At 62.9% G+C, this 56,393-nt stretch carries 52 protein-coding genes (2 of these 52 cut by a window edge); 21 read left to right on the top strand and 31 right to left on the bottom strand.

All coding sequences use genetic code 11. The features are described from left to right. From denD to AB6809_RS14735, 7 genes are all read right to left on the bottom strand, one after another. Positions 1–821: the 5' portion of a D-erythronate dehydrogenase gene (gene denD / locus AB6809_RS14765; RefSeq protein ID WP_029966370.1), read on the bottom strand. Its footprint begins 160 nt before the window's first position; 821 of the gene's 981 nt are visible here — the first part of the coding sequence; its start codon is at positions 819–821; its stop codon lies beyond the left edge, outside the window. Positions 822–871: 50 nt separating this feature from the next. Then, on the bottom strand, positions 872–1,657 hold the full coding sequence (otnI, locus tag AB6809_RS14760; RefSeq protein WP_006049270.1) for a 2-oxo-tetronate isomerase: 786 nt from the start codon (positions 1,655–1,657) through the stop codon (positions 872–874). 76 nt (positions 1,658–1,733) lie between these two features. Beyond that, entirely contained in the window at positions 1,734–3,068 is a 1,335-nt protein-coding gene (locus AB6809_RS14755; protein ID WP_029966373.1) for an MFS transporter, read from the bottom strand. Between the two features lie 73 nt (positions 3,069–3,141). Next, the gene (locus AB6809_RS14750; protein ID WP_307258808.1) at positions 3,142–3,852 is read right to left on the bottom strand and encodes an aldolase; all 711 of its coding nucleotides are present in this window, start codon (positions 3,850–3,852) and stop codon (positions 3,142–3,144) included. Beyond that, a complete protein-coding gene (otnK, locus tag AB6809_RS14745; protein WP_029966378.1) occupies positions 3,852–5,159 on the bottom strand; it encodes a 3-oxo-tetronate kinase in 1,308 nt (435 codons plus the stop codon). Before otnK ends, AB6809_RS14750 begins: the two co-directional genes overlap by 1 nt. 15 nt (positions 5,160–5,174) lie before the next feature. After that, positions 5,175–6,065: an L-threonate dehydrogenase gene (gene ltnD / locus AB6809_RS14740; RefSeq protein WP_029966380.1), complete on the bottom strand. Its 891-nt coding sequence runs from the start codon at positions 6,063–6,065 to the stop codon at positions 5,175–5,177. A gap of 74 nt (positions 6,066–6,139) precedes the next feature. Continuing rightward, positions 6,140–6,844 carry a FadR/GntR family transcriptional regulator gene (locus AB6809_RS14735; protein WP_006049265.1) on the bottom strand — a complete coding sequence of 235 codons (705 nt, stop codon included), beginning with the start codon at positions 6,842–6,844 and terminating at the stop codon, positions 6,140–6,142. Between the two features lie 236 nt (positions 6,845–7,080). Between AB6809_RS14735 and AB6809_RS14730 the strand changes: the two genes are divergently transcribed. Further along, positions 7,081–7,905, top strand: a complete 825-nt coding sequence (locus AB6809_RS14730; protein ID WP_006049264.1) for an IclR family transcriptional regulator — start codon at positions 7,081–7,083, stop codon at positions 7,903–7,905. A gap of 75 nt (positions 7,906–7,980) precedes the next feature. Here AB6809_RS14730 and AB6809_RS14725 read toward each other — a convergent pair whose 3' ends face one another. From AB6809_RS14725 to manD, 6 genes are all read right to left on the bottom strand, one after another. After that, positions 7,981–9,171, bottom strand: a complete 1,191-nt coding sequence (locus AB6809_RS14725) for a M20 aminoacylase family protein (protein ID WP_029966385.1) — start codon at positions 9,169–9,171, stop codon at positions 7,981–7,983. A gap of 95 nt (positions 9,172–9,266) precedes the next feature. Continuing rightward, positions 9,267–9,818, bottom strand: a complete 552-nt coding sequence (gene phnN, locus AB6809_RS14720; protein WP_029966386.1) for a phosphonate metabolism protein/1,5-bisphosphokinase (PRPP-forming) PhnN — start codon at positions 9,816–9,818, stop codon at positions 9,267–9,269. Positions 9,819–9,898: 80 nt separating this feature from the next. Further along, positions 9,899–10,732, bottom strand: a complete 834-nt coding sequence (locus AB6809_RS14715) for a GntR family transcriptional regulator (RefSeq protein WP_029966387.1) — start codon at positions 10,730–10,732, stop codon at positions 9,899–9,901. 66 nt (positions 10,733–10,798) lie between these two features. Continuing rightward, positions 10,799–12,091: an MFS transporter gene (locus tag AB6809_RS14710; protein ID WP_029966389.1), complete on the bottom strand. Its 1,293-nt coding sequence runs from the start codon at positions 12,089–12,091 to the stop codon at positions 10,799–10,801. 84 nt (positions 12,092–12,175) lie between these two features. Continuing rightward, positions 12,176–13,222: an L-idonate 5-dehydrogenase gene (locus AB6809_RS14705; RefSeq protein ID WP_006049259.1), complete on the bottom strand. Its 1,047-nt coding sequence runs from the start codon at positions 13,220–13,222 to the stop codon at positions 12,176–12,178. Positions 13,223–13,276: 54 nt separating this feature from the next. Next, entirely contained in the window at positions 13,277–14,485 is a 1,209-nt protein-coding gene (gene manD / locus AB6809_RS14700) for a D-mannonate dehydratase ManD (protein WP_029966391.1), read from the bottom strand. A 211-nt stretch (positions 14,486–14,696) separates the two neighbouring features. Here manD and AB6809_RS14695 point away from each other — a divergent pair, with 211 nt between their 5' ends. Next, positions 14,697–16,190 (top strand): mannitol dehydrogenase family protein, encoded by a 1,494-nt coding sequence (locus tag AB6809_RS14695; protein WP_029966394.1) that lies wholly within the window; start codon positions 14,697–14,699, stop codon positions 16,188–16,190. A 24-nt stretch (positions 16,191–16,214) separates the two neighbouring features. Here the strand turns inward: AB6809_RS14695 and AB6809_RS14690 are convergent, their stop codons facing one another. Together AB6809_RS14690 and AB6809_RS14685 are read right to left on the bottom strand one after the other, a co-directional pair. Beyond that, positions 16,215–18,038: a diguanylate cyclase domain-containing protein gene (locus AB6809_RS14690; RefSeq protein WP_029966396.1), complete on the bottom strand. Its 1,824-nt coding sequence runs from the start codon at positions 18,036–18,038 to the stop codon at positions 16,215–16,217. Further along, on the bottom strand, positions 18,038–19,186 hold the full coding sequence (locus AB6809_RS14685) for an extracellular solute-binding protein (protein WP_029966398.1): 1,149 nt from the start codon (positions 19,184–19,186) through the stop codon (positions 18,038–18,040). The genes AB6809_RS14690 and AB6809_RS14685 overlap by 1 nt, the downstream gene beginning before the upstream one ends. A gap of 626 nt (positions 19,187–19,812) precedes the next feature. Between AB6809_RS14685 and AB6809_RS14680 the strand changes: the two genes are divergently transcribed. Together AB6809_RS14680 and AB6809_RS14675 are read left to right on the top strand one after the other, a co-directional pair. Next, positions 19,813–20,595: an ABC transporter substrate-binding protein gene (locus tag AB6809_RS14680; protein WP_006049253.1), complete on the top strand. Its 783-nt coding sequence runs from the start codon at positions 19,813–19,815 to the stop codon at positions 20,593–20,595. Between the two features lie 278 nt (positions 20,596–20,873). Beyond that, a complete protein-coding gene (locus tag AB6809_RS14675) occupies positions 20,874–21,989 on the top strand; it encodes a succinylglutamate desuccinylase/aspartoacylase family protein (protein WP_029966399.1) in 1,116 nt (371 codons plus the stop codon). 83 nt (positions 21,990–22,072) lie between these two features. Here AB6809_RS14675 and AB6809_RS14670 read toward each other — a convergent pair whose 3' ends face one another. Beyond that, positions 22,073–22,888, bottom strand: coding sequence for a MetQ/NlpA family ABC transporter substrate-binding protein (locus AB6809_RS14670; protein WP_029966401.1), 816 nt, complete (start codon positions 22,886–22,888; stop codon positions 22,073–22,075). Positions 22,889–23,190: 302 nt separating this feature from the next. On the opposite strand from AB6809_RS14670, the gene AB6809_RS14665 reads away from it, so the two are divergent. Then, positions 23,191–24,354: a porin gene (locus AB6809_RS14665; RefSeq protein WP_006049250.1), complete on the top strand. Its 1,164-nt coding sequence runs from the start codon at positions 23,191–23,193 to the stop codon at positions 24,352–24,354. Between the two features lie 115 nt (positions 24,355–24,469). Here the strand turns inward: AB6809_RS14665 and AB6809_RS14660 are convergent, their stop codons facing one another. Together AB6809_RS14660 and AB6809_RS14655 are read right to left on the bottom strand one after the other, a co-directional pair. Beyond that, positions 24,470–25,258, bottom strand: a complete 789-nt coding sequence (locus AB6809_RS14660; RefSeq protein ID WP_029966402.1) for a membrane protein — start codon at positions 25,256–25,258, stop codon at positions 24,470–24,472. Between the two features lie 109 nt (positions 25,259–25,367). Next, the gene (locus tag AB6809_RS14655) at positions 25,368–25,982 is read right to left on the bottom strand and encodes a pyridoxamine 5'-phosphate oxidase family protein (RefSeq protein WP_029966404.1); all 615 of its coding nucleotides are present in this window, start codon (positions 25,980–25,982) and stop codon (positions 25,368–25,370) included. Between the two features lie 200 nt (positions 25,983–26,182). On the opposite strand from AB6809_RS14655, the gene AB6809_RS14650 reads away from it, so the two are divergent. Next, positions 26,183–26,500: a DUF4148 domain-containing protein gene (locus AB6809_RS14650; protein ID WP_029966406.1), complete on the top strand. Its 318-nt coding sequence runs from the start codon at positions 26,183–26,185 to the stop codon at positions 26,498–26,500. A 48-nt stretch (positions 26,501–26,548) separates the two neighbouring features. On the opposite strand, the gene AB6809_RS14645 is transcribed toward AB6809_RS14650, so the two are convergent. Then, positions 26,549–27,457, bottom strand: a complete 909-nt coding sequence (locus AB6809_RS14645) for a LysR substrate-binding domain-containing protein (protein WP_029966408.1) — start codon at positions 27,455–27,457, stop codon at positions 26,549–26,551. 117 nt (positions 27,458–27,574) lie between these two features. Between AB6809_RS14645 and AB6809_RS14640 the strand changes: the two genes are divergently transcribed. The 7 genes from AB6809_RS14640 (at position 27,575) to AB6809_RS14610 (ending at position 34,934) form a co-directional block, all read left to right on the top strand. Continuing rightward, on the top strand, positions 27,575–28,669 hold the full coding sequence (locus tag AB6809_RS14640) for a tartrate dehydrogenase (protein WP_029966409.1): 1,095 nt from the start codon (positions 27,575–27,577) through the stop codon (positions 28,667–28,669). Between the two features lie 151 nt (positions 28,670–28,820). Further along, positions 28,821–30,131 carry an MFS transporter gene (locus tag AB6809_RS14635; protein WP_371026854.1) on the top strand — a complete coding sequence of 437 codons (1,311 nt, stop codon included), beginning with the start codon at positions 28,821–28,823 and terminating at the stop codon, positions 30,129–30,131. Between the two features lie 95 nt (positions 30,132–30,226). Beyond that, on the top strand, positions 30,227–30,760 hold the full coding sequence (locus AB6809_RS14630) for a DUF4142 domain-containing protein (RefSeq protein ID WP_006049243.1): 534 nt from the start codon (positions 30,227–30,229) through the stop codon (positions 30,758–30,760). A 55-nt stretch (positions 30,761–30,815) separates the two neighbouring features. Beyond that, positions 30,816–31,112 carry a cupredoxin family copper-binding protein gene (locus tag AB6809_RS14625; protein WP_371026853.1) on the top strand — a complete coding sequence of 99 codons (297 nt, stop codon included), beginning with the start codon at positions 30,816–30,818 and terminating at the stop codon, positions 31,110–31,112. 13 nt (positions 31,113–31,125) lie between these two features. Next, on the top strand, positions 31,126–31,845 hold the full coding sequence (locus AB6809_RS14620; protein WP_029966415.1) for an RNA polymerase sigma factor: 720 nt from the start codon (positions 31,126–31,128) through the stop codon (positions 31,843–31,845). A gap of 256 nt (positions 31,846–32,101) precedes the next feature. After that, the gene (locus AB6809_RS14615; protein WP_051153881.1) at positions 32,102–33,112 is read left to right on the top strand and encodes an ABC transporter substrate-binding protein; all 1,011 of its coding nucleotides are present in this window, start codon (positions 32,102–32,104) and stop codon (positions 33,110–33,112) included. 124 nt (positions 33,113–33,236) lie between these two features. Continuing rightward, positions 33,237–34,934 (top strand): GMC family oxidoreductase, encoded by a 1,698-nt coding sequence (locus AB6809_RS14610; protein WP_029966419.1) that lies wholly within the window; start codon positions 33,237–33,239, stop codon positions 34,932–34,934. An 18-nt stretch (positions 34,935–34,952) separates the two neighbouring features. Here AB6809_RS14610 and AB6809_RS14605 read toward each other — a convergent pair whose 3' ends face one another. The 6 genes from AB6809_RS14605 to AB6809_RS14580 all read right to left on the bottom strand — a co-directional run bounded on the left by AB6809_RS14605 (position 34,953) and on the right by AB6809_RS14580 (position 41,322). Beyond that, complete coding sequence (locus AB6809_RS14605; protein ID WP_029966421.1) at positions 34,953–36,380, bottom strand: aldehyde dehydrogenase family protein; 1,428 nt, start codon at positions 36,378–36,380, stop codon at positions 34,953–34,955. 31 nt (positions 36,381–36,411) lie between these two features. Beyond that, entirely contained in the window at positions 36,412–37,206 is a 795-nt protein-coding gene (locus tag AB6809_RS14600; protein ID WP_006049237.1) for an ABC transporter permease, read from the bottom strand. Next, positions 37,203–38,114 (bottom strand): ABC transporter permease, encoded by a 912-nt coding sequence (locus tag AB6809_RS14595; protein WP_035569473.1) that lies wholly within the window; start codon positions 38,112–38,114, stop codon positions 37,203–37,205. Before AB6809_RS14595 ends, AB6809_RS14600 begins: the two co-directional genes overlap by 4 nt. Further along, positions 38,111–39,460, bottom strand: a complete 1,350-nt coding sequence (locus tag AB6809_RS14590) for an NAD(P)/FAD-dependent oxidoreductase (protein ID WP_371026852.1) — start codon at positions 39,458–39,460, stop codon at positions 38,111–38,113. The genes AB6809_RS14595 and AB6809_RS14590 overlap by 4 nt, the downstream gene beginning before the upstream one ends. Positions 39,461–39,464: 4 nt before the next feature. Beyond that, complete coding sequence (locus tag AB6809_RS14585) at positions 39,465–40,175, bottom strand: HAD-IA family hydrolase (RefSeq protein WP_029966426.1); 711 nt, start codon at positions 40,173–40,175, stop codon at positions 39,465–39,467. Positions 40,176–40,248: 73 nt separating this feature from the next. After that, on the bottom strand, positions 40,249–41,322 hold the full coding sequence (locus tag AB6809_RS14580; protein ID WP_029966427.1) for an ABC transporter ATP-binding protein: 1,074 nt from the start codon (positions 41,320–41,322) through the stop codon (positions 40,249–40,251). A 100-nt stretch (positions 41,323–41,422) separates the two neighbouring features. Between AB6809_RS14580 and AB6809_RS14575 the strand changes: the two genes are divergently transcribed. Beyond that, positions 41,423–42,394 (top strand): LysR family transcriptional regulator, encoded by a 972-nt coding sequence (locus AB6809_RS14575; protein WP_029966428.1) that lies wholly within the window; start codon positions 41,423–41,425, stop codon positions 42,392–42,394. An 11-nt stretch (positions 42,395–42,405) separates the two neighbouring features. Here the strand turns inward: AB6809_RS14575 and AB6809_RS14570 are convergent, their stop codons facing one another. Continuing rightward, entirely contained in the window at positions 42,406–42,885 is a 480-nt protein-coding gene (locus tag AB6809_RS14570; protein ID WP_307258776.1) for a hypothetical protein, read from the bottom strand. Between the two features lie 8 nt (positions 42,886–42,893). On the opposite strand from AB6809_RS14570, the gene AB6809_RS14565 reads away from it, so the two are divergent. The 4 genes from AB6809_RS14565 to AB6809_RS14550 all read left to right on the top strand — a co-directional run bounded on the left by AB6809_RS14565 (position 42,894) and on the right by AB6809_RS14550 (position 47,223). Then, on the top strand, positions 42,894–43,298 hold the full coding sequence (locus AB6809_RS14565; RefSeq protein WP_029966432.1) for a DUF6232 family protein: 405 nt from the start codon (positions 42,894–42,896) through the stop codon (positions 43,296–43,298). Positions 43,299–43,568: 270 nt separating this feature from the next. Continuing rightward, entirely contained in the window at positions 43,569–44,690 is a 1,122-nt protein-coding gene (locus AB6809_RS14560; protein WP_029966434.1) for a hypothetical protein, read from the top strand. Positions 44,691–46,072: 1,382 nt separating this feature from the next. Beyond that, on the top strand, positions 46,073–46,747 hold the full coding sequence (locus AB6809_RS14555; protein ID WP_029966436.1) for a M35 family metallo-endopeptidase: 675 nt from the start codon (positions 46,073–46,075) through the stop codon (positions 46,745–46,747). Then, positions 46,744–47,223, top strand: a complete 480-nt coding sequence (locus tag AB6809_RS14550) for a hypothetical protein (protein ID WP_029966438.1) — start codon at positions 46,744–46,746, stop codon at positions 47,221–47,223. Before AB6809_RS14555 ends, AB6809_RS14550 begins: the two co-directional genes overlap by 4 nt. Positions 47,224–47,428: 205 nt before the next feature. Here AB6809_RS14550 and AB6809_RS14545 read toward each other — a convergent pair whose 3' ends face one another. Beyond that, positions 47,429–49,882, bottom strand: a complete 2,454-nt coding sequence (locus AB6809_RS14545; protein WP_029966441.1) for a glycogen/starch/alpha-glucan phosphorylase — start codon at positions 49,880–49,882, stop codon at positions 47,429–47,431. A 796-nt stretch (positions 49,883–50,678) separates the two neighbouring features. Between AB6809_RS14545 and AB6809_RS14540 the strand changes: the two genes are divergently transcribed. Continuing rightward, a complete protein-coding gene (locus AB6809_RS14540; protein WP_029966445.1) occupies positions 50,679–52,046 on the top strand; it encodes an MFS transporter in 1,368 nt (455 codons plus the stop codon). Positions 52,047–52,092: 46 nt separating this feature from the next. Here the strand turns inward: AB6809_RS14540 and ltaE are convergent, their stop codons facing one another. From ltaE to AB6809_RS14525, 3 genes are all read right to left on the bottom strand, one after another. Continuing rightward, entirely contained in the window at positions 52,093–53,100 is a 1,008-nt protein-coding gene (ltaE, locus tag AB6809_RS14535) for a low-specificity L-threonine aldolase (RefSeq protein ID WP_006049220.1), read from the bottom strand. A 202-nt stretch (positions 53,101–53,302) separates the two neighbouring features. After that, on the bottom strand, positions 53,303–54,106 hold the full coding sequence (locus AB6809_RS14530; RefSeq protein ID WP_029966448.1) for a peptidoglycan DD-metalloendopeptidase family protein: 804 nt from the start codon (positions 54,104–54,106) through the stop codon (positions 53,303–53,305). Between the two features lie 94 nt (positions 54,107–54,200). After that, on the bottom strand, positions 54,201–54,512 hold the full coding sequence (locus AB6809_RS14525) for a cupin domain-containing protein (RefSeq protein WP_029966450.1): 312 nt from the start codon (positions 54,510–54,512) through the stop codon (positions 54,201–54,203). A 285-nt stretch (positions 54,513–54,797) separates the two neighbouring features. Here AB6809_RS14525 and AB6809_RS14520 point away from each other — a divergent pair, with 285 nt between their 5' ends. Both AB6809_RS14520 and AB6809_RS14515 read left to right on the top strand, forming a co-directional pair. Beyond that, positions 54,798–55,115, top strand: a complete 318-nt coding sequence (locus tag AB6809_RS14520) for a hypothetical protein (RefSeq protein WP_029966453.1) — start codon at positions 54,798–54,800, stop codon at positions 55,113–55,115. Positions 55,116–55,301: 186 nt separating this feature from the next. Next, positions 55,302–56,105, top strand: coding sequence for a DUF2968 domain-containing protein (locus AB6809_RS14515; RefSeq protein ID WP_006049216.1), 804 nt, complete (start codon positions 55,302–55,304; stop codon positions 56,103–56,105). Between the two features lie 161 nt (positions 56,106–56,266). Here AB6809_RS14515 and AB6809_RS14510 read toward each other — a convergent pair whose 3' ends face one another. Further along, on the bottom strand, positions 56,267–56,393 hold the final stretch of the coding sequence (locus tag AB6809_RS14510) for a DUF4148 domain-containing protein (RefSeq protein ID WP_006049215.1). 200 nt of this gene lie beyond the right edge of the window; the window shows 127 of its 327 coding nt (coding positions 201–327); the start codon falls outside the window, past its right edge; its stop codon occupies positions 56,267–56,269.

Here is a 56,393-nt window from a genome sequence, read left to right as displayed (position 1 = left end):
CGTTTCGCGACTTCCTCGCCGGCTACTTCGCGCAACGCCGCGACCATTTCATCGACGCTGACCGAAATGCCGGGCAGATTCAGCACGCGCTGGTTGCCGAGCGCGGCGGCATTCAGCTCGAGGCCGCCGATCAGGCATTCAATCGCCTTGCGCGGCGACAGCAGCCACAGGCGCGTCGAGCCGTTGACCGGACACAGAGCCTCTTCGCCGTTCAGCGGCTCGCGGATAATGCCGCTCGCGAACGACGACGCCGCCGCGTTCGGCTTGCCCGGCCGCACGCTGATGGTCGGCAGACGCAGCACGCGTCCATCGACGAAACCGCGCCGCGAGTAATCGTTGAGCAGCAATTCGGCGATCGCTTTCTGCGCGCCGTACGACGACTGCGGATTGAGCGCCGTATCGTTCTTCACGACCTCGGGCAACTCGCCGCCGTACACCGCGACCGAACTCGTGAACAGCACGCGCGGCCGATGTCCGCGTTGCCGGCAGACATCCAGCAGCAGACGCGACGCATCCAGATTGATGCGCATGCCGAGATCGAAATCCGCTTCGGCCTGCCCGCTGACGATGGCGGCAAGATGAAAAATCGCCGCTGTCTGGCCGTCGATCGCGCGTTCGAGCACGCTGCGCTCGGCGATATCGCCGACTTCGGTGCGCACGCGGCTGTCGCCGAAATCGTTGGCTTGCACGACGTCGAGCAGCACGAGTTCCGTGACTGCTTGCGGCGCGCCCTGCGCGTCTTTCAACGAACCGCGCGCGAGCAGTTCACGCGCGAGGCGCTGACCGAGAAAACCTGCGCCGCCGGTAATGAGTACTTTCATGATTCGCTTGAGTCCTCGTGTTGGGTTATCGGGCCGCGTTCACGCTGCGTTCACGCTGCGTTCAGATAGGGCTTTAACCAGCCGAGTCCCGCGGACGTCGCGGCGCGCGGCCGGTATTCGCAGCCGATATAGCCGTCGTAACCGAGCGCGTCGATCACCTCGAACAGATACGGATAGTTGATCTCGCCCGTGTCCGGCTCGTGCCGCTCGGGCACGCCCGCGACCTGAATGTGGCCGATGCCCGCGAAATCGCGCCTCAGTTTCATCGCAAGATCGCCTTCGACGATCTGGCAGTGATAACAGTCGAACTGCACCTTCAGATTCGGCGCGCCGACTTCCGCGCAAATGGCTTGCGCTTCGTCCTGCCGGTTGAGAAAAAAGCCCGGCATGTCGCGTGTATTGATCGGCTCGATCACGATCGTGATGCCCTCCGCTTGCGCGGCCTTCGCGGCATGCGCAAGGTTTTGCAGATACACCTCGCGATGCCGCTCGCGCGGCTGATCGGCGGCGATCAGGCCGGCCATCACATGCAGCTTGCGATTGCCGATCACCCGCGCGTAGTCGAGCGCGGTGTCGATGCTGCGGCGGAACTCGTCTTCACGCCCCGGCAGCGTCGCGATGCCGCGCTCGCCGCTTGCCCAGTCGCCCGGCGGCGCATTGAAGAGCGCTTGCGTGAGGCCGTTCGCATCGAGACGCGCCTTGATTTCTTCCGCGCGGAAATCGTAGGGGAACAGAAACTCGACCGCTTTGAAGCCGTCTTTCGCCGCGGCGGCGAAGCGGTCCAGGAAAGCGTGCTCGTTGTACATCATCGACAGATTCGCGGCGAAGCGAGGCATGGCGGCAACTCCTTTGAAGCGATGTTCGGCGCGCGGCAAACAACACCAGGCAATGCGTAAGCCGCGCGCAGGACGATTAACGGTTGACCAGTTTCGCGGGCGTGAGCCACGTGGCAATCGCGCCGATCACCAGCATGCCGGCCAGCACATACATGCCGGACTGCGTGCTGTGCGTCAGGTCTTTCAGATACCCGATCATATAAGGGCTCGCGAAACCCGCGAGATTCCCGATCGAATTGATGATCGCGATGCCTGCCGCCGCGGTCGCGCCCGACATGAACGCCGTCGGCAGCGACCAGAAAAGCGGCGCGCAGGTCAGCACGCCGGCTGCGGCGAGCGATAGAAACGCAATCGACACAACCGTGTTGCTCGCGAACGAAGCCGCTACCGTGAAGCCCACCGCGCCGAACAGCGCCGGCACGATCAGATGCCAGCGGCGTTCGCGGCGCTTGTCGGCGCTATGGCCCATCAGATTCATCACGACGATCGCGCAGAGAAACGGAATCGCGCTCAGCAAGCCGATATTGAACGCACCGCTAACGCCTGTCGATTTGATGAGCGTCGGCATCCAGAACGTCAAACCATATTGCCCGGTGACGAACGCGAAATAGATCAGCGACATCCACCACGTGCGCGGATCGCGGAACACGGCGCGCAGCGAATGCGCATTGGCTTTTTCCTTCGGCTGCGATGCGGCGATTTCATCGCTGAGCAAGCGCTTTTCGGTTTCGCTCAGCCACTTCGCGCTCGCGATGCCGTTGTCGAGATACAGGATCGTCGCAATGCCGATTGCAACCGCGGGAACCGCTTCGATCAGGAACATCCACTGCCAGCCCGCGAGACCCGAGCTGTTATGAAACGACTGCATGATCCAGCCGGACAGCGGATTGCCGAAAATGCCCGACACCGGAATCGCCGACATGAACACCGCAATGATCTTCGCGCGCCGATGCGACGGGAACCAGTACGTCAGATAAAGGATCACGCCAGGATAGAAACCGGCTTCGGCGAGACCGAGCAGAAAGCGCAAGATATAGAACTGCGCGGGCGTCTTGACGAACACGAACAGCGCCGACATCACGCCCCAGGTAATCATGATTCGCGCAATCCAGATACGCGCGCCGAGCTTGTGCATCAGAATATTGCTCGGCAACTCGAACAGAAAATAGCCGATGAAGAACACGCCCGCGCCGAGGCCGAACACGGTTTCGCTAAACGCGAGATCCTGCGACATTTGCAGCTTGGCAAAGCCCACGTTCACACGGTCGAGATAAGCGACCACGTAGCACAGCATCAGGAACGGCACGATGCGCCAGAACACTTTCTTGTAGGTACGCTCGATTTCCGCGGCGCCGGGTTGTCCCAGGGCCGCCGCAATCGGCTGGCCCGATACGGCCTGATACGAACTCATGCAATGTCTCCTTGGATGGATGTGTGATGCGTCGCCTTGGGCGATCTGGCTTTGGATGGTCCGTTGCAACCGGCTACCAGCGCGCGCCGAACACGCTGCGCAGTTCTTCGAGCGCGGCTTCGGAAAGCGGCGCGGGCCGCGAATTCGTCATGAGCCACAAACGTGCGGTTTCCTCGAGTTCTTCCAGTGCATACGACGCCTGCGCGACCGAGCGCTCCCACACCACCGGACCGAGCCGCTCGAGCAACACCGCGCGAACGCTGCCGGCCAGCGCGGCGATTTGCTCGGCGACTTGCGGGTCGCCTGGCCTGCTGTAACGAATCAGCGGGACGTGGCCCACTTTCATCACGTAGTACGGGGTGATCGGCGGCAGTACGTCGCTCTCGTTCCACACGCCCGCAAGCGTAAGCGCGACGAGATGCGTCGAATGCGTATGCACGATGCCGCGCGCCTCGCCGTTGCGCGCATAGATGCCGCGATGCAGCGCGAGCGTTTTCGACGGCTTGCCGCCCGACACCGCGTTGCCGTCGAGATCGACTTTGGCGATGTCGGCGGGATCGAGGCGGCCGAGGCACGCATCCGTCGGCGTGATGAGCCAGCCGTCGTCGAGACGCGCGCTGATGTTCCCGGCGCTGCCCACCGTATAGCCGCGCTGATAAAGACTCGCGCCTGTTATGCAGATTTCTTCGCGCACGCGCGCTTCGTTGGTTGCATGGATGGCGGGTGCGCCCTTCGTTGCGCCCTTCGTTGCGCCGGTCGTTGCGCTAGTCAGTTCACTAGTCATCAAGCGGCTCCGCTCAGATGGCGCAGCGCTTTTTCGAAGAAATCCGTTGCGCCGAAATTGCCGGACTTCAGCGCGAGCGCGAGCGGTTGAGAACCGGTCGTCGCAGTCGCGGGCACGCCCGGGTCGATCTGCGCGCCGATGCGCAAGCTGTGTACGTCGAGCGCCTGCACCACTGCGCCCGACGTCTCGCCGCCCGCCACGACGAACTTGCGCACGCCGCGCTCATAAAGACCGCGCGCAATCGACGCCAACGTGGCTTCGACCAGATGCCCTGCCTTATCGACGCCCAGTTCGCGTTGCACCGCTTTGACTTCGTCGGGCGTGGCGGTTGCATAGATCAGCATCGGCTCGCCTTTGTCGAGGTACGTTTGCGCGAATGCGAGCGCCTGTTCGACGACGGCCTCGCCGCGCGCGGCCGCGAGCGGATCGATGCGAAACGCGGGACGCGTGTCGCGCCACGCCGCGACTTGCGCGTTGGTCGCTTTCGACGCGCTGCCCGCGAGCACCGCCGACAAACCTTCGACGGCCGGCAACTGCGCGGCATCGTCTTGTGGCTGAAGCAAACCCGCGCGGCGAAAGTTGGCCGGCAAACCGAGTGCGATGCCCGAGCCGCCCGTGATCAGCCTGAGATCGGCGCAGGCTTCGCCGAGCACGTATAGATCGGCGTCGGAGACCGCATCGGCGATTGCCATGCGTGCGCCCTGCTTACGCAACGCGTCGAACGATTCGCGCACTGCCGCGGCGCCTTTTGCCACCGCGTCATAGCGCACGAGCCCGACTTGCGATTGCGTCTGACGTTGCAGCACGCGCACGAGGTTCGCGTCGCGCATCGGCGTGAGCGGATGATTCTCCATGCCGGACTCGCTGAGCAATGCGTCGCCGACGAACAGATGCCCGCGAAAAATCGTGCGGCCGTTCTCGGGAAACGCCGGGCATGCAATCGTGAAAGCGCTTGCCTTGTCGTCGGCGCAAAGCACGTCGAGCAACGCATCCGTCACCGGGCCGATGTTACCCGCATCGGTCGAATCGAACGTCGAGCAATATTTGAAAACGAACTGGCGGCACCCTTGCGCGCGCAACCAGTCGAGCGCGGCGAGCGATTGCGCGACCGCATCGGCGGCCGGAATCGTGCGCGACTTCAGCGCGACGACGATTGCATCCGCCGCGATCGTTTCGCCATCCTGAGGAACGCCGATGGTCTGCACGGTGCGCATGCCGCCGCGCACCAGCATATTCGCGAGGTCGGTCGCGCCCGTGAAATCGTCGGCGATGCAGCCGAGCAGCGCGCGTTGTGTCGTAGCCGTCATGGCAGGCGCTCCCGCTTACTTGGCCGCCGGCACGTCGATGCCGGGGAAAATCTTGATGACCGCGGAATCGTCCTCGCCGCCGTGGCCGGCCGTGGACGCCATCATGAACATCTGATGCGCCGCCGCCGAGAGCGGCAACGGGAACTTCGAGCGGCGCGCGGTATCGAGCACGAGGCCGAGATCCTTGACGAAAATATCGACGGCCGACAGCGGCGTGTAATCGCCAGTGAGTATGTGCGGCACGCGATTTTCGAACATCCACGAATTGCCCGCGCTGTGCGTGATGACGTCGTACAGCGCGTCGGGATCGACGCCTTCGCGCAAGCCGAGCGCCATCGCCTCCGCCGCCACCGCGATATGCACGCCGGCGAGCAACTGGTTGATGATCTTCACCTTCGATCCCGCGCCATGCGCCGAGCCGAGGCGATAGACCTTGCCGGCCATCTTCGCCAGCACGTCCTCGCAGGCCGCATAAGCCGCGGCGGGGCCGGACGTCATCATCGTCATCTCGCCGGATGCCGCGCGCGCCGCGCCACCCGAGACCGGTGCATCGAGCATCTGCAAGCCGGCTGCTTGAACACGCTTGCCGAGTTCGATCGCGAAGTCGGGCGCGACCGTCGCGCTTGCGATCACGACGCCGCCCGGCTTCATCGCCGAAACCGCGCCTTGTGCGCCGAACAGCACGGCTTCGGTTTGCGCAGCGTTGACGACCAGCGTGACGACCACCTCGCATTGCGCGCCGAGTTCGGCGGGCGATGCGCAACCCACGCCGCCTTCGTTCACGAAGCCCTGCAGCACTTCACTGCGCAGGTCGCACGCGTGAACGCGAAAGCCCGCGCGCAGCAACGAGCGCGCGACGCCCAGGCCCATTGCGCCAAGACCGATGACACCGACATTTCTGGACATGCTCGAACCTCTCTGAAGTCTGTTAAGTGCTCACGCGAATCGGCGCGGGAATACGCCGGGCACGGGGCTTTGCATCAGCAAATGCCCGCTTCCGCGAGCCGCCGCGCCGCGTTGTACATATGCGTTCGCGCCGCATTGCGCGCGGCCATCGGATCGCCCGCGCGAATCGCGGCGGCAATGGCCGCATGCTCTTCGCGCACCTGACGCGAAAAGTCCTCGCGCAACGCTTCATTGCGACGCGTGACGACCGTGCCGGCCTCGAGATACTGGTTCAGGAACGTGAGCGTTTTGAGGAAATACGGATTGCCGGTGGCCGCCGCGATCGCGCGATGAAACGCGACGTCTTCGGTCACGCCGTCTTCGCCCTCGGCGACAGCCTCGTCGATCTTCGCGAGCGCGGCGTCGATGGCCATCATGTCGGCGTCGGTGCGGCGCATCGCGGCCTCGGACGCGACTTCGGCTTCGATCGCCCGCCGCAGCGCGAGAATCTGCACGACGGAGCCAGGCTCGACCGCTTCCGCGTAGTCGATACGCAGCGGCCGCACCGTCCCATGCGCCGCGACGAACACGCCGCTGCCCTGACGCGGCTCGACCACGCCTTCATTCTTCAGCCGCGAGATCGCTTCGCGAATCACCGTGCGGCTCACGCCGAACTGTTGCGCGAGCACCGCCTCGGTCGGCAGCTTGCCGCCGCGCGTGAACGTGCCCTTGTCGATCTGCTTGAGAAGCTGCTGCGCGACCGTGTCGCTCAATGCGCGCGCTGGAATCTTGTCGAACATGCACTACCTCGTTGTCATGTTATCGGGTCATCATACAAATTTTCGATGCGGACGGCATCCTCGGATACCCTGGGTTTCTCAAGCGCAGGGTGCTTAAGTTGGCGAAACAGAAGGCTTAAGCTATCGTCACGCCTTTGCGCATCCGCATGTTGATCAAGCGTCGATCACGGTCGACCGAGGTCGATTCACTCGACGCCAGCGGTGCCCGAGCCCTTCGAACGCATTCTCCCAGGTCCATGAGCAAAGCCTTGCCGCCGTCCTCCGACGTTTCCGCCAGCGCCGAACCGGCCCCGGACAAACCGGGCGACTCCTACGTGCAGTCGTTCGCGCGCGGCCTCGCGGTGATTCGCGCGTTCGACGCGAAGCGCCCCGAACAGACGCTCACCGACGTCGCCGCCGCGACCGGCCTCACGCGCGCCGGCGCGCGCCGCATTCTGCTGACCTTGCAGACGCTCGGTTATGTCGAAGCCGAAGGGCGCCTGTTCCGTCTCACGCCGAAAATTCTCGACCTCGGCTTCGCCTATCTGACGTCGATGCCGTTCTGGAATCTCGCCGAGCCGGTCATGGAGGAATTGTCCGCGCAGGTTCACGAAAGCTGCTCGGCGGCCGTGCTCGACCGTACCGAGATCGTGTATGTGCTGCGCGTGCCGACGCACAAGATCATGACGATCAACCTGTCGATCGGCAGCCGCTTGCCGGCGTATTGCACGTCGATGGGCCGCGTGCTGCTGTCCGCGCTCGACGACGAAACGCTCGACGCAACGCTGAATTCCTCGCCGCTTTACGCGCACACGCCGCGCACGGTGACGGACAAGGAAGAACTAAAGAAGCTGATCGCGCAGGTGCGCCGCCAGGGCTGGGCCATCGTCGATCAGGAACTCGAAGGCGGTCTGATTTCGCTGTCCGCGCCGATCCGCAATCGCCAAGGACGCGTGATCGCGGCGATGAACATCAGCGGCAATGCGCAGCGCAATTCCGCGAAGCAGATGGTGAAGGCGTTTCTCGAGCCGCTGCAACACGCGGCGCAAAGCGTGTCGGAGATGGTGGCGCGGCGCGGGTGATGGCGCTGGCGCTTGTGCTTGCGCTTCTGCGTGAATAACGTTGAAGCACAAGCGCCACTGCCTGCGTCCAGGCGTCTAGCGGCTCAGATACCGTTCCACAAGACGCGTCCAGAACGCCGCGCCCACCGGCAGATTGCGGTCGTTGAAGTCGTAGTGCGGGTTGTGCACCATGCAGCCGTCCTCGCCGACTCCGTTGCCGATACGCAGGAACGTGCCTGGCCGCTGTTGCAGCATGAACGCAAAGTCCTCGCTGCCCATGAGCATGTCGGTCTGTGCGACGACCTTGTCGTCGCCCACCAGTTCGCGCGCGACTTCGATGGCGAAATCTGTTTCGTGATCCGAATTAATCACGACCGGATAGCCTTCGATATATTCGACGATGGCCTTGCCGCCATAACTCGCGGCCTGCGTTTCGGCGAGTTCGGTAATGCGCTTTTTCAGCAGCGCGCGCACTTCGGCGCTGAACGAACGCACGCTCAGTTCCAGCTTCGCCGTGCTTGCGATCACGTTGTTCGCCGTGCCCGCATGCATGGAGCCGACCGTCACCACCGCCGGTTGCGACGGATCGACGTTGCGCGCGACGATCGTCTGCAACGCCATTACGATGCTCGCGGCGATCACGACCGGATCGACCGTCAGATGCGGACGCGCCGCATGACCGCCCACGCCTTCGATCGTGATGATCGCCTTGTCGCCCGCCGACATGAACGGCCCCTTGCGAAACAGCAGCACGCCCGGCTCCGCGCCCGGATGATTGTGCACACCGAACACGGCGTCGCACGGAAAGCGCTCGAACAGGCCGTCTTCGATCATTTTCTTCGCGCCGCTGTCGATGCCGCTTTCTTCGGCCGGCTGAAAATACAGATGCACCGTGCCCGAAAAATTGCGCGTGGCCGCGAGGCGTTGGGCCGCGCCGAGCAGCATCGTCGTGTGACCGTCGTGGCCGCACGCGTGCATCTTGCCGTGCGTGCCGCTCGCATAAGGCAAGCCGGTTTCCTCGACGATCGGCAACGCGTCCATGTCCGCGCGAATGCCGATGCTGCGTGTGCCCTCGCCCACTTTCAACGTACCGACCACGCCGGTTTCACCGACACCGCGCGTCACCTGCCAGCCCCATTCTTCGAGTTTGCCGGCGACGAGCGCGCCCGTCTGCAATTCCTCGTAAGCCAGTTCGGGATGGCGATGAATGTGATGGCGAATGTCGCGCAGGCTTTCGGTGGCGGGAATCAGATCGGCTAGTTCGGTCAAACGCGCGGTTTCGCTCATTTTTCAAGGGACTCCGTGATGGGTGAAGCTGAATGAAGGCAGATGCAAAGGCGGCCGTAAGCGTGATGCACGCTCGGGCAGCTCGATGTCCAGCACTATAGCCGGGCATGGCCCTTGAGGAAGGCGATCAAGGCATGACCCGCGTCTTCGAGTTCGCCTGAGTTGTCGATCGACTCGCAGCGCACGCCGTCGGGTAAGCTGAAAGGCGCGTGACGTGCGAGCCGCGCGGCCACCTGTTCCGCGGATTCGCGCGCGCGTGCGCCGAGACGCGCTTCGAGAATATGCGGCGCGGCGTTCACATGCACGACTTCGGTCCGCGGATAGCGCGCGAGCGCATGATGCAGATACTGACGCGAACCGTTGACGACCACCGTGCAACCACGCGCGAGCCACGCATCGAGTTCGATGCCGATGCCATAGTGCAGCGAATGACTCGACCACTCGAGCGCGAAGAGACCGAGCAACGAACGCGCGGCGAACTCCTCGACACTGAGCGCCACATGTTCCTCGCCATTGCCGCTTGGCCGCGTAATGTAACGATGCGCGAAAAGAATCGGCTCGCCCGCGAGATGCTTGCGCGCAAAGCCCAGCAACGCGTCTTTACCCGCGCCGGACGGCCCCATCACATAGACCAGGCGACCTGTCATTGGCCCCTCACCTCATGGCTTTTAAACGGCACACTTTGCCATAAGACGGCGCGTTTCGGGACCTGTCCAGCGCGACGTATTTACGTGGACAGCGGCACGCGCTCGGGTTCGTCCGCTTCGAACCACGCGGGATTGCGCGCGGCGATGGGACCGAGCGACACGAGAATTTCGCGCAGATGACTGCGCATCGCGGCTTCGGCGGCGGCCGGATCGCGGGCGCGCAAGCCGGCCAGAATTTTCGCGTGCTGTTTGATTAGCAGATCGAGTGGCGACACGTCGGGCAGACTCAAGTAACGCACGCGGTCCATCTGCGCCTTGATGTCCTGGATGGTTTCCCACGCGGCCGTGCAATCTATTGCTTGGGCGATCGCGTAATGAAACGCCTCGTCGAGTGCGAGAAACGCGGCCGTGTCGTTCGATTTCGCCGCGAGCTTCTGGTCACGGATGTTGTCGGTAAGCGCCTGCAATTGCTCGTCGGTAATCGACACAGCCGCTTTGCGCACGACGGCTGCTTCGATCGCTTCGCGAATGAAGCGCCCTTCGCGCACCTGACGCGGCGAGATGCGCTTCACGAAGGTGCCGCGTTGCGGCAAGACCTGCAACACGCCCGCCTCGACCAGTTTGATGAACGCCTCGCGCACGGGCTGTCGCGACACCTGAAACATGTCGGAGACGTCCTTCTCCGAAAGCGGTGTGCCGGGCGCCATCTGTCCGATAAAAATGGCCTGCCGCAACGCCCGGAAAATCTGCTTGCCGATGGGTTCGTGCGAATCGAACGACACGTTCGCGGTCAGGTCGGGCAGCGCGACATGCTCGCCTTGCTGCGCGCTCGCCCGACGCCGGGCGCGCGGCGCGGCGAGCGTTGCATCGGCGGAAATCGAAGGCTTGCTGGCGGAGAAATTCCTGGTCGGCATTTTTGCAAACTACGGAGAGCATCGGGTGGGAAGCCTCAGCGATACGTCGCGAGGCTTCGCACCATACTACCATGCACGTTTGATGGTCAGCGTGCCTGCACGCGGCTCGCGAATCCATACGACCGAGCACACCGCGCCGAGCACCGCAATCCCGCCCGCCAGCACGAATGCGCTGCCGTATGCGCCATGCGTCGCCTGCACGATGAAGCCGGTAACCGCGGGTCCAATCACGCCGGCCAGATTCGCCAGCAGATGCACGAAGCCGCCGACGCCGCCCACATGTTCGCGCGGCACCGTGTCCTGAATCACGGCCCAATACACGGCGCCCGTCACATAGAGGAAGAAGATCGAGACCGACATCAACGCGACCGCGCTTTGCGTGCTGGCCACGCGGCCGGCCAGCGCGACGCACACCGCCGCCGCGCCGAGGCAGGTGCCGAGCACGATCTTGCGCGACAGGAGCGGCCTGCCCGTCAACCGCAGAATCAGGTCAGAGATGAAGCCGCCCGCTGCGAGCCCGATGCTGCCGAGTACCCACGGGATCACCGTGGCGATACTCATGTCATGCAAGCTCAGGTGATGCGCTTCCGTCAGATACGTCGGGAACCACGAGAGAAAGAAGAACAGCACATAGTTATACGAGAAGAACGCGAAGGCCGTCGCGAGAATGATCGGCTTGCGCAGGAAGTGGCCGAGGCCGAGCTTCTCGCCATCGGCCGAATGGGTGATGGCATGTTCATCCGCCTGACCGGCCAGAATGAGCTCCATCTCCGCCTGCGAGACACGCGCGTTCTGCTGCGGATGTTCAGTCGTGGTCGCGGCCCATGCGATCAGCCAAAGCAGCCCCAGCAGCATGATTGCGACGAAGGCCCAGCGCCAGCCGAACTGCACCGCCATGAAGCCCACCACCGGACCCGCGAGCGCGCCGCCAAGCGGCGTGCCGGAGCTGATCACGCCGATCGCGCTCGCGACTTCCTTGCGCGGAAACCAGTTGTTGACCATCTTGCTGTTAGACGAGCTGAACGGCCCTTCGCCCATGCCGAAGAGCACGCGCAAGACGATGAGCGAACCAATGCCCGTCGCAAGCGCCGTTGCTCCGCAAAACACGGACCATACGCCCATTGCCGTGCCGAACACGCGTTTTGCTCCGACCTTATCCGACAGCACGCCGCCCACGAAATTGAACAACGCGTAGCCGACGAAGAAGCTGCTGAACACCACGCCCATTTGCGCGTGCGAAAAGTTGAGGTCTTTCTGGATCAGCGGCGCGGCGATAGACAGCGCCGAGCGGTCCAGATAATTGATGACGCCTGCGAGAAACAGCAGCGCCACGACAAACCAGCGTTGACTTTTAATCATGCGATGTCTCCTTCGGTTCTCGCCTCTTGACGGGCGTTAATACCGCTTGTGAATGGGATGCGCGCGCCTCTCGGACGTGCGGCTTCAATCGAAATTCAGGTGCACCTTCATCGATTGCGAGCGATCGAGCGCGACCTCGAACGCCTTATTGGCGTCGTTCATCGCAAATGCGTGCGTCATGAGCGGGCGCAGGTCCAGCTTGCCGGAGGCGATTTCATCGGCGGCGGTCGCGTATTCGTCGGCGAAGCGAAATGAGCCCTGATAGCGCAGCTCTTTCGACATGACGAGGTTGGCGGCAACAGGCGATTGACCCGCCGGCAAATTGCCGACCTGGATCACCGTGCCGCCCGCGCGCGCCGAGCGCAACGCAGTGTCGAGCCCCGCGGGGCTACCCGATGCTTCTATCACGACATCGAACGTGCCGCGTTGCGCGGACCATTGTTCGATGGTCGCGGTATCGGCGGCATTCACGGTCTGGTCCGCGCCGAGCTGTTCCGCGACGCTCAACGCGCGGCTCGACAGATCCACCGCGACGACCCGATGCGCGCCGGCGCGCCGCGCGACGGACAGCAGAATGCAGCCGATCGGTCCGCAACCGATCAGCAGCACGCTCGCGCCGATGAGCGAGCCGGCCTGCTTCACCGCGTGCAACGCAACGGCGAGCGGCTCGGCCATCGACGCCTGCGCGAAATCGACGCCGTCCGCCACGGGGAAACATTGCCGCGCGGCCACGACAATGTATTGCCGGAACATGCCCTGCGTGTGCGGGAAGGTCGACGCGCTCCCCATGAAGCGCATGTTCAGACAATGATTAGGCATCCCTATCGTGCAGTACTTGCAGGTGCCGCATGCGAGGCCCGGATTCACGGCGACGCGCTGGCCGGGCGCGAGACGCGTTTCCGTACTCACGCCCGCGCCGAGCGAATCGATTTCGCCGGCCACTTCGTGTCCAAGCACAAAGGGCTCGCGCACCGCAAAATCGCCGCTTTTTCCCTTGAAGTAGTACGACAGATCCGAGCCGCAAATGCCGCCCGCGCGCACGCGCACTCGCACCTGACCGGGGCCCGGCTCCGGCGGTTCCATTTCGTCGATGCGGATCAGCTTGGGTTCGTGAAGGACGGCTGCAAACATGGTGGACTCCGGTATTTCAATTCGAAAAGAAGAATGCTCGGCGATAGCGCGGCGTCACCAGTTCCATAGCGTGCCGTCCTCGAGACGCGCAACGGGCAGATAAGCCGGGTCGTACGGGAAACGCGCGGCAGCGGCTTCGTCGATGTCGACGCCGTGACCCGGCGCATCGCCGGGATGCATCATGCCTTTGTCGAAACGCCATGCATGCGGGAATACATCCAGCGCGTCTTGCGGAAAGCCCATGTATTCCTGCACGCCGAAATTCGGCACCCACAGGTCGAAATGCAACGCCGCGCCCATGCAGACCGGCGACAGGTCCGACGGTCCGTGGCAGCCGGTACGTACCTGATACAGCGAAGCAAAATCCGCAATCCGCCGAAGATGCGTGATGCCGCCCGCGTGAGTCAACGTCGCGCGGATATAGTCGATGAGCTGTTCCTCGATCAACTGCTTGCAGTCCCAGATGCTGTTGAACACCTCGCCGACTGCAATCGGCGTGACCGTATGCTCGCGTATCAGGCGGAAGCCGGCCTGGTTTTCGGCGGGCGTCGGGTCTTCCATCCAGAAGAGACGGTACGGTTCGACAGATTTGCCGAGACGCGCGGCTTCGATAGGCGTCAGCCGATGGTGCACGTCGTGCAGCAGATGCGTGTCGAAACCGAACTTGTCGCGCACGGCTTCGAACAGCTTCGGCACGAAGTCGAGATATCTCTCCGACGACCAGCTTTGCTCTTCCACCGCGCCCTTCGTTGCAGGCTCATACATGCCGCTGCCCTTCGACACGCCATAGACAGAGCGCATGTTCGGCACGCCGCATTGAATGCGGATGGCCTGATAGCCTGCTTCGATGTGTTCGGCGTACCGCTCGAGCGCTTCGGGAATGTCGCGGCCGGTAGCGTGTCCGTAGACCATCACGCCTTCGCGCGACGCGCCGCCGAGCAGTTTGTACAGGGGCATGCCGGTCACTTTGCCGAGTATGTCCCAGAGCGCCATGTCCACAGCGGCGATGGCCGTCATCGTGACAGGACCGCGGCGCCAGTACGCGCCTTTGTACAGATACTGCCAGGTGTCTTCGATACGGCCAGGATCGCGGCCGATCAGAAGCGGACACACGTGGTCCTTCAGATACGATGCAACGGCCAGTTCACGGCCATTGAGCGTCGCATCGCCGATGCCGTGCACGCCTTCGTCGGTGACGATTTTCAGCGTGACGAAGTTGCGGCCGGGACACGTGACGATGACGTCGGCACGAACGATCTTCATGGTTTCTTCCTTGCAGAGACGAGGCTTGGGACGGCAACCGCAGCGGCAACCTGTTGCGGAAATCGCGTTTTGCGCAGTGCCCGAAGCGTTTGAACGATGCTACCATACAAGTATATTGAAGCGTCAAATCAGGGTTTTCCCGCTGATTCACTGCGATTCACCGTAATTCACAGCCCGTGACGCAACCCGTGACCTCGTCTGGATTTCAAACATGAGCACGCCAGCATCGTTGCCTCGACTCAATCGTCAAGCGTTGTCCGCATTGCATAAACATGTGTTATCGCCGCAGGCCGCATGGCGCGAGCCCGGCATCGGCATCGTTCATCTCGGCATCGGCAATTTTCATCGCGCGCATCAGGCGCTTTATACGGAAGAAGCCATGCTCGCCGAAGGCGGCGACTGGGGCATTTGCGGCGTCACGCTGCAAGGCGACGTGGCCAAGCGCGATGCGCTGATGGAACAGCAAGGCTTATACAGCGTCGTTGAACGCGGCCCTGACGGCGCGAAGGTGACGGTCGTGCGCGCACTGCGCGAGGTGCTCGCAATGCCGCACGATAGCGATGCACTGTTTAGTCGACTCGCCGATCCCGCAGTGCGGATCGTGTCGCTGACCGTCACGGAAAAAGGCTACTACCGCGATGCAAAAACAGGCGACGTCGCGCTCGACGATCCCGCCGTACAACACGATCTTTCGCATCCACACGCGCCGCGCACCGTGCCCGGCATTCTGGTCGCCGCACTGCGCGCACGCCGCGACGCTGCAATAAAGCCGTTCACCGTTCTCTCGTGCGACAACCTAGCGCACAACGGCGCCGCATTACGTCAGGTGGTGTGTTCGTTTGCAAGGCAGTCCGATACGGCACTCGCCGACTGGATTGCCGCGGAAGTGGCCTTCCCGTCGACGATGGTCGACCGTATCGTCCCTGCCACGACCGACGCGGAACACGCGAGCGCAGCCGCGGCGCTCGGCTATCGCGACGCCGCGCCCGTGCCTTGCGAGCCTTTCCGGCAATGGGTTATCGAAGACCATTTTCCAGCGGGACGTCCCGCATGGCATGCGGTGGGCGCGCAACTCGTCGACGACGTCACGCCCTACGAACTGGCGAAGCTGCGCATGCTCAACGGCACGCATTCCACGCTTGCCTATCTGTCGATGCTGGGCGGCTTCGCCACGATCGACGAGGCCATCGCCGAGCCCGCCGTGCGCAATCTCATTCACGCGATGATGACGCACGAAATCGCGCCGACGCTCGACATGCCCGCTTCGTTCGACGTAGCCGTCTATCGTGACGCACTGCTCGAACGCTATGCGAACCCCGCGCTCAAACACCGCTGCGCGCAGATCGCGATGGACGGCAGTCAAAAGATTCCGCCGCGCCTGCTGGGCACGATCGCCGCGAGAATCGCCGCGAATCAGCCATTCACGCGCCTTGCACTGGCCGTCGCTGCATGGATGACGTTCCTGCGCGGCCATGCGGATGACGGCTCGCGTTACGACATCAGCGATCCGCTTGCCGGCAGATTGAAGACGCTCGCGGCATCGGCCAATGGCGAGCCGCAAGCGTTAATGGACGCGCTGCTGTCCGTGCGCGAAATCTTTCCCGTGGAATTGGCCCAACAGCCCGCGTTCAGGGACGCGCTTCATCACGGGTTGCAGTTGCTGCAAACGCGGGGTGCACGCGCCGCGATAGCCGCGTCGCAATAGCGCGCGCAAAAAGCAACGTGCGAACTACGCGGTCGGCTCGGCTTCGTCCCCTTCGGCTGCGCCGTCGCCGGCCGTCGCCTGCACGACTTCGATCGGCTCCGTCTGCTGACGCCGGCGCGCTTCGAGTACGTCGTGATAGCGCAAATACGCGCACCGTCCCCCCGATTTCGCCGCATACATCGCCGCGTCGGCATTGAGCAGCAGTTCTTCGGCGGTGCCGCTGTCGTCGGGAAACTGGCTGATGCCGATGCTCGCGCCCACCGTCATGCCCTGGCCGTCCATCACGATTTCTTCGTTCAGCGTGGTCATGATGCGCGACGCGATGCCCGGCGCCGCCTCAGCCGAGCGCGGCCCTTCGATCAGCACGATGAATTCGTCGCCGCCCAGACGCGCGACGACATCCGCGGAATGCAGCACCTGTTTGAGCCGCAGCGCCACCGCGACGAGCACCTTGTCGCCGACCGCATGGCCGAACTGATCGTTGATCTGCTTGAAGCGGTCGAGGTCGACGAACAGCACGGCGAGTCCTTCGCGGCGACGCGTCGCGTCCTGGATCGCGCGCTCGAGCTTCTCCATGAACAGCATGCGGTTCGGCAAACCGGTCAGCACGTCGTGCGTGGCGAGATGCACGAGCTCGCGCTGCTTGACGTGCAGCGCGTCCATCTGCGATCGGATTTCGCGGCGCAAGCGGTCGAAGCAGCGCGCGAGTACACCGATCTCGTCGGTGCGCTTGAGCGGCAACGTGCCCATTGCGTGTTCGGCGAACAGATGCGTCGCCGCATACGCGAGGATGTGCAGCGGCTTCGTGAGCGCGCGTGCGAACAGAATGGCGAGCAGCACGGCCAGTGCACTGAAGACCAACACCATGCGGATGATGCTGCCGCCCAGCAGATGCGCGCCGGACAGCACGTCCTCGAGCGGCTTGCCGAGTCCGAGCACGATAAAGCGATTGCCCTCCGACGCGCCGAACGGTCTGCGCACGAAGGCGAGCACCTGTCCGTCTGCCTCGTGCGGACGCGCAAGACCGTTCGCGAGTACTTCGCTTTCCTTCTGTTCGAAGAGCGGCTTCGTCACGGCGAAGCTGTCCTGCATCAGCACGCGACGGCCCACGTCGAAGCCGAATGTTTTCGCCGCATCGGGATGAACGAGAAAGTCGCCCCATTCGTTCGCGAGATAAACCTGATAATCGCTCGGCAAATCGCTTTGCAAACGCTTGAGCAGATTCGAGAGATTCACGTCGATCACCACGACGCCGACCACCGCGCCCTGCGCGTTCGCTACCGGCGTGCCGACCCGCAGCGTCGGTTTGCCCTGCGCCGCGTGCGCGCCGTATTCATGATTGACGGAAATCGGCGACGTATAGAGGCGTCCCGGCGAAAAGGCGAGCGGCTCGAACACATACGGAAACTGGCCTTTTTCCTGCAGACTGCCGCCTTGCACGCGTATCAGTCCGTCTGCGTCGCGGTCGAAACGAATGATTTCCAGCCCATGATTCGCGCGGCTGATCAGGCGGATCTGCAGATATTCGGCATGGTGAATCATGAAACTCGAGTACACCTGCGCGAGCCGTTCGCGCGGCAAGCTCGAGCTTAAACCGTCGTCGGCCGCGACGACTTCCGCCGACGAAGGCAAGCTCGCGAGCACGAGCGCGTCGGCGCCGACGTCGTCGATGGAGGCGGAAAAGCGCTCGCCGAGCAACTCAGTCGACGTCAGCAAGCTGCGCCCCGCTTCCTTCACGAGCATCGTGCGGTTCGAGTGATACGCGTAATAGCCGGTCGCGCCCGAAGCCAGCACGCCGATGCACGCGAGCAGCACGGAGAGTTTGAACGTGAGGCCTGGGCGGATCATCAGAAGCGCTCCGAGCGATCGCCGGACGCGATTCGGGCCCACAGGTCCTCGCGCTTTTGAATGTTCTCGACCGGCCCGATCCACAGAATGCGGGCGTTGTCGCTATTCGCCGCGGGCGCGGTCAATGTATTCGCGAGCCCCTGCCGTTGCGTCAGCAGGCGGCTCACGTCCGGCTCGAGCATGTAATTGATCCAGGCGAGCGCGAGCTGCGGCTCGGCGGCCACGCGCGTCATGGACCAGCAATCGAGCCACGCGAGCACGCCTTCGTCGGGAATCACGTAACCGACGTCGGCGCCCGCGCGGCGCAGCAATTCCACTTGCTGCGTGCCGTAGTTGCCGAACATCAACGCGACGTTATGCTGGACAAAAAATGCGGTGGCCTCTTCGGGCAACGTGTAATAGGTCAGTAAATTGCGGCGCAGTTCGACGAGCTTGTGAGCGATCGCGCGCATCTGCGTGTCGTTCAGATTGAACGGATCGCGATAACCCAATGCAAGCGCGGTAAACGAAAAGTTGTGCTGCGCGCTGTTGAAGTCGAGCACCTTGCCGCGGTATCGCGGGTTCCAGAGTTCGCGCATCGAGCGCGGTGCAACCGGAATCTGCTTGCGATCGTAAATGAGGCCCATCGACGAATAGGTAAACGGAATTCCGTAGACCTTGCCGTCTGAGACGATTCCTTCAATCGACGCGCGCGCCTGGAAACGCGGCAATTGTCGCGCGGTGTTGGGCAGGCTTTGCAGATCGAGCGGCGCGAGCAGATGGGCGCGCAAGTAGCGCTGTATCTCCGCGGTGTTGGCGGCGAGCACGTCGAAAGGCGGCGCATTTTTCGCGTGCATTTGCGCCCATAACGCTTCGTCGGAATCGACGAGCGTCACTTCCACCTTCACGTCGTAGCGCAATTCGAAAGTCTTCACGATGTCGGCATCGGCGTAACCGGGCCACGCAAGCACATGCAGGACTTTTTTCGCGGCCTCGGCCGATGCACCCGACAGCATCCCGACGCACAGAAACACGCTCAGCGCGACGCGCAGCAAGACGCCGCAATAGCCGCGCGCAGCTAACCGCGCGCGTGGCAAAGCCGCTGAAATTCGCCGCTGGCCACGCCGCTCGTCATGGCGCTTTTCATCTGCCGTCGAAATCATGTGCATACAACACCGTTAAGCAGAAGGCAGTTCCGGCGAGCCTATGCCCGCGTAATCAATCGCGAATTAAACCAGGAGAACATTTCCTCAGACAGGACTGCTCTTTTGGCGCTACATGGCGAGCGAGAGGAGCAACGATGATAGCGCCAAGCAATATCTTTTTGGTTTCCTTACTGCGTAAATGCCGAGAAATAACTCACACTCGGCGGGACACGACGGGCAATCATCCCGTGATAACGGCATATGGCTGACTTTCTTTAATCCTGCGACGAATTAAATTGCCGTGCGATTGACAAATGTCAATTAACGATTCGCATTACCACCGCATTACAGCGACACTATGGCGGTACTACTTCGGCACTCCGCATTCGGGCGCAGCGCGGAATCCGATGCGACATGCATCGTTTTACGATGCAGCGCGGTCCGGAGCGCTTTTATTTTCGGGGCATGCGCGATGCGCTATCCGGTGTTTCACTAACTACCCAATATTTTTGAACTGATAAGCTTGGCGCGCGCTGCTGGCCGCCCCGGCCGGCGGCTTCAACCCAGGCCCGGTCGTAAGTCGCGCCGGGTTTCCCGCGAGCGGCACAACCGCATGCGGGAGTATTTGAACTACACCGAGGAGTTAAACAGTGAAAAAACTGCTAGCGGCATTGACGGTTGCTCTGCTTGCCACCGTCTCGATCGGCGCACACGCTAAAGATTGGACCACCATCCGTTTCGGCGTCGATGCCAGCTATCCCCCGTTCGAGTCCAAGGGCTCCGACGGCAAGCTCGTCGGCTTCGACATCGACCTCGGCAATGAAATCTGCGCGCGCCTGAAGGCCAAGTGCGTGTGGGTCGAAAACGACTTCGACGGCATGATTCCGGCGCTGAAAGCGAAGAAGTTCGACGGCGTACTGTCGTCGATGTCCATGACGCCGCAACGCGCCGAACAGGTGGCGTTCTCGTCGAAGCTGTTCAACACGCCGACGCGCCTCGTCGCGAAGAAGGGTTCGGGCATCCTGCCGACGGCTGAATCGCTGAAGGGCAAGACGGTCGGCGTCGAACAGGGCACGATCCAGGAAACCTACGCGAAGACGTACTGGGAAGCGAAGGGCACGAAGGTCGTGCCGTATCAGAACCAGGACCAGGTGTACGCCGACTTGCTGTCGGGCCGTCTCGACGCAGCGCTGCAAGATGCCGTGCAAGCTGAAATCGGCTTCCTGAAGACGCCGCGTGGCGCAGGCTTCGACTTCGTCGGCAAGAACCTCGACGATCCGAAGATTCTCGGCAACGGCGCGGGCATCGGCATGCGCAAGGAAGATACGGATCTGAAGGCGAAGGTCGACAAGGCGATTGCCGACATCATCAAGGACGGCACGTACAAGAAGCTCGAGAAGAAGTACTTCGACTTCGACGTGTACGGCAGCTAATACGCGGACTTCCGCGCCGAGGAGCCGCGCCGTGCGCGTTTAGCGGCGCACTCCACGGCTCCGTGAAAACGGGCTCCGCCACACGCGGAGCCCGTTGCGTTTTATGGCGGCAAAACACGCGCGTCGCCGTATCGGCTAAGATCGTGCGATCCGATGCCACCATGCTGGTGCGGCGCGCTTGCCGGATTTGCCGCCAGCAACTGGCCTCATGCAGGCTTCCCCCCTTGTAATCAACGAGATAGCGGTGCGCCGCACTTTCCCCCGCGAATTCGACAACCATGCAAACCCAATCCCATCCGCTGATTGCGCCGACGCTCGGCACCGCCCGCAACCTGACGAGTTTTCATTACGGTCCGAGCGGCGGACAGAAGATTTATATCCAGTCGTCCCTGCATGCCGACGAACTGCCGGGCATGCTCGTCTCCTGGGAATTGCGCCGCAAGCTCGCCGCGCTCGAAGCAGCCGGCAAGCTGCGCGGCGAAGTGGTAATCGTGCCGGTGGCCAATCCCATCGGTCTGAACCAGCACTTCCTCGGCCATCTCACGGGACGCTTCGAAACCAACACCGCGCAGAACTTCAACCGCAATTTCCACGATCTTTCGGCACTCGTGCTGCCGGTCATCGAGGGTCGTCTCAGCGATGACATCGACGCGAATCGCTCCGCCATTCGCAGCGCGATGCGCGAGGCGCTCGACGCGCAACAGCCCGCAACCGAACTCGAATCGCAACGTCTCGCGCTGCAAAAGCTCTCTTACGACGCGGACGTGGTGCTCGATCTGCATTGCGACTGGGAAGCCGCGATGCATCTGTACACGAACCCGGACCTGTGGCCCGACGTCGAGCCGCTGGCGCGTTATCTCGGCGCGAAGGCGTCGCTGCTCGCGCTGAATTCGGTCGGCAATCCGTTCGACGAAATTCACAGCTTCTGCTGGTCCGATCTGCGCGGCCGTTTCGGCGAGCGCTTTCCGATCCCCAACGGCTCCATTTCGGTCACGATCGAATTGCGCGGCCAGCGCGAGGTGTCTTACGAGTACGCGGAGCACGACGCGCAGGCGATCATCGAATATCTGACCGCGCGCGGCGTGATCGCAGGCACGGCGGCGCCGCTGCCGCCGCTCGAATTCGCGGCCACACCGCTTGCCGGCGCGGAGCCGATCGTTGCGCCGATCAGCGGCGTGCTGGTGTATCGCTGTGAAGTCGGCACGTGGGTCGACGTGGGGCGTGAAATCGCGGACATCGTCGATCCGTTGACAGACCGCGTCGTCACGCTGAAGAGCGGCGTCGCAGGCGTTCTGTATGCGCGGCATTCGACGCGCTTTGCCACCGCTGGCCTCGAATTCGCGCGCATTGCCGGCGCGACCGCGTTTCGAAGCGGCTCGCTGTTGAGTAACTGATTCGCGCGAGCAAAGGCTGAGCGGAAGGCAAACAAAAAGGCGCCGTGAAGGCGCCTTCGCTCCTGGCTTTCCGCTAGAGAACTTTAGAACGCGGGAATAATCGCGCCTATGAACTGGGTGTCGATGTACTTGCGCACTTCATCGGACTCATACGCCGCGACCAGTTTCTTCACCCAGGGCTGGTTGCGATCCTGCTCGCGCACGGCGATCAGATTGGCGTAAGGGCCTTTCAGATCTTCGATTGCGATGGCGTCTTTAGTCGGCTGCAGGCCGGCCTTCACGGCATAGTCGGTATTGATCGACGCCGCGTCGAGATCGCCCAACGCGCGCGGCAGTTGCGCGGCGTCCAGTTCCACCAGTTTGATCTTCTTCGGATTCTCGGCGACGTCGAGCGGCGTTGCATTCACGCCGTTCGTGCCGACGCCCGGCTTCAGTTTGATCACGCCATACTTTTGCAACAGCAGCAACGCGCGATTGCCATTGGACGGATCGTTCTGAATCCCGACCTTCGCACCTTCCGGCAGATCCTTCAGCGATTTGAGCTTGTTCGAATAGAAGCCCATGGGCGACACATACGTCAGCCCCACGTTGACGATCTTATAGCCGCGCTGCTTGATCTGGCTGTCGAGAAACGGCTGATGCTGAAAACCATTGGCGTCGAGATCGCCGGCATCCAATGCGGCATTCGGCTGCACGTAGTCGTTGAATTCGATCACTTTCACATTCAGCCCCTCGCGCGCCGCTACTTTCGTGACCACCGTCCAGATTTGCGCGTCAGGGCCGCTCATCGTGCCGACCTTGAGTTGCTTGCCGTCGGCGTGCGCAAACGTTGCCGTGAACGAAAGAGCCGCGGCGCTCGCCACGGCAAGCAGATTTTTGATGACGATGCGGCGTTGCATGCAGTCCCCATAAGCGGTTTGATTGGTAGGCGCGCATCGTCGCATGCGACGGCGGCGGCCTGAAACCAATCGTTTTTCACACGCTTATATCGGCGAACTGGAAAATGCTTATGCCCGCGACGCGTTCCGCCATGCGTCGCTTAATGCTCGACTCTGTCGACTGTCGCGTATGCGCGACAAATTCCAAAATCAATGCACCTGTCACATACCTTACTCAGCGTTCCCTTAAATTTCGGGCCATCGCACGACCTTACCCAAGAAGCAGGGCGTCGCGATCGCTCAATTTTTAATCGGAGAACGTTTTGAACAAAAAACTATTGACCGCCGCTACCCTCGCCGTTTTCGCCAGCGCAGCACACGCACAAAGCAGCGTCACGCTGTATGGCGTGATCGATGCCGGCATCAGCTATGTGAACAACTCGAAGACCGCCACCGGTCACGACAATCTCTTCAAGTACGACGACGGCGTTGCTCAAGGCAGCCGTTGGGGCCTGCGCGGCACCGAAGATCTGGGCAACGGCCTGAAGGCGATCTTCGTGCTCGAAAACGGCTTTAACAGCGGCAACGGCACGCTCGGCCAGGGCGGCGCGATGTTCGGCCGTCAGGCGTATGTGGGCCTGTCGCAGAACAATGTCGGCTCGCTGACGTTCGGCCGCCAGTACTCGTTCTCGACCGATTACCTCGGCGGCAATTACTCGACCGGCGGACAAACGGTTGCAGGCAACTACGCGTATCACATCAACGACGTGGACCAGCTTACGTCGAGCCGTATCAACAACGCGGTCAAGTTCAGCAGCGCGAATTTCGCGGGCCTCACGTTCGGCGCAATGTATGGCTTCTCGAACCAGGCGGGCGCATTCGCAGGCGCGCCGGCAACCGGCACGGCCGCAGCGCCGGTCGCGGGTTCGTCGCGTGCTTACAGCTTCGGCGTGAACTACGCGAACGGTCCGTTCGGCATCGGTGCGGCTTACACGGACATCCGTTATCCGGGCCAGTCGACGCCGTCGTTCTCGACGACGATCGCCAACGTCGCGACCGGCAACGTCCGCGATCTGCGCACGTTCGGCGTGGGCGGCCGTTATTCGATCGGCGCAGCCACGCTGTGGGCGTTGTACACGAACACACGCTTCGAGCCGATTTCGGGCGGCACGACGACGTTCGCCGCGTATGAGGCAGGCGCGAAGTACGCGTTCACGCCGGCATTGACGGCAGGCGCGGGCTACACGTACATGCACCTGAGCAACGCGAATCGCGGTCACTGGAATCAGGTCGATCTGAGCGTCGACTACGCGCTGAGCAAGCGTACCGACGTGTATGCGCTGGGTATCTATCAGATCGCGGCGGGCCGCAACGGCACGCAGGATCTGCAAGCGCAGATCGGTTCGAGCACAAGCTACTTCAACACGTCGGGCACGGGCGCGGACAACCAGTTGGCGTTCCGCGTGGGCGTTCGCCACAAGTTCTAAAGCGATTTGTACCGTGCGATGAGTTGTTGCTTCGCCGGTGTGAATGTGAAGAAACGCCCCTGTTTTCAGGGGCGTTTATGTTTGCGACGTGTTTTTCAGCGTACTGAGCGCAGCGTCACACAGCCGGCTCGCGTCTTGCCGAGCGCTGCGGCAACAACACGATACACGCGATGATAAACGCAAGCAGAATGCCGGAGGCGTATAAGCGGCTGATGTGCAATCCGCCTTCCGCAACCGGCTTGTCGAGCAGATCGCCGAGCGTCGCGCCGAGCGGACGCGTGAGGATGAACGCGGCCCAGAAGAGCGCCGTGTGCGATACGCGCGACCAGAAATACAAGGCGGCCACGACGAGCAAGCCCGCGCCGAAGATCATCGCGCCATATTCGTAGCCAACACCGAGACCGCCGCGATCCTCGCCCGCGACCCAGTCGCCGAGAGCCGTGCCGAGTGTCTGCGAGAACAGGATCGTGATCCAGTAGAACCATTCCGCTTTTGCAGTGACGATGCTCTGCACGGAGACGGTTCCTTCCGAGCGATACCAGATTGCGAGGCTCGCGGCCAGCAATCCAACGACCAGCGCAACACCGCCTGGATAGCCGATGCCGAGCGACCTGTCCGCGAAATCGGCCATCGTGGTGCCAAGCGTCGTAGTCGCGATGATGGTCGCCCAATAAAGGAACGGACGAAAGTTGCGCGCCTTGATTTGCGCTGAAACGAGCGCGATAAAGAACACCAGAAAAATCGCCGAACCGATCAGGTAGCCGAGCTTCAGCGACATGGACACCCAGTCGCCACCCGTTTCGCCGAGCGTGGTCGCCGCGACCTTGATGATCCAGAAACCCAAGGTCACTTGCGGTACTTTGCTGACAGCCTCTTCGGTAAAGCTGGCGGCGTCGTCTTTCATAACTTGCTCCTTCCTGAGTAGCCTGAACGACCCGCCAATTTAACCTTCGGAGGTTAACGCTTGCTTAAGCGTCGAATAGTGCGTTGCATAGATGCCGCATCGGCGCGCCTCAATAAAGCCCCGCCGCCACCTTCTCCGGCATTTCCTTATCGTATTGCGCGCCGTCGAAAGTACCGCCGCTCAAACGCCTATGCATATCTCCCGCGCTCGGCAAACTTGCGCGGTCCACCTGCTTTGCCGGGTCCCAAAGACTCGAGCGCACCAGCGCTTTCGAGCAATGAAAATACGCCGCCTCGACGTGCACGATAATCACTGTGCGCGGCAGTTTCCCGCGAACCTCGAAGCGCGCGAGCAAGTCGGGATCGACTGAAATCTCGGCGCGCCCGTTCACCCGCAACGTTTCGCCGACGCCCGGCACCAGAAACAGCAACGACACGCGCGGGTCGGCCACAATGTTTCTTAGGCTGTCGATGCGGTTATTGCCCGGCCTGTCCGGCAACGCCAATGTGCGCTCGTCGAGTATCTGAACGAATCCGGCGGCGTCGCCTTTCGGCGAGCAATCCGCTCCGCCCTCACCGACAGAAGACAACACCGCGAACGGAGAAGCGCGCACGAACGCCTGATAGTCGCTATTGAGGCAATCAAGTTCTTTCCACAATGCGCGCTCGTGCGGCGCGCCGTAAATCTGTTCGAGCTGCTCGACGCTTTTAACGGTATGTGTCATGGCGGACGCTCTGCAAGAGAACAATCGGTAGAAATCGGAACATGCAGTATAGGCATTCGGCGCATGTCCGGTAAATCGCTTGCTGCTGTTCCGACGTCGCGGGAATAAGAAAGCCACTTCGCCGGTTTAACGATGCAGAGCGCGTCATATCGAACGCAAACCGCTTTCGGACGATCCGCTCGCACATCGAGGAGCAAGCCATGAAAGACCACCATGCACATCGCGCGACAGCCCGCGCGCTATTCGCCATTATTTCCGCCACTGCGCTGGTGGTCACGTCGACATGGGCACGCGCGCAGGCATCGCCCGACGCCGGCCATCCTCTCACGCGCGCCGAAGTCATGCACGAACTCGAAGAACTCGAGGCCGCCGGCTACACGCCGTCGCTCGGCGACGACAGTCAGTATCCATCCGACATTCAGGAAGCCGAAAGAAAAGTGGCCGCGATGCACGCGGCTCAAAAAAGCGCGCAGATGGATCAAGATCCGGCAATGCAAGCCATGCCGATGCAGAAATAACGACTCACGCCCGGCTCATACGCTACGGGAAATTCAACAGCCGACGCCTCATTCCCCCAACTCGCGCGCGATGAAATCCACGAACGCGCGAATGCGGTTCGACATCTGATGCCGCTGCGAGTACACGGCGAAGATGTCGGCGTTCGGCGTGTCGTAACCGGGCAGCACGACCACGAGCGAGCCATCGGCGAGGTACTGCTTGATGTCCCACTCCGCGCGCATCAGAATGCCGTGCCCCTCGAGCGCCCACTTCACCGCGATCTCGCCGTCGTTGGTGGTCAGCGTGCCCTTGATGCGGACGGCTTCCGTCTTCAGCGACGCGCCCTTGCCCGAACTCAACCGCCACACGCCATACGCTTCGTCACCCTGACGAATGCCGATGCAGTTATGCCGCGTTAGATCATGCGGCGTCATCGGCATGCCGTGCGACGCGATATACGAGGGCGCCGCGCACAGCAGGCGCCGGTTCGCCGCGAGGCGCCGCGCGATCACGCGCGTATCGGGCGGCTCGCCAAAGCGGATGCAGACGTCGAACGTATCGTCGGTGAGCGGCGGCGGCGTGACCGACAACTGAAGCTGCACCGACACCTGCGGATACTTCGCGACGAAGTGCGAAATTGCGGGCGCGACATGGCTGCGCCCAAACCCAAGCGTCGCATTCACACGCAACAGTCCCTTCGGGCTCTTCTTCGCCGAGCCGAGCAACTCGGCGAGTTCGTCGATTTCGTCGAGAATCCTGCGCGCATGCTGCAAATACAGCTCGCCTTCGGGCGTGAGCATCATCCGGCGCGTGGTGCGGTTGACGAGCGCGACGCCCGCCCGGCTCTCCATCTGCGTGAGCCGCTTGCTGACGGCCGCCGCCGTCAATCCCAGCTCTCGCGCCGCCGCGCTCAGGCTGCCGGACGCCGCGAGCGTCGAGAAAAAGCTCAGATCGGCTGGCTGAACGGTATCGCGCATCGCTTCCACTTGTGAATTGAAGTTAAAGATGCTTTGAGTTTAGCACCGGTTTTTTCGTGCAGATGTCGATAGAGTCACTGCAACCAACCCAATCAATCAATCATTCGGAGACGCAGCATGAAGACCTATCGCATCGCGACCATTCCTGGCGACGGCATCGGCAAGGAGGTCGTACCGGCCGGCGCCGAGGTGCTCGAAGCGCTCGCCAGAACCACGCAGTCGTTTGCATTCGAGTTCGAAAATTTCGACTGGGGCGGCGACTATCACCGCAAGCATGGCGTGATGATGCCGGCGGACGGACTCGATGCGATCCGCGACAAGGACGCGATTCTGTTCGGTTCGGCAGGCGACCCGGACATTCCCGATCACATCACGCTGTGGGGTCTGCGTCTGAAAATCTGCCAGGGCTTCGACCAGTACGCGAACGTTCGCCCCACGCGCATCCTGCCCGGCATCGACGCACCGTTAAAGCGCTGCAAGCCCGAGGACCTCAACTGGGTGATCGTGCGCGAAAACTCCGAGGGCGAGTACTCCGGCGTGGGCGGCCGCGTTCACCAGGGTCATCCGATCGAAGCCGCGACGGACGTGTCGATCATGACCCGCGCCGGCGTCGAGCGCATCATGCGCTTCGCGTTCCGCCTCGCGCAGTCGCGTCCGCGCAAGCTGCTGACCGTCATCACGAAGAGCAACGCGCAACGTCACGCGATGGTGATGTGGGACGAAATCGCGCTACAGGTCTCGAGGGAATTCCCCGATGTGACGTGGGACAAGGAACTGGTCGACGCGTCGACCGCGCGCATGATCAACCGCCCGGCGAGCCTCGACACGATTGTCGCGACGAACCTGCACGCCGACATTCTCAGCGACCTGGCCGCCGCGCTTGCCGGCAGCCTGGGCATTGCGCCGACCGGCAACATCGACCCCGAACGGCGCTTTCCGTCGATGTTCGAACCGATCCACGGTTCAGCGTTCGACATCATGGGCAAGGGTCTCGCGAATCCGGTCGGCACCTTCTGGTCGGTTGTGATGCTGCTCGAACATCTCGGCGAATTCGACGCGGCAAAGCGCGTGATGCAGGCCGTGGAAGCCGTGACCGCGGACAAGTCGCTGCACACGGGCGACCTCGGCGGCACGGCGACGACCGCGCAGGTGACGGCTGCGGTGTGCGCTTTCATCGAACGAGCCGCAAGGCCGGCGGCGAACGCGGCATAAGCCGTGTCAGCCACATAACCCCCCATCGCGCGACAGTTCGCGCCTCGCGACGCGCACCCACGGACAACAGCCGCATTCGACGGCTGCCGCGCGCCTCGCACCCTGCTGCCCTCGCAGCAGGGCACCGCTCAAGCCTCCAAAGGAGGAGACAATGACGACCGACCTCGAAAGCCGGGTGTGCCGCAAGCTGATGCTGCGGATCATCCCGTTCGTGATGCTGCTGTATTTCGTGAGTTTTCTCGACCGCGTCAACGTAGGCTTCGCCGCGCTGACGATGAACAAGGCCATTGGCCTGTCGCCGACCGCGTTCGGATTCGGCGGCGGCCTGTTCTTTATCGGCTATTTTCTGTTCGAAGTTCCGTCGAACCTGATTCTTCACAAGGTCGGCGCGCGCCGCTGGATTGCCCGCGTGATGGTCTCGTGGGGCATCGTCTCGCTGGCCTCCGCGTTCGTCGTCGGGCCGAACAGTTTCTACGCGTTGCGCTTTCTGCTCGGCGTCGCGGAAGCGGGCTTCTTTCCCGGCATCATCCTGTATCTGAGCTTGTGGTTCCCATCGCGTCAACGCGCGGTCGCCGCCGCATGGTTCATGGCCGCCGCGCCGATTTCCACCGCGATCGGCTCGCCGATTTCCGGCGCCATCATGAAGCTGCCGCCGATGGCCGGTCTCGCCGACTGGCAAATGCTCTATATCCTCGAAGCGCTGCCCGCGGTCGTACTCGGCTTCTTCGTCCTGAAGTATCTGACCGACACGCCGTCGAAAGCGCACTGGCTCGCGCCCGAAGAGCGCGAATGGCTGATCGCGAAACTGAAGACGGAAGCCGACGCGCGGCAGTCGCACGCGGGCCACACGGCCGGCGCGTTGAGTGCGCTGCGCGATCCGCGCGTTCTCGCACTGGCGCTGATTTACTTCGGCACGTCCGCGGGCTTGTACACGCTCGGCCTGTGGGCGCCGCTCATCATCAGGCAATACGGCTTCGGCTCATTCGAGACGGGTCTGCTCGCGGGCATACCGAGCATCGTCGCGGTGATCGCGATGATTCTGTGGGCGAGGCATTCGGATCGCACCGAAGAACGCACGTGGCACGTCGTCATTCCGTGCGCGCTGGCCTGTCTCGGCTTTGTGTTCGCAGGCAACGCGGCGACCGCGCTCATGATCGTGCTGGCGCTCGTGGTCGTGAACGTCGGCATCAGCGCGGCCAAGGCGCCGTTGTGGGCGATGCCGAGCATGTTCCTGTCGGGCGCGGGCGCGGCCGCGGGCATCGCGATGATCAACTCCATCGGCAACCTCGGCGGCTTCGTCGGTCCATTCGCGATCGGCTGGCTCAAGAACGTGACGGGCGGCTATTCGGCCGGGCTGTATGTGGTCGGCGCGACGCTGGCCGTATCGGCGGTCGTCACGCTGATGCTCAGCCGGCAATCCAGGCAGACGCCGGTCGCAGCGGGCGAGCGGCACGGTCACTGAAGCAACGCGCGTCGCGCATCATCTGGGAACAGGATTCTCCGTCGTGACATCCAACGCGGTATGCAACGCAACGTTGGCTAAACGGGAGAATCCGCATGAAACTGATCCGTCCACAATGGTTAGGCGCGCTCGCGCTCGTGAGTCTCGCTAGCTGGGCGCAAAGCGCCGGGCCGAGCGATCCGCAGATCGCGGCTATCGTCGTCACCGCGAACCAGGTCGACATCGACGCGGGCAAACTCGCCGAGTCGCGCTCGAAGTCGGGCGACGTCAAGGCGTTCGCGAAGCAGATGGTCACCGACCACAGCGCCGTCAATCAATCGGCGAGCGACCTCGTGCACAAACTCAACGTCACGCCCGAGGACAACGCGACAAGCCAAAGCCTCAAGCAAGGCGGCGATGCAAACCTCGCGGCGCTCAAGAAACTGAATGGCGCAGCATTCGACCGTGCGTATATCGATCACGAAGTGACCTACCATGAGAATGTGCTCGACGCGCTCGATAAAACGCTGATTCCGTCAGCGAAGAACGATGAGCTGAAAGCGCTGCTCGTGAAGGTCCGGCCGGCTTTCGTCGCGCATCTCGAACATGCGAAGCATGTGCAGGCGTCGCTGGAGAAAAGCAGTGGTTAAGCGGCGGCATGCGTCGGGCAAGAGCACGCGTGCGTGCGCCGCGCTGGTCTGTGCGATGCTCTTGGCCAGCTTGAGCGCATTACCGGCGAGCGCGGCGACGCCGACAAGCCATGTCGTCACGATCGAGAACATGCAATTCAATCCGCCCACCTTGACGGTGAAGCGAGGAGACCGCATCGTATGGATCAACAAGGACCTCTTTCCTCATACGGTGACCGGCAACACGCATGCATTCGATTCGCGCAGCATTGCCGCCAACGCGTCATGGTCTTACGCGCCCGCGAAGGCCGGCAGTTATCCGTACGGCTGCACTTTTCATCCGACGATGCACGGCGCGCTAACCGTTCAATGAGAGCCCGCACGCGATGACCGAGACAGCGAAACTGCCGTCCATGTCCGCCGACGACAACGCCGACGACGATCTTGCGATCGTCCGGCGCATCGTCGCGGGCGATCGTGCAGCGTTCGAGGTGCTGATGCGCCGCCACAACCGGCGCCTCTACCGGCTCGCGCGCGCGACGCTGCGCGACGACGCCGAAGCCGAAGACGCGCTTCAGGACGCGTATCTCCGCGCCTACCGTTCGCTCAGCCAGTTTCGCGGCGACGCGGCTTTGTCCACGTGGCTCTCGCGGCTCGTGCTCAACGAATGCTATGGCCGGCTGCGCCGCCATGCCCGCCGCGAGAACGTTGTGCCGATAGTCAGTTCCAACACCGCCGACATCGATATTGAAGCCATGCACCCGTCCGACTCCGAGCCGCCCGACAGCGCAGTAGCGCGCGCGGAAATGCGCGCGCTGATCGAGCGCAAGCTCGACGAATTGCCGGCATCGTTCCGCACGGTGTTCATTCTGCGATCGGTGGAAGAACTCAGTGTCGAGGAAACCGCGCAATGCCTGGAGATTGCCGAAGCCACCGTGCGTAGCCGGCATTTTCGCGCAAAGAGTCTGTTGCGCGAGTCGCTCGCGCGAGAGATCGACGTCGCCGGAAGCGAACTGTTCGGATTCGCCGGTGCGCGCTGCGACCGCATCGTTGCGAACGTGATGTCGCGAATCGGCAAACGCGACGGGACGGATCGAAGCGATTGAAGCCGTCAAAGCACTGCGCGCAACGACGACAACCCAGGCTACAACAGTCTGACATAACATCATGTCATGGCCGCTCCAACAATTGCGGCGTTGCTCCGGTCAAATTGGCTCACTATATTTCCATTCAAGCCTGTGCTGTTTGCCGCTTCGGCTCCGAGCCGCAGCGGCACATAGCGCCGACCTGGATGATGTCTTTTCGCTTCAACCGTATCGAGGAGAAGTCGTGATCAGCATGCCAAGGTTGCGCCCGTTTGCCATGACTCTGCTGTTGAGCGCCGTGAGCATGGCGCCCGCTCTCGCCGCGGGAAAAATCACTTTCGTGTCGCAAGGCGGCACGTATCAGGAGGCTCAGACCAAAGCCATCCTCGACCCGGCGGCGAAGGAGCTGGGCATCACCATCAATCAGGACAGCATTCCCGATGCGTGGCCGCAGATCAAGGCGCAGGCCGCGACCGGCAAGCCGATCTGGGACGTGGTGGACACGCCGACCTCGAACTGTCTGCGAGGCGGACGCGAAGGGCTGCTGGAAAAGCTCGACTTCGCGAAGCTCCCGAACGCCGCGGCGATGCCGGAAAAGTACCGCACGCCCTACTCGGTCGCGTACGAGTTCTATTCGACCGTGATCGGCTACAACAAGAAGACGCTGAAGAAGAGGCCGCAAAGCTGGGCCGACTTCTGGAACGTGAAAGCCTTCCCCGGCACACGTGCATTGCGCAACGATCCGCAAACGGTATTGGAAGCAGCGCTGCTCGCCGACGGCGTGTCGCGCGACAAGCTTTATCCGCTCGACGTCGATCGCGCCTTCAAGAAGTTGCAGCAGATCAAGCCCGACATCACGGTGTGGTGGACCTCGGGTGGCCAGTCCGCGCAATTGCTGCATGACGGCGAAGTCGACATGACGATGATCTGGAACGGCCGCGCAAGCGCCGTGCGCAAGGACAACCCCGACGTCGATTTCACCTTCAACGACGGCATTCTGCAAAACACGCAGCTATGCGTGCTGAAGAACGCGCCGAATCTGAACGACGCGATGCGCTTCCTGAACACCGCGGTCTCGCCCGAGTTGCAAGCGAATCTGCCGCTTTATATCGACTACGGTCCGGGCAATCCGGCTGCGTTCAAGACCGGCAAGATCGCGGCCAAGCGCGCAAGCGAGTTGCCGAGCTCGCCCGAGAATGCCGCGAAGCAGGCATTGATGTCCGAAGACTGGTGGGCATCGGATGCAGGCATTCAGGCGAAAGCGCGCTGGCTCAAGTTCATGCAATAACGGGCGGCGTTCGCACTGCCATTCACGCGCCCGCGGGACCACGGTTCATCGCGGGCGTTCTGTTTTCTGGTTTGCGTTGTGCCGCGCGCAGGGCGATGCGGCGCGCGGTCTTCATCCATCCAACGTGATCGACTATCTGATTCTTGGCGGCGGATCGGCCGGCTGCGTACTCGCCGCGCGGCTCTCCGAAGACGCCGGCAACAACGTGTGTCTCGTCGAGGCAGGCCGCGACATCTCGCAGGCGACCATGCCTGCCGACATCCGCAGCCGCTATCCTGGCCGCGCGTATCTCGACACGGCGAACCTCTGGCGGCAACTGAAAGCGCGCATGAGCGCGCCCGCCGCGCTGCGCCGCTATGAACAGGCGCGGCTTCTCGGCGGCGGCTCGGCGATCAATGCGCTAATGGCCAATCGCGGCTCGCCCGCCGATTACGACGAATGGCAAACACTCGGCGCACAAGGCTGGAACTGGCAAGCGTGTCTGCCCTACTTCCGCAAGCTCGAAACCGATTGCGACTTCAACGGCCCGGACGATAGCGGCCTGCATGGCGCGCATGGCCCGCTGCGTATCCAGCGAACCGGACCGCAACGCATCTCCCCATTCGTAAAGGCCGTGCTCAATACGTTGAAGCACGACTATCCGCTGCACGCGGATCAGAATGGCCTCTGGCAGGACGGCACTTTCATCGGCGCGATTGCGGTGAGCGCGCAGGGCGAGCGCATTCCCACATCCGTTTGTTATCTCGACGACGCGGTGCGGGCGCGGCCCAACCTCACGATTCGCACGAACGAGATCGCAGAGCGCGTTCTGTTCGACGCAAAGCGTGCAATCGGCGCGCGCGTGATGCGGCCCGACGGCACCCGTGATGACTTGCGGGCGCGCTGCGTGATCGTCTGCTCAGGGGCGATCCACTCGCCCGCGCTGCTGCTGAGAAGCGGCATTGGCCCCGCGAATGAACTTGCCGCGCTCGGCATCGACGTGCTCGCGGATCGCCAGGGCGTAGGCCGCAATCTGATGGAGCATCCGTCTATCGCGGTGTCCGCGTTTCTGCCTCGCGCCGCGCGCACGCCGTTTCCCGACGAGCATCACGAGCAGGCCATCGTGCGCTTTTCGTCGGGCCTGGCTGGCACTGTGCCGGGCGACATGCACGGCGCGATACTGTCGCGCTCGGGCTGGCATTCGGTCGGCTATCGTCTCGGCACGATGTTCTTCTGGGTCAACAAATCGTATTCGCGCGGGCGTCTCACACTCCAATCCGCTAACGCATTGGATGAACCCAACGTCGATTTCGCGATGCTCTCCGACCCGCGCGATCTCGAACGGCTAAAGCTCGCGCTGCGCTTCGGCGCAAAGACACTCGCCGCACCGGCGATGGCCGCGCATCGCGGCACGGTGTTTCCGTCGAGCTATTCGCCGCGCGTCGCGGCCGTCGCGGTGCCTGGCGCATGGAACGCGCTGCAGCGCGGTGCGCTCGCCGCGCTGCTGGACATCGCGGGGCCGTTGCGGGCATCACTGGTGCGCCGCGTCATCACGCAAGGCGCGACACTCGACGAACTGCTCGCCGACGATGCCGCGCTCACGCAGTTCGTCACACGTTCGGTGGGCGGTACGTGGCACCCGTCGGGCACCTGCCGCATGGGCGCCGCCGACGACCCGCTCGCGGTCACCGATGCGCGCGGCGCCGTGTATGGCGTCGAAGGGCTGCATGTGTGCGATGCGTCGTTGATGCCGTCGATTCCATGCGCGAATACGAATGTGCCGACCATCATGATCGCGGAGCGCATTGCGGATCTGCTGCGTGGGCGTTCGAGCGCGGCTTAATCGTGCCCTGATCGCAACCTACTCGCCGTACCCAACGATACCCTTCACTTCGAGAAACGCTTCGAGCCCCCACTCGCCGTATTCGCGTCCGTTGCCGGACTGCTTGTAGCCGCCGAACGGCGAGCCCGCGTCCCAGGCCGGATAGTTCAGATACACGCTGCCCGCGCGCAAGCGCAATGCAATGCGCCTCGCGCGCGCCTGATCCGCGGATTGAACATACGCGGCAAGTCCGAACGGTGTGTCGTTGGCAATGGCGATGGCGTCTTCTTCGTCGCGATACGGCATGATCGCGAGCACCGGGCCGAAGATTTCTTCGCGCGCGATCGTCATCGACGGAGCGACGTTTGCGAATACCGTGGGCCGCACGTAATAGCCGCGCGTCAAACCGTCGGGACGTCCTGGCCCGCCCGCCGCGAGCAGCGCGCCTTCCTCGATGCCCATTTCGATCAGCCGTTGCACGCGTGCGTATTGCACGTCGCTAACGACCGGGCCCATCGTCGTTTCGTCGTCGTCAGCGGGACCGATGCGGTGCGCGGCCGCCGCGCGCTGTGCAATCGCCACGGCCTCGTCGTGCCGCGCTGCCGGCACCAGCATGCGCGTCGGCGCATTGCACGACTGCCCGCTGTTGCTGAAGCACGAGTTCACGCCCGACGTGACCGCGGCTTCCAGGTCCACGTCGTCGAGAAGAATGTTGGCCGACTTGCCGCCCAGTTCCTGATGCACGCGCTTGACGGTCGGCGCGGCCAGCTTTGCGATTTCCACGCCCGCGCGCGTCGATCCGGTGAACGACACCATGTCGACGTCCGGATGACTGCATAGCGCGGCGCCGACAGTCGGGCCGTCGCCGTTCAGCAGATTGAACACGCCTGGCGGCACGCCCGCCGCGTCGAGAATTTCAGCGAACAGCACGGCGTTCAGCGGAGACACCTCGCTCGGCTTGAGCACCATCGTGCAGCCGGCGGCAATCGCGGGCGCGACCTTGCAGACAATCTGATTGATCGGCCAGTTCCACGGCGTAATCAGCGCGACCACGCCGACGGGCTCATGATTGACGAGCGTCGTGCCCTTCTTGCGCTGCCACGCGAAGCTCTCGCAGGTACGCAACAGTTCTTCCAGATGACGCTTGCCGAGCGCGGCCTGCCACGCATGCGAGAGCTTTTTCGGCGCGCCGATTTCACGCGAGATCACAGAGGCCATGTCGTCGTAGCGCGCCATATAGGCGTCGAGTATGCGGCGGATCAGCGCGATGCGTTCAACCGGCTGCGTCAGCGAGAACGACGCGAACGCGCGTCTCGCCGCGGCGACCGCGCGCTCGACATCTTCCGCATTGCCCAGCGCGATCTCGGCGAACGCTTCTTCCGTGCAGGGATCGACCACGGCAAGGCGCGCGTTGCCGGACGGCGCAACCCATGCGCCGTCGATATAAAACTTCAGTGCATTGGACATCCGCTTCCCAGTCAGAGGAAATGAAAAGGCATCACGCCCGCGCGCCGGCCGAACGCCGGCTCACGACGACGATCATCACGAGACACAACGTCAACGCAGTGAGCATGGTGCTGATCGCGGCGATGGTCGGATCGATCTCGTCGCGCAGCGTGACGAACATGCGGCGCGTGAGCGTCTGATTCGCGCCGCCCGATATGAACAGCGCGACGACGGTTTCATCGAGCGCCTGAATGAACACGAACACCGCGCCGGAAATCACGCTCGCCTTGATCTGCGGCAGCGTCACCGTGAGAAAGCTGCGCAGCCGATTCATGCCGAGACTGCGCGCGACCATTTCCTGCGTGCGGTCGAACGTGCGCAAATCCGCGCCGACGGAAATCAGCACGTACGGCAGCCCGAGCATCGTATCCGCGACGATCAGTCCGCCGAGCGTATTCACGTAACCCGCCTGCGTGAACACGAAGAACACGCCCACCGCGACGATGATGATCGGCACCATCAGCGGCAACATCAGCAGCGTGCGCAGATAGCGCATCGACCAATGCGTGCCGTGCTGGATCGCGTAGGCCGCGGCAACGCCGAGCGGCGTCGCGACGAGCGCGGCGCAAACGGATGCCGTCAGCGTCACGCGAGCGGCGTCGATCCATGCGGGGTTGTCGAAGAACGCGTGATACCAGCGCAACGAGTACGCGGGCGGCGGGAACGTCATGAAGCGCGTGTCGGAGAACGATAGCGGCACGACGATCAGCACCGGCAGCATCAGGAATACGAGGATCAGCACGACGAACGCGCCGAGCACGACTCTGCCTAACGGAATCCTGTTCATTTCGCGCCCAGGGTCTTTTCAAGTGGAATCACGCGGCTCGCGGCATAGAAGATCGCGAACACGCAAACCAGCAGCACGACGCTGACCGCGCTCGCCGCTCCCCAACTGTTGTAGATTTCCACGTTGCGGCTCACCACCATCGACACCATGATCGACTTGCCGCCGCCCATCAGTTCGGGCGTGATGTAAAAACCGAGGCACAGCACGAAGACGAGCGTGACGCCCGCGACGACACCGCTCATCGACAGCGGCAGAAACACGCGCCAGAAAACATGCAGCGGCGAGCCGCCGAGACTCGCGCCGGCCTGCGAGAGGTTCGCTGGAATCTTCTGCATGGCCGAATAAAGCGGCAGCACCATGAACGGCAACAGAATATGCACCATCGCGAGGATCGTGCCGAACTGGTTGTAGGCGAGTTGTATCGGCCGATCCACCAGGCCCATTTCGAGCAACGCCTTGTTGATGAGCCCGGTGCGCTGCAACAGCACGAGCCATGCGTAAGTGCGCACGAGCACACTGGTCCAGAACGGCAATATGACCATGCCGAGTATCAGCGCGCTCCATCGCGGCGACACCGAGGCCGCGAAATACGCCACGGGATATCCGAGCAGAAGCGTCACACCCGTCACGATCGCGCTGAGCCTGAACGTAAGCAGGAAGGTGTCCAGATAGGTGCCGGTGAAGATGCGCCGATAGTTGACGAGCGTGAAGCCGCCGTCATGCCAGATGGACTGCCACGAGAGCCACGCGAGCGGCACCACCAGCAGCACAACGACGACCAAAAGCGCGGGCGCGAGCAACAGCAGCATCGCACGGTCCTCGCGTTGCCGATGGCGCTCCGACGGGTCCATCGCGGTCGTCTGCATCAAGCTGGGTCCCTGAAAAATCCGTTTGGCTGTCGTCATCATGCACCCACGGCGTCGAGAAACTGATACCACGCGGCGACGACGCGAACGCCCGGCGCGCGCAGCGAATGAAACGGCACGGGCCGCAAGCCTTGCTGGCCGAGCAATGCGAGCTCAGGCGTTTCGCCGAGCGCGAGCGCCGCTGCATGCTGACCGAGCAGGCTCGCCATCGCGACACCTGCTCCGTTATACCCGAGACAAAACGTCGTGACGTCGTCGCTTCGGCCAACATGCGGCAGCGAGTTGAAGGTCATGCCGACATAGCCCGACCATTGGTACTCGATCTGCACGTCCGCGAGATCGGGAAACAGCGCGACCATCGCGCGGCGCAGCGCGTCGAAACCGGTGGACTGCCCTTCCTTGCCGAACGCATCGCGTCCGCCGAACAGCATGCTGCCGTCAACCTTGCGAAACCACTTCATCATGCGGCGCGTTTCCGTATAGCTGCGGCGCTGCACCATCAGGCGCGCGTCGAGTTCCGCGGGCAGACGCTCCGTTGCGATCATCGCGCTGCGAAACGGCACGAGCTCGCGTTGATAGGCGGCGGTCGCGGCCGTGAGATCGGAATAGGCATTCGTCGCGACGATCACCTGCTTCGCGCGCACCGTGCCGTGAGGCGTGCGCAGCACGGCGCCACCCGAGCCGCGCTCTGCACGCGTCATCTCGACGATCGGCGTTGCTTCGTAAATCGGCACGCCGCGCGCGGTCAGTCCGCGCGCGATGCCGTACACGTATTCGAGCGGCAGGATCGTGCCGGCATCGGCGCTCAATACGCCGCCGACAAACTCCGCCGATCCCGTCTCGCGAGTTATTTCCGCGGCCGATTGCACGGTCATCGACGTATCGCCCAGTTGCGTGCGCACCCAGTCCGCTTCCGCGCGAATCGCTTCGAACGCTCGCTCGGTGTGCGCGCAACGCAGGCTGCCCGTATGCTCGAAACGCGCGCGCTCGAGCCTGAATTCGTCGACGAACGATTCGACCACGCGCACGCCTTCATGCGCGAGCCGGTGCATGCGCTTGGCGGTATCGAGTCCGTGCAGCTTGTCGATCTGCGGAAACGACAAGCGGAATTTCGACGACACCACGCCGCCATTGCGCCCACTCGCGCCCCAACCCACCGGGTTTGCATCGAACACCGCGCAGTCGACGCCGCGTTTTTGCAGTGCATACGCGGCGGCGAGGCCCGAGTAACCCGCGCCGATCACGGCCACGTCGACGATGAGATCGCGAGCGAGCGGCGCGCCCGTGCTGACGGGCGCCTGCTTTTCGGCAGTGCGCGCCGCCATCGCGCGCCATAACGAATCGGGCTGCGGGCGTTGCGAGGCGTTGTGAATCGCGGGCGCGAGCATGACTTTAAGCGGCGCGCGCTTCGGCTTCGACCGCGTCGGCGAGCGCGCCGAGCGTCGCGAATTTGAAGGTCGGCGTCGTGACGGCTTCCGGAACCGGCGTCGCGCCGAAACCCTTCATGCCCTGACGGCGCTCGATCCAGCAGGTCGCGTAACCGAGCTTCGTCGCGATGCCGATGTCGTGATACTGGCTCTGCGCGGTGTGCAGGATTTCGTCGAACTTGAAGCCGAACGCGGCCTGACGTCCGCGGTTATAGGCGAAGAATTGCGGGTCCGGCTTCGCGACGCCGGTTTCGTCGCAGCACACGGTGTCGTCGAACGGATCGCCGAGTGTGTGCGCATACGCCGACAACGCGACGCGGTCCGCGTTCGTCATCGCAACGAGCCGGTAGTGTTTGCGCAGGCGCTTCAACGCTTCCACCGAATCTTCGAACGCGGGCCATTCGAGCACGTCGCGCTGGAATGCGGCGGCGGATCGCGCGTCGTCGGGCAGGCCGAGTTCCTTCGCGAGATACAGATAGACGTTCGCCATCTCGTGACTCGAGCGCCCCGGATATTTCGCGCGTCCGCGCATATACGGTTCGAAGATCTGATCGTCGGTGAGGTCTTTCGCCGCCGCGCCGCCCAGGCGCCGCACGGACGCAAGCACGCCCTGTTCGAAGTTGATCAGCGTGCCGACGACATCGAACGTCAGGACCTTGAAATCGGTGAGCTTCATTGCATCATCCTTTGCGGGTTGTGAGGGTTGCGTGAATTGCGCAAGAGGTAAGCCCGGGCGGGCGCGAGAAGAATCAGGCGGGCACGACGATGGTGTCCTGCGGATCGAGCAACACCGTCATAGGCTCGCCCGGCGATGGAATGCGGCGACGCGCGTCGTGATTGCCGGGTTGGCGCAAGCTGATCGACGTGCCGTCGGCGAGCGCGGCGAACACGCGCAAACTCTCGCCCTGATACAGCACTTCGGTCACGCGGCACGACAGCCGGTTCGCGCCTTCGGCGGAACCGCCGTCGATCACGAGCTTTTCGGTTTGCACGGCAAGCAGCAGACGCTCGCCGCGCGGCAACGGATGTGCGGTGCGCAGCAGCGCGTCGCCGAGCCGCACGGCGTCGTCGCCGGCGCGGCTCACGTCGAGCAGCGTCGCCTCGCCGATGAAGCTCGCGACGAACGCATCGCAAGGCCGGTCGTACAGACGCTCCGGCGTATCGATCTGCACGAGCTTGCCGTTCTTCAGCACCGCGACGCGGTCGCTCATGGTGAGCGCCTCGCGCTGATCGTGCGTCACGTAGACGATCGTCGCGCCGAGCTTGCGGTGCAAACGCCGCAGCTCGATCTGCATCGTCTCGCGCAATTGCTTGTCGAGCGCGGAGAGCGGTTCGTCCATCAGGATGAGTTGCGGCTCGAACACCATCGCTCTGGCGAGCGCGACGCGCTGACGCTGGCCGCCCGAAAGCTGGCTAATGTTGCGCGCCTCGAAGCCGCTCAGTTCGACCATCGCGAGTGCGTCGGCCACTTTCTTCGCCCAGCCCGCTTTCGGCTCGCGGCGCGCGCGCAGCGGGAATGCCACGTTCTCGCCGACCGTCATGTGCGGAAACAGCGCGTAGTTCTGGAAAACGATGCCGATATTGCGTTTATGCGGCGGCGCAAATGTAATGTCATTCTCGCCGACCCAGACTGCGCCCGAACTCGGCTGAACAAAGCCGCCGAGGATGCCGAGCAGCGTCGTCTTGCCCGAGCCCGACGGCCCCAGCAGCGACACGAACTCGCCGGGCGCGATGTCGAGCGAAACGTCGTCCAGCGCGACCACCGGACCGTAGCGCTTGCCTGCCGACCGGATCGAGACTCCTGTTTTCGCTCGTGCGTCCATTGCGTTTTTTCTCGCTAAAGGGGCTGCGTTAGGGAAAATATAGGTGGCAAACTTTTTGGCGGCAATTCCCAAATTGTTGGATCGGGCATAACATGAAGTCATGCCGAATCTACGCAAAAAATTGCCGAGCGCGAATGCGCTGTTCGTCTTCGAAGCCGCCGCGCGCTGCGGCAACTTCACGCGCGCCGCGCAGGAACTCTATGTGAGCCAACCCGCCGTTAGCCGCATGCTCGCGCGCATGGAAGACCACATCGGAGTGCGCCTTTTCGAGCGCGTGCGCGGCGGCATCGAGTTGACGGAGAACGGGCGCATTCTCTATCGCAAGATCTCCGAAGGATTCAACGGCATAGAGAGCGCGATACGCGAGATCGAGGCGCGCGCCACGGGCGTCGAGTCGGTCACGCTGTCGGTGTCGACCGGCTTTACGACGCATTGGCTGATGCCGCGCATGAGCCGCCTGAACCAGGCGTTTCCGTCGATTGATCTGAGGTTTCAGCTCATTTCGGGGCGCATCGGCGGGCCGCTGGTCGACGTCGATCTCGGCATGCGGTTCTTGCACGCCGACGAAATCGACGACAACAGCGTGCTCGTCATGCCGGAAACGCTGATGCCCGTATGCAACCCGCGCTACCAGGAAACCGCGCAAACGGAGGCGGGCCGCGAGCATGGCGATACGGTCATCGTGATGGACGACGAGGAGCGCGGCTGGCATCACCGCTTTGGCGCGTTCGAGCAGCATGGGCGGCGCGTTGCGGGCATGCTCAGCTTCAACGACTACGCGATCGTCGTGCAGGCCGCGCTGCTCGGCCAGGGCATCGCGCTTGGCTGGTTGAACGTGGTGTCGCACTGGCTATCGCAGCGCGCGCTGGTCCCCGCCGAGGAGCAGATCATCGTGACGAGTCGGCGCTGCTGCCTGGTGTCGCCGGCGAACCGGCCATTGCGGCCGATTGTTGCGGATGTGCGCGACTGGATCGTCGAAGAGATGCGCGCGGATTTGCGTACGTTGGAGAGTGCGTATCCGCAGTTGGGGTTGCGTGGGGCGTTGAAGGAGTGCGGCGTGACTATCGGCTGAGGGCCGCTCGCTCAAAGTCCCTGTTTCATCGTATTGAGCGTGGAGCCGAAAGACTGATGCGTGTTGACCGCATTGATGATATCCGCGAGGAACCACGGGAGAATCAATTGAGTGTCGGGATCGGTCACGCCGACGCTTAGTACTGGCGGCTTCGGTTTGGACTTAGACGCGTGCTGATCGGTGCGCGCGGTGGGCGTGGTGGAGGTTGCGGCAGTGGGTGGAACCTGTCGCGCGTCTCGTTCAGCGGACGGCGGCCATGTCGATGAACAGCCGGCCGCGAAGATCGCAGTGATAGCCACAGTAGCGCTGACGTAAAACCGCTTCATGATGTGAACTCCCGCTATATTGCTTCGACAGAAACGGCAGGCGCGAAGTTCGTCGGAAGGCGTTGCAGCGCTCTGGGCCGGGCCTTTTCCGAACCAAGCCAGCATCTCGCGCAAGCCCTGCGCACGCGAACTCTGGTACGCTGCGCCCTTTGCAACAGCTTGCATTCGACTCGATGGAAACTCCTTTCAACGATCGCGGCGTGTCGGTCACCCGCAATGCGCTTTCATCCGCCGGCCAGGTTTTCCCGCTGCGCGACATCGTCAGCGTGAAGGTCGTCACCGTGCAGAAGAACAAGGTATTGCCCATTACGATTTCGGTCGTGGGGCTCGTCGGCGCGATTGTCGGCGGCGTGCTTCGCGCGCCGGTGGGAATCGTGTGCGGCGTGATGCTGGCGGTCGTCGGCTGGCTCACGTGGGCGACGCAGGATGTCACGCACCGTCTGATGGTGCAAACGGCCAATGGCGAACGCGAGGCGCTGTCGAGCGTCGATCGCGACTTCGTCGAGCGCGTCGGCGCGGCCGTGAACGAAGCCAAGGGCGCAGCCGCTTCGGCTTCCGCCACGCAGAAAGTTGAGTAAGCCGATGTTAGGCCCGCGCTCGCGGGCTTGTTAAAGCGGCCGACGGCGCAGGTAGATGTGCGCGTCGGCGTCACGCTAAACGCAAATCGCCGCGGCATCGAGCCGCGCTTCCCTTCACACATCTTTGCAAGTGGTCGCCGGTGCCCGGTTAGAGTCGCCGCTCCTGTTATCGCGCGTTCACTTTCGCAGGCCTCGCGATGCGTCGCTCTCTGTGCGTAGCAGCCGCATGCATCGCCTTCGCAAGGGACCGCCTTTTTGCGAGCGTGTCTCATGTCCCTGCTTACTGTCACTGGTTATGCCGCGCGCCGGCATCTGCACCTGCATCTGCATCTTCGTCTGCATCGTCATTGGCGCCGTTTGGCCGCCGCCGCGCTGTTTGCGACCGGCGCGCTCACCGCGCTCAGCGGCTGCTCGACCACTTTCCCGACGCCCACGCCGCCCGCCTCGAGCGTTTCGCTGATCAACGGCGGCAAGGACGGCGTGCTGATTCCGCTACACGTCGAACGTGCCGATGAAGACCACGCGCGTCTCGGCCTGCCGGTTCAACTCGACGGCAAACCGGTCTACGTCGCGCTCGATACGGGCACGCAAGGCGTGCGCGTGTTGAAGTCGGTGCTGCCCGGTTCGGACTATCCGAGCGCCGCGCCGGCGAGCACGCTGCTGCTCGCGAACGGCGCGCAAATTTCGGGCGCCACGGTGAAAGTGCCGATGAGCGTCGCGGGATCGAACGCAGTAAAGGTCGACGCGCAGGCCGTGGACGCCGTCAGTTGCCAGGCCAACGCCAAACGCTGCGTCGCGATGGACGGCTACACCGGCGAATTCGGCTGGGCCTTCTCCGGACTGTTCGGCGTGGGCGCCGCGCAACCGGACGACACCTGTTGCACGCAACCGCTGCGCGCGCTCGTCGGCCACATCGGCGAACGCTATGTGGTGCATGCCAGTTTCGCGAAACCATACTTGCTGCTGAGCCCGTCGAGCGCGATCACGAAGGACTACACGATGGTGCCGATGACGGTATCGAAAGACGGCGCATTGCAGTGGCCGCGAGGCTGCGTCAATGTCGGCGACAAGACGACGTTTTGCGCGCCGCTGGTGTTTGCCACGGCAACCACTGGCATGATCCGCGTCGAAACCGATACCGCGCCGAACTGGACCGGCGACGACAGCCCTGGCAAGGTGCTCATTCAAGGCAACTACAACGCGGCGATTGGTTCGGGCAAGTGGGTGCATCGCTACGACGACGCGCAAGTCACCATCGTCAAGGCGCAACCGGGGGCAAACCGCATCGTGATCGGTCTGATGGGCATGCAGAACATCGACGTGCTGTTCGATTTTCCGCACGCTCAGTTGGGGCTTTATGCGCGGGAGAGGGTTGAGAAGTTGACGCCTTGAGGGTGGTGTTTTAGGCAGAAAGAAAGGCCGTGCGTCGGTGGATGTGGTGGGTTGTTATTCACCGACGTGGTGCCGTGCGCTCTTTCCATAGCGTCGTAAAAGTAGCGTCGTACTGGCCGCTCCGGCTACGTACTGATTCGCCATCCTTACTTCTAGGTATTGGGGGCGCTTGGTCATGAAAGACACCCCAACGTCGGATCGGTTTCCGACCTTTGGGGTGCAGTTCCTTTGCCCGAACTCGGGTTACCCGGATAAACATACCCTCAAATATTTCGCCTCATTGGGGCGGAATTTGTCGCAAGTCAAGTTAAATGCCTTCGCGTCGTGCCGACGCGGCCTCTGTTTCGGCCATTTCCCCGTTTTCAGACCAGTCCTATATCGCGCTGCGCAAGTACCGCGCGAGCATGGTCAATCAGGGCCAAAACATCGCCCTGTCGTAGCCGGTAGCGGCACGGCCGGCGTCTTCGTTGGTTCCGGACGTATGGAAATGTCGAATCAGGAAAATCGCAAGGGGAACAACGTATGCATTCGCGACGATCGGTGCGCGCACGGAGCGCGGCGGATGCGTTACTAGTGGTTCGGAGGTTTGCATCGACGGCTTTCCGCTAGCGTGCGTTGGCGATGTCGTGACGTATAGCGATGGTAGTCAAGCGGTGATGGACGAGAGAGAGCCAACAACTAGGGCTTGAAGTAGCGCACCGAACAGGAGACAAGCATGTTTGATCGACTTGTAGCAGATGGAGACCGCACCACGACAGGCGGAGAAGTTATTGGCCGTAGTGACTTCTATAACGAACAAGGCAGGATGTACGCGCGCAAGGAAAATCATGCGACGTGCGGAACCTGCAAAGGCGGATGCCAATCTACGGCACTGCAAGCAATTGGATGGATGACGGCTCGCCATATGTGAAGGACCTGGACCGCGTTCTATGCCCATGCGGTAGGAATTTTGTTCTTGCCGCAGGTTCGTCCAATGCGTTCTATTCCGACAGCAAAGGTGAGGCCCCGGCCGCGCCGACGCAAACTCCAACGACTTCTATCTATGACCAGCAATACACACTCAGGAATAGCGCCGGTGAACCGTTCGAGAACGTGCCCTATCGCGTCCGTATTGGTTCCGAGGTCATAGCGAGTGGAGTAACGGACTCACGCGGAATGACGCAACGAATCGCCACCGAAGACGCGCGCCGGCTAACACTCGAAATTATCGTGAGCCACTAACGCGACTTCCGGTCGGTATCCCCGCCCGATTGGGAGCATGCCATATCGGATCGTCGTTGATGGAGACCGCGTCATAGCGGCAACCACGAACCGTAACGGCCAAACGGATCACATAGAAACGCAGAAAATTTCGCCCCGCAATTTCAAGTGGAGAAGCAAGCATGTCCGATGATGCAGAGTGGGTAACGGTCCACGATACAGCAATCGCCAATACGAATCCCGATTCGATGGTTCATGTCACGATCAATACAGTGCCCATATGCTCGAACATGACGAATAAGCAATTCGCCGAAACCGTTATGCGAGCGCGCGATGCAGGGCTCACACTAATCAAGGATCGTATTGCGGCGGTAGCACAATGGGATGCGAACGAGCAGGCCCGCGCTAAAACCTATTTCGGTCGTGCAGACGATGAAATTCGAAGCACCCTGGCCGCCAGACTCCCGCGCTTGCTCGCGGCAATGCAAGAACTAGTGCCCGAGAAAATTGTCCGCTGGGATGACGCCTCAAACAGAAATCTTACCTGCTCCGTTGTACCTGATAACGGACAGAATCGGGCCGGCGTGTGTAAGCCCGATTCAGAGAAGCGCGTTATTGCGATCTATAGTGCTTTCTGCACGGATTCCAACGGCGAGTTGTGGCACGGTGCGAAGGTCAAGACGCTGATACACGAATGCACGCACTTCACCGACACGTTCAACTCCGACGATATCATGTACGGCAACACTGAAAGCGGGATGCATGCTTTCGCATTGGGGAACCGCGACAAGGCGATGCGGAACGCCGATAGTATTACGGGCTATATTGCGACCTTTGACAAGACAGTAGCGCGATGAAAAAACTAATATCCACATGTTTTATCTCCATTGCAATGGCTACGACTTTCCTGTCGATGCAAGCACGGGCATGCACGGTCAGCGAGTCAATGGAAACACGACTTCCCTTTAACGCCATCGAGCTAACGAACGGAGATAGATTATCAATTGCCAACATCGTACTGGAAGCAAAAAAATGGCCTGACGTCGACATCCAGGCCGTAATCATTGCGGGTGCATACGTTGGAGAGAAGGATCGCGAAAGATTAAAAAGCGAGCGCGGCGAACTCGTGAAATCTTATTTAGTCCAGTTAGGGATTAATCCACAGAACGTTCTGATTGAGCCAAAGGTCTTTACCAACGAAATGGTAAAAAACGAGGACGGCACTTTGAACCTGCATCAAATCTCAATTGAGCTTGTGCCTTTGTGCAAAGGTGGTTGCGAACGGCTTTGCGACGATCCACGGATCACACCGCATAGCCGATCTATCAAGTAAGGATAGCCCGGCGTCGGCGGGGCTTTTCATTCGAGCGTCAACCGCGCCTGCTCGTGCGTGGTGTCGGCATGCGTTTAGCTGCTCGCTGTGCTTCCCCACGAAAAGCACCCCTAAAGCTCAGATCGCTGTCCAACCTTTGGGGTGCAGTTCAACCTCGTTCTCTGCCGCACGCGCAACCCACAACCCGCGCCCAACCCAAATCCCCTCACCCCAAACTAAGCGGATTCACCCGCCATATCTCCCGAGCATACTCAGCGATCGTCCGATCCGACGAAAACTGCCCCATGCCCGCGACATTCTCAATCGCGCTTTCCGTCCACGCACGCTTGTCGACGAAACGCGCGTCCACTTCGTTTTGCGCCTTCGCGAACGCGGCGAAATCGGCGAGCACCATGTAGTGATCGCCCCAATCCACCAGCGTGTGGAAAATATCGGAGAAACGCAGCGGGTCGTCGGGTGAGAAGTAGCCGCCGCGAATCTGGTCGAGCGCCATGCGCAACTCGGCGTTCTGCTCGTACACTTCGCGTGGACGGTAGCCGCTCGCGCGCAGATCGTCCACCTCGTCCGCGGTATGGCCGAAGATGAAGATATTCTCGCGGCCCACGGCATCGCAGATCTCGATGTTCGCGCCATCCATCGTGCCGATCGTCAATGCCCCGTTGAGCGCGAGCTTCATGTTGCCGGTGCCCGATGCTTCCGTGCCGGCCATCGAAATCTGCTCGGACAAATCGGCGGCCGGAATGATCAGTTCCGCCACGCTCACGCCGTAGTTCGGCACGAACACCACTTTGAGACGGTCGCCAATCAGCGGATCGTGATTGACCTTCTGACTCACATCGCCGATCAGTTTGATGATCGTCTTCGCCATCCGGTAAGCGGACGCGGCCTTGCCCGCGAACATCACCACGCGCGGCACCCAGTCGCGCTCCGGATTCGCGCGAATCTGGTTGTAGCGCACGATCACATGCAGCACGTTCAGCAATTGCCGCTTGTATTCGTGGATGCGCTTCACCTGCAGATCGAACAGCGCGTCGGGATTGAAATGCAGCTTCGTATGATGCGCGAGCCGCTGCACGAGCCGCAACTTGTTCTGCCGCTTGGCCTCACGAAATGCTTCGATGAACTCACTATCGCTACGCAGTTCGCGCAATTGCGCGAGTTCGAACAGATTGCCGCGCCAATGCGTGCCGATCTTCTGATCGATCAGCGACGACAGCGACGGACTCGCCTGCGATAACCAGCGCCGCGGCGTAATACCGTTCGTCACATTCGTGAAGCGGTCTGGATAAATGCGCGCGAAGTCGGCGAAGATGTCGCGCGTCATCAGTTGCGAATGCAGCTTCGACACGCCGTTCACCTTGTGGCTCGCGACAATCGCCAGATACGCCATGCGCACGCGCCGCTGTCCGTATTCATCGACAAGAGAAATGCGGCGGATCATCTCCGCGTCGTGACCCGACTGCTCGCTCACATGCTTGAGAAAACCGGCATTGATCTCGAAGATGATCTCGAGATGCCGCGGCAACAAACGCGACAGCATTTCGACGTCCCACGTTTCGAGCGCCTCGGGCATCAACGTGTGATTCGTGTACGAGAAAATTTGCGTGACATGTTTCCACGCCTTGTCCCACGGCAGATGATGCACGTCCACGAGCAAGCGCATCAGTTCCGGAATCGCCAGCACCGGGTGCGTATCGTTCAGATGCACCGCGACCTTTTCGGAGAAGCGCCCAAACGTGCTGTGCGTGCGCTGATAGCGGCGGATCAGATCCTGCATGGTCGCCGAAACGAAGAAGTACTCCTGACGCAGCCGCAGTTCGCGGCCGGCCGGCGTGGAATCGTCCGGATACAGCAGCCGCGATACGTTCTCCGACATGTTCTTCGTGTCCACCGCATTGCGATAGTCGCCGCGGTTGAACGCGCCGAGGTCGAGCTCGTCGGTGGCGCGCGCGGACCACAGGCGCAGCGTGTTGGTGGCGTCGGTCGCGTAGCCTGGAATCACCGTGTCGTAAGCAGTGGCGTTCACATGCTCGGTGTCGATCCATTCGACCTGATCGCCGCGCTGCACGGTGCGTCCGCCGAAATGCACGGTGTACTTGATCTCGGGTCGCGGAAATTCCCACGGATTGCCGGCGCGCAGCCAGTAATCCGGCGCCTCGACCTGCTCGCCATCGACGATCTCCTGACGGAACATCCCGTATTCATAACGGATGCCGTAACCGAAGCCCGGAATACCGAGCGTGGCCATCGAATCGAGAAAGCATGCGGCCAGCCGGCCGAGGCCGCCGTTGCCGAGCGCGGCGTCGGGCTCGATGTCGGTCAGCGCGTCCATGTCGACGCCGAGACTCGCGAGCGCTTCCTTCATCTGATCGTGGATGCCGAGCGCGAGCAACGCATTCGTGAAGGTCCGGCCGATCAGGAATTCCATCGACAGGTAGTAGACGCGCTTCACGTCCTGTTCGTATTGCAGGCGCGTGGTTTTCATCCAGCGCGCGACGAGCCGGTCGCGCACGGCAAGCGCCGCGGCATGCAGCCAGTCATGCGGATGCGCGGTGACGGCGTCCTTGCCGACGCCGTACATCATGCGATTGGAAATTGAGCGCCGTAGCGCGTCGACGGTACTGTTGAGCTGGTCGAATTCCAGATCGACGGCTGTCATCGAAGCCTCCGGTAAAAGCGCTGCGACATGCGCGAACCGCACAGATGACGGACGGGAGGCGCGTGCCGGTCAGGCGGGTTAAGAATCAGAGTAGGACATTTTACGACTCCCGGATGCCGGCGAGCGCGGGTGCGGGTCACGCACATGCCATGCCCGCCTGCGCGCGCGGCTATCAGCCGGAACGCCCGCTTTGACGCACGCGCGCGGTGCAACGCGCGCGTGATTGGGCACTGCGCGCGTGCATCAGGGCTGTTATCGACGGTGAGGTCAAAGTGTGAAGGCGGGCAACGCGAGCGTGACATCATGCGACGTGGATCGCGTGACACTTGCGATTATTTTTTTGGCGCTGGCACGAGGGCGCGAGCACGCGAGGATCCGAAGTGGCAATGTGATCGAATCGCGGCTTCATCTGCCAGGCGATGTGACTGTCAAGCGATCGCGCGCATCAACATTCTTCGCCGTGCGTAACGCGTGAGCGCCGGCGCCCACCGATTCGAAGACGCCGGGCGGGGCTGACAGTTAGTTGCGTCCGCACGGGATTTCATACGGCTTACGACCCATGAGCGGCTCTGCACGATTTCCGCGTCTCTGTACAATCGCTACATTCGCCGCGCGGTGCCTTGGTCCCGTTTGGTCGTTCCTCCGGCCGGCCCGCGCTCCTGCTGTTCACCTGGTCTTGCCCCTCGCGCGCCGCATCGCCGATATGCGGCGCGTCGACGTGCCTATCTCCGACGAGCAACCCGTGTCCGATAGACTCAGCGCCGCATCCGCACCGCCCTTTCCCGCGGATGCCCCCATGTCCGCCGCCAACCGCCGCGCGATGGCCGCGATCATGCTCGCCGTCGCGCTCGCCACGCTCGACACCGCGATCGCCAACACGGCGCTGCCCGCGATCGCCGCGGATCTGCACGCGGCGCCCGCGGCATCGGTGTGGATCATCAACGCATACCAGCTCGCGATGGTTGCGACGCTGCTGCCGCTCGCCGCGCTTGGGGACATCGTCGGGCATCGGCGGATTTATATCGGCGGCATTGCGCTGTTCACGCTGGCTTCGCTCGCATGCTCGCTGGCGCCGACCCTCCCCATGCTCGCCGGCGCGCGCGTGCTGCAAGGCCTCGGCGCGAGCGCGATCATGAGCGTGAACACCGCGCTGATCCGCTTCCTGTATCCGCCGCATCGGCTCGGACGCGGCCTCGGCACCAATGCGCTGATCGTCGGCGTATCGTTCGCGGTCGGCCCGACGGTGGCGTCGCTGATTCTGTCGGTTGCCTCGTGGCCGTGGCTGTTCGCGGTCAACGTGCCGCTCGGCGTGCTCGCGCTGGCTTTCGCGTGGCCCGCGCTGCCGCACACTGAGCGCGGCACGCACGGTTTCGATCCGGTCGCCGCGCTACTGAACGTCATCACGTTCGCCGCCCTGATCTTCGCGCTCGGCGAAGGCGCGCAGCGCGCGTCGACGCAACTCGTGCTGGGCGCCGCGGTGATCGCACTCGTCTTCGGCGCGCTGCTGATTCGCCGCGAAGCCGGCCACCCCGCGCCGATGCTTCCCGTCGATCTGTTCAAGCGGCCGGTGTTCGCGCTGTCGGCGGTGACGGCGGTCTGTTCGTTCGCCGCGCAAGGGCTCGCGTTCGTGTCGCTGCCGTTTTATTTCGAGGATGTGCTGCATCGCAGCCAGGTGGAAACCGGCTTTCTGATGACGCCGTGGCCGGTTGTCGTCGCGTTGGCCGCGCCGCTCGCGGGCAGTCTGTCGGATCGCTATCCGCCCGGCCTGCTGGGCGCGATCGGGCTCGCGGTGATGTCGGCGGGCATGGCGTCGCTCGCGCTGTTGCCGGTGCACCCGCATGTGTTCGATATCGGCATCCGCATGGCGATTTGCGGCGCGGGTTTCGGCTTTTTCCAATCGCCGAATCTGAAAGCGCTGATGGCGAGCGCGCCGCCCGAGCGCAGCGGCGGCGCGAGCGGCATCGTCGCGACCGCGCGGCTGCTCGGGCAGACCACGGGCGCGGCGCTAGTCGCGTTGAGCTTCAGCGTGGCGGGCCGGCATGGCCCGACGCTCGCGCTCGGCGCCGGCGCTTTCTTTGCTGGCGCGGCAAGCCTCGCGAGCGGTTTGCGGCTTCTGGCGCCGTCGCATCGCGCGGGCGTGCATGTGAAAACGTCGGCGAAATAGAAACGGGCGCGCGGCAGGCGTTCAGCCTATGCGCGCCCCGGCACAATCAACGCGCGGCGAAATAGTCCTTCACCGCCGCGATAAACGTGTCGATGTCGGCGCGCGACACGTCCTTGTGCGTGACGAAGCGCGATGCGTAGAGCATCTGCGTGAGGATGCCGCGCTCCTTGAGCCACGCTTCGAGCGGCGCGCAATGCTGCTGCGGCAACTGCGCGAACACCATGTTGGTCGCCACCGACTGCACCTTCACCTGACCGATCGTTTCAAGCCCCGCTGCCAGATGCGCGGCGTTCGCGTGGTCGTCGGCGAGACGCTCGACGTTGTGATCGAGCGCGTACAGGCAGGCCGCCGCGAGCACGCCGGCCTGACGCATGCCGCCGCCGAGCACCTTGCGCCAGCGGTGCGCGACGTCAATGAGCGCGCGGCTGCCGACCAGCACCGAGCCGACCGGCGCGCCCAGTCCCTTCGAAAAACAGATCGACACCGAATCGAACGGCTCGCACAAAGCCGCGACCGGCTTGCCCGACGCAACCGCCGCGTTGAACACGCGCGCGCCGTCGAGATGAGCCGACAAACCATGTTGGCGCGCGAGCTGAACGGCTTGCGCGACGTAGCTCTCCGGCAGCACCTTTCCGCCGATGGTGTTTTCCAGCGCCAGCAAGCGGGTCCGCGCGAAGTGGTTGTCGATCGGCTTGATCGCGGCCGCGATTTTTTCGAGCGGAATGGAGCCGTCAGGGGCATTTTCGAGCGGCTGCGGCTGGATGCTGCCGAGCACCGCCGCGCCGCCGCCTTCGTATTTGTACGTGTGCGCCAACTGGCCGACGATGTATTCGTCGCCGCGCGCGCAGTGCGCCATCAACGCCGCGAGGTTGCTTTGCGTGCCGCTCGGGAAGAACAGGCCCGCTTCCTTGCCAGTGCGTTCGGCGAGCGTGGCTTGCAGACGCAGCACGGTGGGGTCGTCGCCCCAGACGTCGTCGCCTGTTTCGGCGGCCGACATGGCCGCGAGCATCGCCGGGGTCGGACGGGTTACGGTATCGCTGCGCAGATCGATCATTGTGTGTCCCAGTGCGTCTTTCGAGTGAGAAGCCATGACGGGCGGCCGGCGCCGCTCGTATTGCTCATGCTGCTCGCCGTGGCGAGAAGCACGGATCGGGCGCCGGCTTGTGAGCCACACAGTGTATTCAATTTGCACGGCGCTCGCAGAGCCGCGTGAGCGCGAGCGCGCGCCGCCGCAGGTCAGCCCGGCCCGGGCTTGCTCAGCCGCCCGGCTTCGGCAGCCACGCGAGCGGATCGACCGGCTGCCCGTTCTGGCGAACCTCGAACTGGACGGAGCCGACGCCGCGGCCGTCTACACCGACTTCGCCGATGGTCTGCCCTTGCGCGACCGCATCGCCTTCCTTCACGAGCAGCGTGCTGTTCTGCCCATACGCGGTGATCAGCGAGTCGTCATGCTTGATGATGATGAGCGGGCCATACGCCTCGATGCCCGAACCCGCGTAGACCACGCGGCCGGTGGCGGCCGCCTTGACCGGATCGCCGGGGCGTCCGCCGATCACGATGCCGTTCGACTTGCCCGGCGCAAACGTCTTTAGAACCGGGCCGCGCAGCGGCCATTGCAGCACGCCTTGCTGCGGTCCGGAGGCAGTCGGCGCACCCGGCGCCGTCTGGCCGCCTGGACCCGCACCCGCACCCGCATTCGGCGCGACGCTCGCGGGCGGCGCGACGACGCTGCCGGAGGCCATCGGCGGAGCGACGCGCAGCACCTGTCCGGGCGCGACAGCCGCGTTCACCGGCAGGCCGTTCCAGGTCGCGAGGTCCTGCGGCCTATGCCCGTATGCGGATGCGATGCCGGCGAGCGTATCGCCCTGATTGACGCGGTAGAAACCGGCCGGCACGGGCACCGTGCTGAGCGTGGTCGGCCGCGTCTGGTTGTTGCCGTAGAACGGCGTGCTGTCCCACGGCATGCTCGTGCAGCCGTTGAGTATCACGGCCAGCCCGGCGGCCGCCAGCAGACGGGTTGCGACCGATGAAGTCCCCGTCGATTGCCTTGGTCTCGTCATGTGATTTTCCTCGACATTTTTTGATTCAATCTTGTGATTCGATCGACTTCAATCGATGCCTCTAGCATTCCGCGTGCCGCTGATCCCGCGGCGCTCAAACGCTGCCCTCGGCCTCGACCACGAGAATCCGCGCGGCGCCAAGCGGATGCGCGACATGCTCGGTGCCGACCGATGCGTAGAACACATCGCCCGTTTCCAGAATCGCCGTCTGTTCGACGCCATCTTCGCGATAGCGCATCTCGACGCGGCCGTCCAGCACGGCGAACACTTCCTCGCCGTCGTTGACGTGCCACTTGTACGGCTGATCGGTCCAATGCAGACGCGTGGTGATGCCGCCCATATTGGCGATGTCGAGCGCGCCCCAGGCGCGCGTCGCGGTGAAGCTCCTGCTGCGAATGATCTTCATGGTCCCAAGGGCACGGGTTAAAGGACGGCGCGGATTCAGCCGCTGTTCGGCCGCGGTTCGATGTTCGAGCCCGACGCGGCAGCCGCCCGAGCCGCTGTGAGCCACTGCCAGCGCCGCGATTTCGAACGGCCATTATAAGTCGCGTCGCGCACGCGTCTCGCCGATACCGCGCCCCGTTCGGCGCAATCGTGTGAGCATTGAAACCTTTGGACCCTCATCTATACTCAACTTTGCTGCGCCTGCGTGGCGCAGGCGCAAACGACCGGGTCCCGCAAGGAGTTGAGGATGAACAACGCCACCTTTCTGGCCGTGCAACTCAGCGTCGACGACGTCGCCGCGTCGCCGGGACTGGCCGAGTTGCTGAACATGCATCTGATTTTCGCCGCCGACGTCGCCGAAGCGGCCGACGCGCTCGTGCAGCTTGCGAGCATCGCCGGACTCGCGAGCGGCGTCGAGGCGCGCGTCGAGATTCCCGCCGTCGCGATCGAGCGGCTGCGCGAGGCGCTCGACAATCTCAGCGGCTACGACGAATCATGGCTGCTCGCGCTCGAACCGAGCCGCGCGCTATTCGACGACATCGGCCGGCAACGCACGCTGCATTGACGCTGCGCTCGCACGCGAGGTCCGCGTCGACGCGCAGCCCGGCGAGCCCGATGGAACCTGCGTCATCCATCGGCCTACGCTACCGGGCTTCCGCATTTCGCTCACCGCCCAATCCGCCAGTTAGCCGGAACGCTTGATTGCCGGCGTCGTCTGGTCGTTTCGGGCGAGTCAACTGGAGGAACCGCCGTGAAAAGTCTCCTGAACCGCCGTAGCGTGCTGACCGGTCCATCGCATGTCGTGAGGGTCCCGCAGAGCCATCCCGCCGCATCCGATTCGCCCACTGACGCGCACGACGACGCATCGCCGAATCTGGCGTCCGCGGAGTCGTCGTCGGATGACGGTCTTGCGCCGAATCCTGGCGCCGGCGCGGGTTCCAATGCGGCACACGCCGCCGTGGCCCGCAGCGGGCCGCGCCCGGTGCTGGCCTTGCGGCCCGTGCAGACGGTGCCCTCGCAGGTCAGCGCGCGCGGCGTGCAGATGGCCAATACCGCCGAAGTCGAATGGCTCGCCGAAGAAGAAGCGCTCACGCCGTTTCGCGTGTTCCGCAGCTTTGCCTACTCGGTCAGCCTGCTGTTTCACGGGAAGGAACTGGTGTACTACGTCGCGCTGTATCAGGACGGCGCGTTGTGGCGCGCGCTGAAAGCGGCGGATCTGGAAGCCGCCGAAGCCGCGTTCCGTCATTTCGAGGACCAGGCGACCCGGCTCTCCGATTGCGAAACGCGCCGCGCGCAACTCGAGGCGCAAAACGAGCAGTTGGCCCGCATGATCGCGCGCTCGGAAGCCGAAGCGGAGCGGCTGCGCAGCGATCTGCAGCGACGCAGCGTGCAGGAACAGGCGGCGTCGAACCGGCAGCATCAGGTGCGCAAGGAGGTGTCGCAACTGGAGGCGCAACGTGTTGCGGCGCAGGCGCATCTGAACAAGGCGCATCGGCAGATGCACCAACTCAACCTGACGAGCAACGAAGCGATTCCGCACTTGCCGACTCGTTGAATCGGCGGATTGGGCGGTTTTGGTTTTAGCGGTTTACCAAGCGCCCACGCGGATCGCGCGCTGAGGAACCGGTAAACGGCAAACGCCGCCAGGCGAAAACCTGGCGGCGTTTTTTTGCTTAAGCGCCTCTACAGCCGGCGGCGCTTCGTCCAACCCGGCAATTAGTTGCCGAAATAAACCGAGCTGCGATCCGTCGTGACTGCGCGGCCTGCTTGCGAGCTGCCGGCGATCGGTGCGCCGTAGCCGCTGTCGGCGACTTGAGCCGAAGCTTGGGCGGTGCCGTTCGCA

This window comes from Paraburkholderia sp. RCC_158, from assembly GCF_041355255.1.
Lineage (GTDB): Bacteria > Pseudomonadota > Gammaproteobacteria > Burkholderiales > Burkholderiaceae > Paraburkholderia > Paraburkholderia graminis.
This window is presented reverse-complemented; position numbering and strand designations above follow the sequence as displayed.

What these genes read in the sequence shown, in the direction of transcription:
- otnI (WP_006049270.1), bottom strand. Translation starts at nt 1,657, where the DNA reads ATGCCTCGCTTCGCCGCGAATCTGTCGATGATGTACAACGAGCACGCT.
- AB6809_RS14755 (WP_029966373.1), bottom strand. Translation starts at nt 3,068, where the DNA reads ATGAGTTCGTATCAGGCCGTATCGGGCCAGCCGATTGCGGCGGCCCTG.
- AB6809_RS14750 (WP_307258808.1), bottom strand. Translation starts at nt 3,852, where the DNA reads ATGACTAGTGAACTGACTAGCGCAACGACCGGCGCAACGAAGGGCGCA.
- otnK (WP_029966378.1), bottom strand. Translation starts at nt 5,159, where the DNA reads ATGACGGCTACGACACAACGCGCGCTGCTCGGCTGCATCGCCGACGAT.
- ltnD (WP_029966380.1), bottom strand. Translation starts at nt 6,065, where the DNA reads ATGTCCAGAAATGTCGGTGTCATCGGTCTTGGCGCAATGGGCCTGGGC.
- AB6809_RS14735 (WP_006049265.1), bottom strand. Translation starts at nt 6,844, where the DNA reads ATGTTCGACAAGATTCCAGCGCGCGCATTGAGCGACACGGTCGCGCAG.
- AB6809_RS14730 (WP_006049264.1), top strand. Translation starts at nt 7,081, where the DNA reads ATGAGCAAAGCCTTGCCGCCGTCCTCCGACGTTTCCGCCAGCGCCGAA.
- AB6809_RS14725 (WP_029966385.1), bottom strand. Translation starts at nt 9,171, where the DNA reads ATGAGCGAAACCGCGCGTTTGACCGAACTAGCCGATCTGATTCCCGCC.
- phnN (WP_029966386.1), bottom strand. Translation starts at nt 9,818, where the DNA reads ATGACAGGTCGCCTGGTCTATGTGATGGGGCCGTCCGGCGCGGGTAAA.
- AB6809_RS14715 (WP_029966387.1), bottom strand. Translation starts at nt 10,732, where the DNA reads ATGCCGACCAGGAATTTCTCCGCCAGCAAGCCTTCGATTTCCGCCGAT.
- AB6809_RS14710 (WP_029966389.1), bottom strand. Translation starts at nt 12,091, where the DNA reads ATGATTAAAAGTCAACGCTGGTTTGTCGTGGCGCTGCTGTTTCTCGCA.
- AB6809_RS14705 (WP_006049259.1), bottom strand. Translation starts at nt 13,222, where the DNA reads ATGTTTGCAGCCGTCCTTCACGAACCCAAGCTGATCCGCATCGACGAA.
- manD (WP_029966391.1), bottom strand. Translation starts at nt 14,485, where the DNA reads ATGAAGATCGTTCGTGCCGACGTCATCGTCACGTGTCCCGGCCGCAAC.
- AB6809_RS14695 (WP_029966394.1), top strand. Translation starts at nt 14,697, where the DNA reads ATGAGCACGCCAGCATCGTTGCCTCGACTCAATCGTCAAGCGTTGTCC.
- AB6809_RS14690 (WP_029966396.1), bottom strand. Translation starts at nt 18,038, where the DNA reads ATGATCCGCCCAGGCCTCACGTTCAAACTCTCCGTGCTGCTCGCGTGC.
- AB6809_RS14685 (WP_029966398.1), bottom strand. Translation starts at nt 19,186, where the DNA reads ATGCACATGATTTCGACGGCAGATGAAAAGCGCCATGACGAGCGGCGT.
- AB6809_RS14675 (WP_029966399.1), top strand. Translation starts at nt 20,874, where the DNA reads ATGCAAACCCAATCCCATCCGCTGATTGCGCCGACGCTCGGCACCGCC.
- AB6809_RS14670 (WP_029966401.1), bottom strand. Translation starts at nt 22,888, where the DNA reads ATGCAACGCCGCATCGTCATCAAAAATCTGCTTGCCGTGGCGAGCGCC.
- AB6809_RS14660 (WP_029966402.1), bottom strand. Translation starts at nt 25,258, where the DNA reads ATGAAAGACGACGCCGCCAGCTTTACCGAAGAGGCTGTCAGCAAAGTA.
- AB6809_RS14655 (WP_029966404.1), bottom strand. Translation starts at nt 25,982, where the DNA reads ATGACACATACCGTTAAAAGCGTCGAGCAGCTCGAACAGATTTACGGC.
- AB6809_RS14650 (WP_029966406.1), top strand. Translation starts at nt 26,183, where the DNA reads ATGAAAGACCACCATGCACATCGCGCGACAGCCCGCGCGCTATTCGCC.
- AB6809_RS14645 (WP_029966408.1), bottom strand. Translation starts at nt 27,457, where the DNA reads ATGCGCGATACCGTTCAGCCAGCCGATCTGAGCTTTTTCTCGACGCTC.
- AB6809_RS14640 (WP_029966409.1), top strand. Translation starts at nt 27,575, where the DNA reads ATGAAGACCTATCGCATCGCGACCATTCCTGGCGACGGCATCGGCAAG.
- AB6809_RS14635 (WP_371026854.1), top strand. Translation starts at nt 28,821, where the DNA reads ATGACGACCGACCTCGAAAGCCGGGTGTGCCGCAAGCTGATGCTGCGG.
- AB6809_RS14630 (WP_006049243.1), top strand. Translation starts at nt 30,227, where the DNA reads ATGAAACTGATCCGTCCACAATGGTTAGGCGCGCTCGCGCTCGTGAGT.
- AB6809_RS14625 (WP_371026853.1), top strand. Translation starts at nt 30,816, where the DNA reads ATGCTCTTGGCCAGCTTGAGCGCATTACCGGCGAGCGCGGCGACGCCG.
- AB6809_RS14620 (WP_029966415.1), top strand. Translation starts at nt 31,126, where the DNA reads ATGACCGAGACAGCGAAACTGCCGTCCATGTCCGCCGACGACAACGCC.
- AB6809_RS14615 (WP_051153881.1), top strand. Translation starts at nt 32,102, where the DNA reads ATGACTCTGCTGTTGAGCGCCGTGAGCATGGCGCCCGCTCTCGCCGCG.
- AB6809_RS14605 (WP_029966421.1), bottom strand. Translation starts at nt 36,380, where the DNA reads ATGTCCAATGCACTGAAGTTTTATATCGACGGCGCATGGGTTGCGCCG.
- AB6809_RS14600 (WP_006049237.1), bottom strand. Translation starts at nt 37,206, where the DNA reads ATGAACAGGATTCCGTTAGGCAGAGTCGTGCTCGGCGCGTTCGTCGTG.
- AB6809_RS14595 (WP_035569473.1), bottom strand. Translation starts at nt 38,114, where the DNA reads ATGATGACGACAGCCAAACGGATTTTTCAGGGACCCAGCTTGATGCAG.
- AB6809_RS14590 (WP_371026852.1), bottom strand. Translation starts at nt 39,460, where the DNA reads ATGCTCGCGCCCGCGATTCACAACGCCTCGCAACGCCCGCAGCCCGAT.
- AB6809_RS14585 (WP_029966426.1), bottom strand. Translation starts at nt 40,175, where the DNA reads ATGAAGCTCACCGATTTCAAGGTCCTGACGTTCGATGTCGTCGGCACG.
- AB6809_RS14580 (WP_029966427.1), bottom strand. Translation starts at nt 41,322, where the DNA reads ATGGACGCACGAGCGAAAACAGGAGTCTCGATCCGGTCGGCAGGCAAG.
- AB6809_RS14575 (WP_029966428.1), top strand. Translation starts at nt 41,423, where the DNA reads ATGCCGAATCTACGCAAAAAATTGCCGAGCGCGAATGCGCTGTTCGTC.
- AB6809_RS14570 (WP_307258776.1), bottom strand. Translation starts at nt 42,885, where the DNA reads ATGCAAGCTGTTGCAAAGGGCGCAGCGTACCAGAGTTCGCGTGCGCAG.
- AB6809_RS14565 (WP_029966432.1), top strand. Translation starts at nt 42,894, where the DNA reads ATGGAAACTCCTTTCAACGATCGCGGCGTGTCGGTCACCCGCAATGCG.
- AB6809_RS14560 (WP_029966434.1), top strand. Translation starts at nt 43,569, where the DNA reads ATGTCCCTGCTTACTGTCACTGGTTATGCCGCGCGCCGGCATCTGCAC.
- AB6809_RS14555 (WP_029966436.1), top strand. Translation starts at nt 46,073, where the DNA reads ATGTCCGATGATGCAGAGTGGGTAACGGTCCACGATACAGCAATCGCC.
- AB6809_RS14550 (WP_029966438.1), top strand. Translation starts at nt 46,744, where the DNA reads ATGAAAAAACTAATATCCACATGTTTTATCTCCATTGCAATGGCTACG.
- AB6809_RS14545 (WP_029966441.1), bottom strand. Translation starts at nt 49,882, where the DNA reads ATGACAGCCGTCGATCTGGAATTCGACCAGCTCAACAGTACCGTCGAC.
- AB6809_RS14540 (WP_029966445.1), top strand. Translation starts at nt 50,679, where the DNA reads ATGTCCGCCGCCAACCGCCGCGCGATGGCCGCGATCATGCTCGCCGTC.
- ltaE (WP_006049220.1), bottom strand. Translation starts at nt 53,100, where the DNA reads ATGATCGATCTGCGCAGCGATACCGTAACCCGTCCGACCCCGGCGATG.
- AB6809_RS14530 (WP_029966448.1), bottom strand. Translation starts at nt 54,106, where the DNA reads ATGACGAGACCAAGGCAATCGACGGGGACTTCATCGGTCGCAACCCGT.
- AB6809_RS14525 (WP_029966450.1), bottom strand. Translation starts at nt 54,512, where the DNA reads ATGAAGATCATTCGCAGCAGGAGCTTCACCGCGACGCGCGCCTGGGGC.
- AB6809_RS14520 (WP_029966453.1), top strand. Translation starts at nt 54,798, where the DNA reads ATGAACAACGCCACCTTTCTGGCCGTGCAACTCAGCGTCGACGACGTC.